General features: G+C 62.8%; 49 protein-coding genes and 1 other RNA gene (2 of these 50 only partly in view). 24 read left to right on the top strand and 26 right to left on the bottom strand.

The window, feature by feature from the left end; translation table 11 throughout:
* Positions 1-110, top strand: partial view of a lipoprotein-releasing ABC transporter ATP-binding protein LolD gene (gene lolD / locus KI797_RS11190; RefSeq protein ID WP_226169366.1) — the 3' end only. It extends 589 nt beyond the left edge of the window; the window shows 110 of its 699 coding nt (coding positions 590-699); its start codon lies off the left edge, out of view; its stop codon occupies positions 108-110.
* Positions 110-1,351, top strand: coding sequence for a lipoprotein-releasing ABC transporter permease subunit LolE (gene lolE / locus KI797_RS11185; protein WP_226169365.1), 1,242 nt, complete (start codon positions 110-112; stop codon positions 1,349-1,351). Before lolD ends, lolE begins: the two co-directional genes overlap by 1 nt.
* A gap of 100 nt (positions 1,352-1,451) precedes the next feature.
* On the opposite strand, the gene yfbR is transcribed toward lolE, so the two are convergent.
* Positions 1,452-2,042 carry a 5'-deoxynucleotidase gene (yfbR, locus tag KI797_RS11180; RefSeq protein WP_042650387.1) on the bottom strand — a complete coding sequence of 197 codons (591 nt, stop codon included), beginning with the start codon at positions 2,040-2,042 and terminating at the stop codon, positions 1,452-1,454.
* Between the two features lie 90 nt (positions 2,043-2,132).
* Positions 2,133-2,567 (bottom strand): YccF domain-containing protein, encoded by a 435-nt coding sequence (locus KI797_RS11175; RefSeq protein ID WP_041205872.1) that lies wholly within the window; start codon positions 2,565-2,567, stop codon positions 2,133-2,135.
* Positions 2,568-2,996: 429 nt separating this feature from the next.
* Between KI797_RS11175 and tig the strand changes: the two genes are divergently transcribed.
* From tig to ppiD, 6 genes are all read left to right on the top strand, one after another.
* Positions 2,997-4,307: a trigger factor gene (tig, locus tag KI797_RS11170; RefSeq protein WP_042650384.1), complete on the top strand. Its 1,311-nt coding sequence runs from the start codon at positions 2,997-2,999 to the stop codon at positions 4,305-4,307.
* Positions 4,308-4,393: 86 nt separating this feature from the next.
* Positions 4,394-5,017 (top strand): ATP-dependent Clp endopeptidase proteolytic subunit ClpP, encoded by a 624-nt coding sequence (gene clpP, locus KI797_RS11165; RefSeq protein WP_005324106.1) that lies wholly within the window; start codon positions 4,394-4,396, stop codon positions 5,015-5,017.
* A 70-nt stretch (positions 5,018-5,087) separates the two neighbouring features.
* Positions 5,088-6,362 carry an ATP-dependent protease ATP-binding subunit ClpX gene (clpX, locus tag KI797_RS11160; protein ID WP_005324108.1) on the top strand — a complete coding sequence of 425 codons (1,275 nt, stop codon included), beginning with the start codon at positions 5,088-5,090 and terminating at the stop codon, positions 6,360-6,362.
* Between the two features lie 140 nt (positions 6,363-6,502).
* Complete coding sequence (gene lon / locus KI797_RS11155) at positions 6,503-8,857, top strand: endopeptidase La (protein WP_005324110.1); 2,355 nt, start codon at positions 6,503-6,505, stop codon at positions 8,855-8,857.
* A gap of 240 nt (positions 8,858-9,097) precedes the next feature.
* Positions 9,098-9,370, top strand: coding sequence for a nucleoid-associated protein HU-beta (gene hupB, locus KI797_RS11150; protein ID WP_005315375.1), 273 nt, complete (start codon positions 9,098-9,100; stop codon positions 9,368-9,370).
* Between the two features lie 149 nt (positions 9,371-9,519).
* On the top strand, positions 9,520-11,433 hold the full coding sequence (ppiD, locus tag KI797_RS11145; RefSeq protein ID WP_161507243.1) for a peptidylprolyl isomerase: 1,914 nt from the start codon (positions 9,520-9,522) through the stop codon (positions 11,431-11,433).
* A gap of 301 nt (positions 11,434-11,734) precedes the next feature.
* Here ppiD and KI797_RS11140 read toward each other — a convergent pair whose 3' ends face one another.
* The 5 genes from KI797_RS11140 to KI797_RS11120 form a co-directional block, all read right to left on the bottom strand.
* A complete protein-coding gene (locus KI797_RS11140) occupies positions 11,735-13,327 on the bottom strand; it encodes an ABC-F family ATPase (RefSeq protein WP_005324115.1) in 1,593 nt (530 codons plus the stop codon).
* Positions 13,328-13,538: 211 nt separating this feature from the next.
* Positions 13,539-15,194, bottom strand: a complete 1,656-nt coding sequence (locus KI797_RS11135; protein WP_226169364.1) for a cation acetate symporter — start codon at positions 15,192-15,194, stop codon at positions 13,539-13,541.
* Positions 15,191-15,502, bottom strand: coding sequence for a DUF485 domain-containing protein (locus KI797_RS11130; protein WP_218408651.1), 312 nt, complete (start codon positions 15,500-15,502; stop codon positions 15,191-15,193). The genes KI797_RS11135 and KI797_RS11130 overlap by 4 nt, the downstream gene beginning before the upstream one ends.
* 107 nt (positions 15,503-15,609) lie before the next feature.
* Positions 15,610-16,236 carry a 3'-5' exonuclease gene (locus KI797_RS11125; protein WP_226169363.1) on the bottom strand — a complete coding sequence of 209 codons (627 nt, stop codon included), beginning with the start codon at positions 16,234-16,236 and terminating at the stop codon, positions 15,610-15,612.
* A 2-nt stretch (positions 16,237-16,238) separates the two neighbouring features.
* Positions 16,239-18,026, bottom strand: a complete 1,788-nt coding sequence (locus tag KI797_RS11120) for a putative nucleotidyltransferase substrate binding domain-containing protein (protein WP_226169362.1) — start codon at positions 18,024-18,026, stop codon at positions 16,239-16,241.
* A gap of 158 nt (positions 18,027-18,184) precedes the next feature.
* On the opposite strand from KI797_RS11120, the gene KI797_RS11115 reads away from it, so the two are divergent.
* Complete coding sequence (locus KI797_RS11115) at positions 18,185-18,991, top strand: crotonase/enoyl-CoA hydratase family protein (RefSeq protein WP_226169361.1); 807 nt, start codon at positions 18,185-18,187, stop codon at positions 18,989-18,991.
* 73 nt (positions 18,992-19,064) lie between these two features.
* On the opposite strand, the gene KI797_RS11110 is transcribed toward KI797_RS11115, so the two are convergent.
* Positions 19,065-20,564, bottom strand: a complete 1,500-nt coding sequence (locus KI797_RS11110; protein WP_041205868.1) for an alanine/glycine:cation symporter family protein — start codon at positions 20,562-20,564, stop codon at positions 19,065-19,067.
* A gap of 306 nt (positions 20,565-20,870) precedes the next feature.
* On the opposite strand from KI797_RS11110, the gene KI797_RS11105 reads away from it, so the two are divergent.
* The gene (locus KI797_RS11105) at positions 20,871-21,302 is read left to right on the top strand and encodes a GNAT family N-acetyltransferase (protein ID WP_218408647.1); all 432 of its coding nucleotides are present in this window, start codon (positions 20,871-20,873) and stop codon (positions 21,300-21,302) included.
* A gap of 19 nt (positions 21,303-21,321) precedes the next feature.
* A complete protein-coding gene (locus tag KI797_RS11100) occupies positions 21,322-22,131 on the top strand; it encodes a M90 family metallopeptidase (RefSeq protein ID WP_226169360.1) in 810 nt (269 codons plus the stop codon).
* A gap of 83 nt (positions 22,132-22,214) precedes the next feature.
* Here KI797_RS11100 and KI797_RS11095 read toward each other — a convergent pair whose 3' ends face one another.
* The 9 genes from KI797_RS11095 to KI797_RS11060 all read right to left on the bottom strand — a co-directional run bounded on the left by KI797_RS11095 (position 22,215) and on the right by KI797_RS11060 (position 34,007).
* The gene (locus KI797_RS11095; RefSeq protein ID WP_005315399.1) at positions 22,215-22,811 is read right to left on the bottom strand and encodes an acetate uptake transporter; all 597 of its coding nucleotides are present in this window, start codon (positions 22,809-22,811) and stop codon (positions 22,215-22,217) included.
* A 777-nt stretch (positions 22,812-23,588) separates the two neighbouring features.
* On the bottom strand, positions 23,589-26,492 hold the full coding sequence (locus KI797_RS11090; RefSeq protein ID WP_404801058.1) for a DUF748 domain-containing protein: 2,904 nt from the start codon (positions 26,490-26,492) through the stop codon (positions 23,589-23,591).
* A gap of 268 nt (positions 26,493-26,760) precedes the next feature.
* Positions 26,761-27,174, bottom strand: coding sequence for a MerR family transcriptional regulator (locus tag KI797_RS11085; RefSeq protein ID WP_171273919.1), 414 nt, complete (start codon positions 27,172-27,174; stop codon positions 26,761-26,763).
* A 72-nt stretch (positions 27,175-27,246) separates the two neighbouring features.
* Positions 27,247-28,218: a hydroxymethylglutaryl-CoA lyase gene (locus KI797_RS11080; RefSeq protein WP_226169358.1), complete on the bottom strand. Its 972-nt coding sequence runs from the start codon at positions 28,216-28,218 to the stop codon at positions 27,247-27,249.
* The gene (locus tag KI797_RS11075; protein ID WP_226169357.1) at positions 28,215-30,176 is read right to left on the bottom strand and encodes an ATP-binding protein; all 1,962 of its coding nucleotides are present in this window, start codon (positions 30,174-30,176) and stop codon (positions 28,215-28,217) included. Before KI797_RS11075 ends, KI797_RS11080 begins: the two co-directional genes overlap by 4 nt.
* Positions 30,173-30,307 (bottom strand): hypothetical protein, encoded by a 135-nt coding sequence (locus KI797_RS21050; protein WP_264160700.1) that lies wholly within the window; start codon positions 30,305-30,307, stop codon positions 30,173-30,175. The genes KI797_RS11075 and KI797_RS21050 overlap by 4 nt, the downstream gene beginning before the upstream one ends.
* On the bottom strand, positions 30,304-31,158 hold the full coding sequence (locus KI797_RS11070; protein WP_042650373.1) for an enoyl-CoA hydratase-related protein: 855 nt from the start codon (positions 31,156-31,158) through the stop codon (positions 30,304-30,306). The genes KI797_RS21050 and KI797_RS11070 overlap by 4 nt, the downstream gene beginning before the upstream one ends.
* Positions 31,159-31,168: 10 nt before the next feature.
* Positions 31,169-32,803, bottom strand: a complete 1,635-nt coding sequence (locus KI797_RS11065) for a carboxyl transferase domain-containing protein (RefSeq protein WP_226169356.1) — start codon at positions 32,801-32,803, stop codon at positions 31,169-31,171.
* 55 nt (positions 32,804-32,858) lie between these two features.
* Positions 32,859-34,007, bottom strand: coding sequence for an isovaleryl-CoA dehydrogenase (locus tag KI797_RS11060; RefSeq protein WP_226169354.1), 1,149 nt, complete (start codon positions 34,005-34,007; stop codon positions 32,859-32,861).
* A 276-nt stretch (positions 34,008-34,283) separates the two neighbouring features.
* Between KI797_RS11060 and KI797_RS11055 the strand changes: the two genes are divergently transcribed.
* The 9 genes from KI797_RS11055 (at position 34,284) to ffs (ending at position 43,771) form a co-directional block, all read left to right on the top strand.
* The gene (locus KI797_RS11055) at positions 34,284-35,795 is read left to right on the top strand and encodes a CoA-acylating methylmalonate-semialdehyde dehydrogenase (RefSeq protein WP_043130742.1); all 1,512 of its coding nucleotides are present in this window, start codon (positions 34,284-34,286) and stop codon (positions 35,793-35,795) included.
* Positions 35,796-35,875: 80 nt separating this feature from the next.
* Positions 35,876-37,033 carry an acyl-CoA dehydrogenase family protein gene (locus tag KI797_RS11050; protein WP_005324156.1) on the top strand — a complete coding sequence of 386 codons (1,158 nt, stop codon included), beginning with the start codon at positions 35,876-35,878 and terminating at the stop codon, positions 37,031-37,033.
* Between the two features lie 115 nt (positions 37,034-37,148).
* Positions 37,149-37,946 carry an enoyl-CoA hydratase gene (locus tag KI797_RS11045; protein ID WP_041205865.1) on the top strand — a complete coding sequence of 266 codons (798 nt, stop codon included), beginning with the start codon at positions 37,149-37,151 and terminating at the stop codon, positions 37,944-37,946.
* Positions 37,939-39,051 (top strand): enoyl-CoA hydratase/isomerase family protein, encoded by a 1,113-nt coding sequence (locus tag KI797_RS11040; protein WP_041205864.1) that lies wholly within the window; start codon positions 37,939-37,941, stop codon positions 39,049-39,051. The genes KI797_RS11045 and KI797_RS11040 overlap by 8 nt, the downstream gene beginning before the upstream one ends.
* Positions 39,052-39,123: 72 nt before the next feature.
* The gene (mmsB, locus tag KI797_RS11035; RefSeq protein ID WP_226169352.1) at positions 39,124-40,044 is read left to right on the top strand and encodes a 3-hydroxyisobutyrate dehydrogenase; all 921 of its coding nucleotides are present in this window, start codon (positions 39,124-39,126) and stop codon (positions 40,042-40,044) included.
* A 61-nt stretch (positions 40,045-40,105) separates the two neighbouring features.
* Positions 40,106-40,867 carry an SDR family oxidoreductase gene (locus tag KI797_RS11030; protein ID WP_005324164.1) on the top strand — a complete coding sequence of 254 codons (762 nt, stop codon included), beginning with the start codon at positions 40,106-40,108 and terminating at the stop codon, positions 40,865-40,867.
* A gap of 387 nt (positions 40,868-41,254) precedes the next feature.
* Positions 41,255-42,691 (top strand): arginine-ornithine antiporter, encoded by a 1,437-nt coding sequence (gene arcD / locus KI797_RS11025; RefSeq protein ID WP_226169350.1) that lies wholly within the window; start codon positions 41,255-41,257, stop codon positions 42,689-42,691.
* Between the two features lie 92 nt (positions 42,692-42,783).
* The gene (locus KI797_RS11020; protein ID WP_005324168.1) at positions 42,784-43,572 is read left to right on the top strand and encodes a sulfite exporter TauE/SafE family protein; all 789 of its coding nucleotides are present in this window, start codon (positions 42,784-42,786) and stop codon (positions 43,570-43,572) included.
* A 102-nt stretch (positions 43,573-43,674) separates the two neighbouring features.
* Positions 43,675-43,771: signal recognition particle sRNA small type (gene ffs / locus KI797_RS11015), an RNA gene on the top strand.
* A 353-nt stretch (positions 43,772-44,124) separates the two neighbouring features.
* Here ffs and yjfF read toward each other — a convergent pair.
* The 6 genes from yjfF to KI797_RS10990 form a co-directional block, all read right to left on the bottom strand.
* A complete protein-coding gene (gene yjfF, locus KI797_RS11010) occupies positions 44,125-45,135 on the bottom strand; it encodes a galactofuranose ABC transporter, permease protein YjfF (RefSeq protein ID WP_226169348.1) in 1,011 nt (336 codons plus the stop codon).
* A complete protein-coding gene (gene ytfT, locus KI797_RS11005) occupies positions 45,128-46,150 on the bottom strand; it encodes a galactofuranose ABC transporter, ATP-binding protein YtfT (RefSeq protein ID WP_043129728.1) in 1,023 nt (340 codons plus the stop codon). The genes yjfF and ytfT overlap by 8 nt, the downstream gene beginning before the upstream one ends.
* A 1-nt stretch (position 46,151) precedes the next feature.
* A complete protein-coding gene (locus tag KI797_RS11000; RefSeq protein ID WP_226169346.1) occupies positions 46,152-47,660 on the bottom strand; it encodes a sugar ABC transporter ATP-binding protein in 1,509 nt (502 codons plus the stop codon).
* 89 nt (positions 47,661-47,749) lie between these two features.
* Positions 47,750-48,418 carry a substrate-binding domain-containing protein gene (locus KI797_RS10995; RefSeq protein ID WP_319003214.1) on the bottom strand — a complete coding sequence of 223 codons (669 nt, stop codon included), beginning with the start codon at positions 48,416-48,418 and terminating at the stop codon, positions 47,750-47,752.
* A 9-nt stretch (positions 48,419-48,427) separates the two neighbouring features.
* Positions 48,428-48,709 (bottom strand): type 1 periplasmic-binding domain-containing protein, encoded by a 282-nt coding sequence (locus KI797_RS21095; protein WP_319003213.1) that lies wholly within the window; start codon positions 48,707-48,709, stop codon positions 48,428-48,430.
* A gap of 364 nt (positions 48,710-49,073) precedes the next feature.
* On the bottom strand, positions 49,074-49,988 hold the full coding sequence (locus KI797_RS10990; protein ID WP_171273887.1) for a LysR family transcriptional regulator: 915 nt from the start codon (positions 49,986-49,988) through the stop codon (positions 49,074-49,076).
* A 130-nt stretch (positions 49,989-50,118) separates the two neighbouring features.
* Between KI797_RS10990 and KI797_RS10985 the strand changes: the two genes are divergently transcribed.
* Positions 50,119-50,970, top strand: a complete 852-nt coding sequence (locus KI797_RS10985) for a type 1 glutamine amidotransferase domain-containing protein (RefSeq protein WP_226169344.1) — start codon at positions 50,119-50,121, stop codon at positions 50,968-50,970.
* A gap of 63 nt (positions 50,971-51,033) precedes the next feature.
* Here KI797_RS10985 and KI797_RS10980 read toward each other — a convergent pair whose 3' ends face one another.
* On the bottom strand, positions 51,034-51,912 hold the full coding sequence (locus tag KI797_RS10980; protein WP_226173085.1) for a LysR family transcriptional regulator: 879 nt from the start codon (positions 51,910-51,912) through the stop codon (positions 51,034-51,036).
* 160 nt (positions 51,913-52,072) lie between these two features.
* Between KI797_RS10980 and fdhD the strand changes: the two genes are divergently transcribed.
* The 3 genes from fdhD (at position 52,073) to KI797_RS10965 (ending at position 56,530) form a co-directional block, all read left to right on the top strand.
* Complete coding sequence (fdhD, locus tag KI797_RS10975; protein WP_226169333.1) at positions 52,073-52,858, top strand: formate dehydrogenase accessory sulfurtransferase FdhD; 786 nt, start codon at positions 52,073-52,075, stop codon at positions 52,856-52,858.
* The gene (locus KI797_RS10970) at positions 52,842-55,139 is read left to right on the top strand and encodes an FdhF/YdeP family oxidoreductase (RefSeq protein ID WP_226169331.1); all 2,298 of its coding nucleotides are present in this window, start codon (positions 52,842-52,844) and stop codon (positions 55,137-55,139) included. The genes fdhD and KI797_RS10970 overlap by 17 nt, the downstream gene beginning before the upstream one ends.
* 263 nt (positions 55,140-55,402) lie before the next feature.
* Complete coding sequence (locus tag KI797_RS10965; protein ID WP_226169330.1) at positions 55,403-56,530, top strand: BamA/TamA family outer membrane protein; 1,128 nt, start codon at positions 55,403-55,405, stop codon at positions 56,528-56,530.
* 12 nt (positions 56,531-56,542) lie between these two features.
* Here the strand turns inward: KI797_RS10965 and KI797_RS10960 are convergent, their stop codons facing one another.
* Both KI797_RS10960 and KI797_RS10955 read right to left on the bottom strand, forming a co-directional pair.
* Entirely contained in the window at positions 56,543-57,148 is a 606-nt protein-coding gene (locus KI797_RS10960) for a GGDEF domain-containing protein (RefSeq protein WP_226169329.1), read from the bottom strand.
* Positions 57,148-57,363, bottom strand: partial view of a cache domain-containing protein gene (locus KI797_RS10955; RefSeq protein ID WP_226169328.1) — the 3' end only. It continues 753 nt past the right edge of the window; 216 of the gene's 969 nt are visible here — the last part of the coding sequence; its start codon lies off the right edge, out of view; its stop codon occupies positions 57,148-57,150. Before KI797_RS10955 ends, KI797_RS10960 begins: the two co-directional genes overlap by 1 nt.

Here is a 57,363-nt window from a genome sequence, read left to right as displayed (position 1 = left end):
ACCGGGAGCTGGGCACTGCCTTCGTGGTGGTCACCCATGACTTGAGCCTCGCCGCCAAGCTGCACCGCCGGGTGACCCTGGTGAGCGGCATCATGGCGGAGGTCGCCTGATGTTCAAGCCGCTGCCCCTCTTTCTGGGCCTGCGTTACAGCCGCTCCCGCCGCCGCAACGGCTTCATCGCCTTTATTTCCGCCTCTTCCCTCATCGGCATCGCCCTCGGGGTGATGGCCCTCATTCTTGGCCTCTCCGCCATGAACGGCTTCGAGCGGGAGCTCAAGAACCGGGTGCTCTCTGTGGTGCCCCACGGGGAGCTCATCGGCATGGAGGTGCCCCTGCCTGACTGGCCGAGGCTTCGGGACTACCTGCTGGCCCAGCCCGGGATCGAGGCAGCGGCCCCGGTCATCCGCCTCGATGGCCTGCTGGAGCATGGCTCCGCCATCAAGGGGGTGCAGGTACGCGCCGTGCTGCCCGAGCTCGAGGCGAACCTGTCAGATGCAGGCAACTACATGACAGGGCTGGGTTTTCGTGAACTCCAGGCTGGCGAGCACGGGGTGATCCTCGGCAAGACCATAGCCGACAAGCTGGGGGTCAAGATAGGTGACCCCGTGACCCTGCTGCTGCCCCAAGGGGGAGACGAGACGGGGATCAAGAATCCCCGGCGGGAGACCCTGACCGTGGTAGGGCTGCTGGAGATCGGCGGCCAGCTCGACGGCGTGCTCGGCTTCATGCACCTGGCCGATGCCCAGTCCATCACCGGCATGGGCAGCGCGGTGGAAGGCTTCAGCCTCAAGGTGAACGACGTGCTCAAGGCGCAGTCCATCACGGTGGCGGCCGCCCGCAAATTCCCGCACTACGTCTACATCAGCAGCTGGATGAGCCGCCAGGGGTACCTCTATCAGGACATCCAGATGGTGCGCACCGTCATGTACGTGGTGATGCTGATGGTGGTGGCGGTGGCCTGCTTCAACATCGTCTCCACCCTGGTGATGGCGGTGAACGAGAAGCGCAGCGAGATCGCCATCCTGAAGACCATGGGGGCGAGCCCGGGCCAGATCCGGCTCACCTTCGTCATCCAGGGGATGGTGAACGGGGTGGCGGGGGCCTTGCTCGGTGCCCTGCTCGGCGGCCTGCTCTCCAGCAAGCTGACCCAGATCCTGAGCTTTATCGAACAGCTCATCGGCCATCGCTTCTTGAACCCGGACATCTACTTCATCGACTTCCTGCCGACCGAGCTGCACATGCAGGATCTGGTGATAGTGACCAGTGCCGCCATCCTGATGAGTCTGCTGGCCACCCTCTATCCCGCCTGGCGGGCGAGCGGTCTGGTGCCCTCCCGGGAGCTGGGTCACTGATCCGCGAGCCAGGTCTGCCAAGCCTGGCAATATACTGAAAAAGAAGGGCCCGCCGGTCTGCACCGGCGTGCCCTTCTCTCTTCTGGTCGTTCCGACTGGCTTAGTGGGCGTTGAGCTCATCGAGGGGCAACGAGAAGCTCGCCACGAACACATCGATAAAGTAGCGCATTGCCGGGTTCATCCTGGCCTCCAGCATCTGTTCGAGGCGCTTGCGCGCGGGCTCGAACTCCCGGTTACCTGCATTTATCTCCTCCAGGCACTTGGTATAGGCACAGAGGGTGTCGGCATCCTTCACCAGCCGGGCCAAAGTGTCGTCCTGGGCGCCGGAGTCGAGCAGGGGGCGAAAGTCTTCCACCAGCTCGGGGGGTAGCATGCCCAGCAGGCGCTGTTCGGCGGCGAGTTCAATCTTCTTGTACTCGCGGGCTATCTCGGGATTGAAATACTTGACCGGGGTGGGCAGATCGCCGGTCAGCACCTCGCTGCTGTCGTGATAGAGGGCCATCACGGCGGCGTGGTTGGCATCCACCTTGCCATCAAACAGCCGGTTGCTGATGACGCCAAGGGCGTGGGCCACCATGGCCACCTGCAGGCTGTGCTCGGCGATGTTTTCCGGCTGTATGTTGCGCATCAGCGGCCAGCGGTAGATGAGCCGCATGCGGGCGAGGTTGGCGAAGAAGTGGCTGGGCAGCATGGAAGACCTCGAACTGGGGCAATGAAAAAGGGCAGACCCTAGTCTGCCCTTTTTTGACATCCCAGGCATAGCCTGGCGATGCATTCTTGTTTAGCGAATATAGCGACCGGACTCGGCCTCGTGGTTGGTCACCACCATCTGGCCTATGGGGGCCAGGGCAATCAGGGCCAGCTTGAGGTGCTGGATGCCGAACGGAATGCCGATGATAGTGACGAAGCAGGCCAGGGCCGAGGCGATGTGGCCGATGGCCAGCCAGATCCCGATCACCAGGAACCAGAGGATGTTGCCAATCATCCCCAGGGCACCTGTGCCGATATCGCTCTGGCCGGTCATGCTCTTGCGGCTCACCGCCTGCTTGCCAAACGGGAAGAAGGTGAAGGTGCCGATGACGAAACAGGAACGTCCCCAGGGGATCCCTATCAGGGAGACGAAGCAGAGCAGCCCGGCCAGCCACCAGGCCAGCCCCATGAAGACGCCTCCCAGTACGAACCAGAGCAGATTGAACAAGAAGCGGAAAAAGGACATGTGGGTCACTCCAGACTCATAAATTGGCAGTCACCATAGCGAGCGGCGCAGAGGGACGCAATGGCTGATGCGAGAAGGTGGACAATTTGGGTCGCAGACCCGCTGATCGGATGCACCCTGACGACGCAGGAAGATGAAAAAAGCATGGTGTGGCGCACAAAAGGGTGAGCAAGTGCAAATTATTGCGGGCCGGATGCTTGAAGTAGGCGCCAGGCTTCCCCATATAGCAGGCAGTCATGCGCAAATTGTGCCGTCTGTGCCCCCGAGGGGGATGTGCGGCTCGACGCGACCAATGTGCGCCGCTATAATGTCGCGTCATATTTTCTCATCACAAAGACAGTCGTTGTCTTTATAAACAGGAAGACTCCGGGCTTTGCCCAGGGGCAATAAAGGGTCAGCACACAGTGCTGAGTTGAACGAGGTAAAAGAATGCAAGTTTCTGTAGAGACAACCCAAGGTCTGGAACGCCGTCTTACCATCACTGTACCGGCTGCTACCGTTGACGCTGCCGTGCGTAAAGAATTGAATGGCCTGGCCAAGACTCGTCGCATCGACGGTTTCCGTCCTGGCAAGGCTCCGGTTGCCATCATCAAGAAGATGTTCGGCGCCATGGCCCATGCCCGTGTTGCCGATGAAATGATGCAGAACAACTTCATCAAGGCCATCATCGAGAGCAAACTGAGCCCGGCCGGTGCCCCGACCATGGATCCGAAAGAGATCAAGGAAGGCCAGGATTTCGAATTCACCGCCACTTTCGAAGTGTACCCGGAGTTTGAAGTTGCCGGTCTCGAGAGCATCAAGGTTGAGAAACCGGTTGCCTCCGTCAAGGATGCCGACCTGGCCAACATGATCGACACCCTGCGCAAGCAGCACGCCACCTGGTCTGACGTCGATGCCGCTGCCGCCAATGGCATGCGTGTCACCCTGGACTTCGTCGGTTCCATCGACGGTGAAGAGTTCGACGGTGGCAAGGCCGAAGGTTTCACTCTGGAACTGGGCGCCGGTCGCATGATCCCTGGCTTCGAAGACGCCATCCTGGGCAAGAAAGCGGGCGACGAGTTCACCATCGAGGTGACTTTCCCGGCTGACTACCACGCCGAAGCCCTGAAAGGCAAAGCGGCCAAGTTTGCCTCCAAGCTGATCAAGGTTGAAGAGCAGGTACTGCCTGAGCTGACCGAAGAGTTCGTCAAGCGTTTTGGCATCGAGAGCGGCAGCGTTGAAGAGCTCAAGGCCGAAGTGCGCAAGAACATGGAGCGCGAACTGGCTCAAGCCCTGAAAAACAGCGTGAAAGAGCAAGTGCTGAACGGCTTGGTTGAAGCCAACCAGATCGATCTGCCGAAGGCTGCCGTTGCTCAGGAAATCGACGCCCTGCGTCAGCAAGCCCTGCAGCGTTTCGGTGGCTTCCAGGGCGGCAACGCTCCTGAACTGCCGGCCGAGCTGTTCCAGGCGCAAGCCGAGCGTCGCGTACGCGTTGGTCTGCTGCTGGGTGACGTCATCCGCACCAACGAGATCAAGGCTGACGACGCCCGTGTGACCAGCATCATCGAGTCCATGGCCACAGCCTACGAAGATCCGAAGGAAGTGATCGAGTACTACCAGAAGAACGAGCAGATGCTGAACGGCGTTCGTAACCTGGCAGTAGAAGATCAAGCCATCGACCTGATCCTGTCCAAGGCGCAAGTGACCGAGAAAGAAGTTGCCTTTGACGACGTGATCAACAAGTCCGGTGCCGCTGCCTAAGAACATTTGACTTAAGGTCAAAACTGTTAAGTATAATGGCTCGTGTGATCTCCACTCGGGCCATTTTATTTTAGGGACAATGCCTTATGTACAAGAACTATAACGATGTGACTGAATCCCCACGCAATGCGCTCATCCCTATGGTGGTCGAGCAGACGGCTAAGGGTGAGCGTTCCTACGACATCTATTCCCGTCTGCTCAAGGAGCGGGTGATCTTCCTGACCGGTCAGGTTGAAGATCACATGGCGAATCTGGTGGTGGCTCAGCTGCTGTTCCTGGAGTCCGAGAACCCGGATCAGGACATCAGCATCTACATCAACTCGCCGGGTGGTGCCGTCACTGCAGGGATGTCCATCTATGACACCATGCAGTTCATCAAGCCGGACGTCAGCACCGTCTGCATGGGGCAGGCCTGCTCCATGGGCGCCTTCCTGCTGGCCGGTGGTGCCAAGGGCAAGCGTTTCTGCCTGCCTAACGCTCGGGTGATGATCCACCAGCCGCTGGGCGGCTTCCAGGGCCAGGCATCTGACATCCAGATCCATGCCCAGGAGATCCTGAAAATCAAGAATACCCTGAACGATCGTCTGGCTTTCCATACCGGACAGGACATGGCCACCATAGAACGCGACACCGACCGTGACAACTTCATGTCGGCCGAGCAGGCTGTGGCCTATGGTCTGGTTGACGGCATCCTGAGCCAGCGCGGCTGAGCAGGGTATCCCGTCCTGTTGTAAACTCAACAGGACGATCCATCCTCTATTGATAAAACGAGGTCGCTGAATGACAGAGAAACGCAAGGGTGAGGGCGACAAGCTGCTTTATTGCTCTTTCTGCGGCAAAAGCCAGCATGAAGTGCGTAAGCTGATCGCTGGCCCTTCCGTCTACGTATGTGATGAGTGTGTCGAGCTGTGCAACGACATCATCCGCGAGGAGATCCGTGAGATCTCTCCCAAGCGCGATGGTAGCGAGCTGCCGACCCCTCATGAAATCCGTGCCCATCTGGACGACTACGTGATCGGGCAGGAGTACGCCAAGAAGGTGCTGGCAGTTGCCGTCTATAACCACTACAAGCGTCTGCGCAGCGGCAGCGAGTCCGGTGGTGTGGAGCTTGGCAAGTCCAACATCCTGCTGATTGGCCCGACCGGCAGCGGCAAGACCCTGCTGGCCGAGACACTCGCCCGTCTGCTGGATGTGCCCTTCACCATGGCCGATGCCACCACATTGACCGAAGCCGGTTATGTGGGTGAGGACGTGGAGAACATCATCCAGAAGTTGCTGCAAAAGTGTGACTACGACGTGGAGAAGGCCCAGCGCGGCATCGTCTACATCGACGAGATCGACAAGATCTCCCGAAAGTCGGACAACCCTTCCATCACCCGCGATGTGTCCGGGGAAGGGGTGCAGCAGGCACTGCTGAAGCTGATCGAAGGCACCATAGCCTCAGTACCGCCGCAAGGTGGCCGCAAGCATCCGCAGCAGGAGTTCCTGCAGGTCGATACCTCCAAGATCCTCTTCATCTGTGGTGGCGCCTTCGCCGGCCTGGACAAGGTGATCGAGCAGCGTTCCGTCAAGGGAACCGGCATCGGGTTTGGCGCTGACGTCAAATCCAAGAATGCCAAGGCGACCTTGAGCGAGAACTTTGCCAAGGTGGAGCCGGAAGATTTGATCAAGTACGGTCTTATCCCCGAGTTCATCGGTCGTCTGCCGGTGGTGGCGACCCTCACCGAGCTGGACGAAGCGGCCCTCATCCAGATACTGAAAGAGCCGAAGAACGCACTGACCAAGCAGTACGCCGCGTTGTTTGCCTTGGAAGAGGTGGAGCTGGAGTTTCGTGACGACGCCCTGAACGCCATCGCCCGCAAGGCAATGGAGCGCAAGACCGGTGCCCGTGGCCTGAGATCCATCGTCGAAGCCGTGTTGCTCGACACCATGTATGACCTGCCCTCCCTGGAAGGGGTCAGCAAGGTGGTGATCGACGAGACGGTGATCAAGGGGGACTCCGCGCCCCTGATGATCTACGACAATCCCGAGACACAGGCCGCAGCGTCAGAGTAACTGACTGATTTTTAATCACATAAAGGGGCATTTTGCCCCTTTCATGCTTTTTACGGACAAGACGATTGAATCTCATCTTTGCGCCCCCATATACTCAGCCAAGCGCTTTGCCAACGGTATAACAAGCCGAGAGGACATATATGAACCTAGAGCGTTCAGAACGCATCGAGATTCCCGTCCTGCCTCTTCGTGACGTGGTGGTTTACCCCCACATGGTCATTCCACTCTTTGTGGGGCGGGAAAAATCCATTCGCTGTCTGGAAGCGGCCATGGAGCAGGACAAAAAAGTCCTGCTGGTGGCCCAGAAGGATGCGTCGACTGACGAGCCTACGGTGGAGGAGATCTTCTCCGTCGGGACAGTGGCCAACATTTTGCAGATGCTCAAGCTGCCTGACGGCACCGTCAAGGTGCTGGTGGAAGGGGGCCAGCGTGCCCGTCTTGAGCGGATGATCGATGACAAGGACTTCTTCGTCGGTGAGGCGCAGTACATAGCGTCTGCCCCCATCGAAGAGAAGGATCAGGATGTGCTGGTGCGCTCCGCCATCGGCCAGTTTGAAGGCTACATCAAGCTCAACAAGAAGATCCCGCCCGAGGTGCTGACCTCGATTTCGGCGATCGACGATGCGGCGCGCCTGGCTGACACCATGGCTGCCCACATGCCGCTCAAGCTCGAAGACAAGCAGAAGGTGCTGGAAATCGCCTCTGTGTCCGAGCGCATCGAGTTTCTGATGGCCATGATGGAGTCGGAGATCGACCTCTTGCAGGTCGAGAAGCGCATCCGCTCCCGGGTCAAGAAACAGATGGAGAAGAGCCAGCGGGAGTACTATCTCAACGAGCAGATGAAGGCCATCCAGAAAGAGCTGGGTGAGCTGGAAGACAGCCCGGACGAATTCGAAGCCCTCAATCGCAAGATTGACGAGGCGGGGATGCCGGACGATGCCCGTGAGAAGGCCCTGGCCGAGCTTGCCAAGCTGAAGATGATGTCCCCCATGTCTGCCGAAGCCACAGTGGTGCGCAGTTATGTGGACTGGATGGTGCAGGTGCCGTGGAAGGCCCGCTCCAAGGTCAAGAAGGATCTCGCCAAGGCACAAGAGGTGCTGGATTCGGATCACTATGGCCTGGACAAGGTCAAGGATCGCATCCTCGAGTACCTGGCGGTGCAGGCGCGGGTGAACAAGCTCAAGGGCCCCATCCTCTGTCTGGTTGGACCTCCCGGTGTGGGCAAGACCTCGCTCGGTCAGTCCATTGCCAAGGCGACTGGTCGCAAGTACGTGCGCATGGCGCTCGGTGGGGTGCGTGACGAGGCGGAGATCCGCGGTCACCGCCGCACCTATATCGGCTCCATGCCCGGCAAGCTCATCCAGAAGATGGCAAAAGTCGGCGTGAAGAACCCGCTGTTCCTGCTTGACGAAATCGACAAGATGAGCTCGGACATGCGCGGTGATCCCGCATCCGCCCTGCTGGAAGTGCTGGATCCCGAACAGAACAGCAGCTTCAACGATCACTATCTGGAAGTGGATTATGACCTGTCGGACGTGATGTTCGTGGCCACTTCCAACTCCATGAATATCCCGGGTCCGCTGCTGGACCGGATGGAAGTGATCCGTCTGTCCGGTTACACCGAGGACGAGAAGCTCAACATTGCCAAGCAGCATCTGCTGGCCAAGCAGATACAGCGCAACGGTCTGAAAGAGTCCGAGATCACCATCGAAGACTCTGCCCTGATCGGCGTCATCCGCTATTACACCCGCGAGGCGGGGGTGCGTAGCCTGGAGCGTGAGATCTCCAAGATCTGTCGCAAGGCAGTCAAACGCATCCTGCTGGACAAGAGCATCAAGCATGTTCTGGTCAATCAGGAGAACCTCAAGGAGTTCCTCGGGGTACAGCGTTTCGACTACGGCAAGGCCACCGATCAGAATCAGGTAGGCCAGGTGTGCGGGCTGGCATGGACCGAAGTGGGGGGCGATCTGCTCACCATCGAGACCACCAACATGCCGGGCAAGGGCAAGCTCACCTATACCGGTTCACTCGGTGACGTGATGCAGGAGTCCATCCAGGCTGCCATGACGGTGGTACGGGCCCGTGCCGAGAAGCTGCGCATCAACGCGGACTTCTACGAGAAGCGCGACATCCACGTGCACGTGCCGGAAGGGGCGACCCCGAAAGACGGCCCGAGTGCCGGTATCGCCATGTGTACCGCCCTGGTTTCCAGCCTCACCGGCAACCCGGTGCGTGCCGACGTGGCCATGACCGGCGAGATCACCCTGCGCGGCGAGGTGCTGCCCATCGGGGGTCTCAAGGAAAAACTGCTGGCGGCTCACCGTGGCGGCATCAAGCGGGTGCTCATCCCGAAAGAGAACGAACGCGATCTCGAGGAGATCCCGGACAATGTCAAACAAGACCTTGAAATTTATCCGGTTCGCTGGATTGATGAGGTGCTTGCACTGGCGTTGCAGGACAATCCGCAGGGTTTCGAACGCGTTTCTGTCGTGTAAATGTTGATGCGCCGCAAATTTGGCGCATTCGGGGGGTGGTTAAGGCTTGCATGCACCGGATAACGGAAGTAGCCTTGACCACCGATCGGGTACTCATGATGAGTCGCAATGCGTGATGTGGCGCGGGTTTGCGCCAGATTGTCACTTGCAACTGATCAGGAGGCTTGTTATAAAACCTCCACTTGTTGTGGCCAGGGAAATCAGTGCCGCAGCGATGTTCGATAAAAGGGGAATATAAGAGTGAATAAATCTCAACTGATTGACAAGATTGCAGACGGTGCTGATATCTCCAAAGCTGCCGCTGGCCGTGCGCTGGATGCTTTCATTGACGCCGTGGGTGAAGCCCTGAAAGAGGGTGACCAGGTTGCTCTGGTTGGCTTCGGTACTTTCGCAGTTCGCGAGCGTGCCGCTCGTTCTGGCCGTAACCCGCAAACTGGTGCGACCATCGAAATCGCCGCCGGTAAAGTTCCTGCCTTCAAAGCCGGCAAGGCCCTGAAAGACGCGGTCAACTAAGCCGGGCGCTGATGTTCATCGGCTCCGACCTTGGTCGCTGACCAGACAAGTGAGAGGGCTCTCCCTCATACTGATTGACCAAGGCGCATCGCAATCGGTGCGCCTTTTCATTATTTACGCCCATCGAGTTCGGGAGCATAAGTACAAACATGATGTTGGATAAACTACGCGAAGGGGCGCAGGGCAAGGTAGCCAAGATTATCTTGGGCCTGATCATCCTCTCCTTTGCCTTGGCCGGTGTAGGCAGCTACCTCAATGGCCCGGCACGTACCGCCCCCGCTACCGTCAACGGCAATGACATCAGTGCCCCTGCACTGGAGAATGCCTATCGCAATGAGCGGGCCCGCATGGAATCCCAAATGGGTGAGGCCTTCAACCAGCTGGCCGCCAACCCCGACTACATGAAACAGTTCCGCCGCGGCGTGCTGGACCGGCTGATCGATCAGGCGCTGATCGATGACAAGGCCCGTTCCCTCGGCCTGCGCGTCAGCGACGAGCAGATCAAGCAGGCCATCGTGGAGATGCCGGAGTTTGCCGAGGACGGCAAGTTCAGCAACGATCGCTACCTGCAGCTGATCCGCCGCGCCGGCATGACGCCTGAGATGTTCCGCGACTCCCTGCGCCAGGACATGGTACGCCAGCAACTGATGGGCGCCCTGTTGGGCTCCGAGTTCGCCCTCAAGGGCGAGGCCGAGCAGCTCGACAAACTCTACAACCAGACCCGGGACCTGCGCCTGGTGCGCCTGGCTGCCTCCGCCTACATGGGTGAGGTCGAGGTGAGCGACGCCGAGGTGGATCAGTTCTACAAGGCCAACAGCGGCCGCTTCATGAACGACGAGAAGGTCAAGGTCGACTACCTGCTGCTCGATGCCGCCAACCTCGGCAAGAACATCAAGGTCACCGAGCAGGATGCCCAGGATTACTACGATCAGCACCAGGACCTGTTCCAGCGTGCCGAGCGTCGCCGCGTGGCACACATCCTGATCCCCTTTGGCAAGGATGAGAAGGCGGCCCAGCAGAAGGCTGACGAGCTGCTGGCCAAGGTCAAGGGCGGTGAAGACTTCGCCACCCTGGCCAAAGCCAACTCCAGCGATACCTTCTCCGCCAAGAAGGGCGGCGAACTGGACTGGTTCGAGAAAGGGGTGATGGATCCTGCCTTCGAGCAGGCGGCCTTTGCACTGGCCAAGACTGGGGATCTTTCCGCAGTGGTGAAGAGCCCGTTTGGTTTCCACATCATCAAGCTGCTGGCCGTCGAGCCCGCCAAAACCAAGATGTTCGCCGATGTGATGAGCGAAACCATCAGCCGTCTGCAAGCGGACAAGGCCAAGGAGCTGTTCTTCGCCGAGCAGCAGAAGATGGCCGACAGCAGCTTCGAGAACCCGGACTCGCTGGATTTGACTGCCGAAGCCATGGGTCTGAAGGTGATCTCGTCTGATTACTTCAGCCAGGCCGATGCCCAGGCACCCCTCAATGATCCCAAGGTGCTTGCGGCTGCCTTCTCCGAGCAACTGCGCGACGAGAACACCAACTCCGACGTGATCGAGCTCTCCGATGGCAAGGCGCTGGTGCTGCACATCATGGGTCACCAGCCGAAAGCGGCCAAGCCGCTGGCGGAGATCAAGGATCAGGTGATTGCGGCTATCAAGCATGAGAAGGCCAGTGAAGTAGCCCGTGGCAAGGCCCAGGGCCTGCTGGACAAGCTGCACGCCGGCGAGGACATCCAGGCCGATCTGACCGCCCTCGGGCTGAAGGTGGAGAGCCACAAGGGTGTCTCCCGCTTCGCCCAGGAGATGGATCAGAATCTGCTGGCCCAGGCGTTCCGCATGCCCCATCCGAAGGATGGCAAGCCGAGCGTCGAGCTGGTGGCCGAAGCCAATGGCGATCGCGTAGTGGTGGCGCTCGACAAGGTCAATGTGACCAAGGAGCCATCCCAGATGGTGAGCCTGCTGCAAGGCCAGCTCGGTCAGGGCAAGGCTCAGGCCGACTACAAGTCGCTGATCGACGAGCTGCGCAAGGCGGCCAAGATTGAGTACTTCACCGATGTGGAGGCAACCGTCGAGTAATCGATTCACGCCCTCATTGAAAACGGCTCCTTGATGGAGCCGTTTTTTTATGTCCCGACCATGCTCCGCTCGGCAAGCTCGGGCGGGCTGAGAGGGAAGGGGCCGGGCACCGGCTTGTGCTGTCTATCCTGGCAGTGGATAAGCCGGACAGCTGGATGACAAGCGTGCGGCTCCTGCACAGCACTCTTGCTCTTCTAACCCAGCTCTCGCAGTGGGAGACGCAGGGGAGAAGGGAACAAGGAGACATAAAAAAACCGGCACCATTGGCGCCGGTTTTACGATGAAAGACCCGGGGAAGGAGTTACACCACGCCCTGGCTGCGCAGGTAATCTTCGTAGGTGCCGCCGAAGTCGCGGATGCCGTTCTCGGTCAGTTCCATGATGCGGGTCGCCAGGGACGACACGAACTCACGGTCGTGAGAGACGAAGATCAGGGTGCCCTGATACATCTCCAGCGCCAGGTTCAAGGATTCGATGGATTCCATGTCCAGGTGGTTGGTCGGCTCATCCATGATCAGGATGTTGGGGCGCTGCATCATCAGCTTGCCGAACAGCATGCGACCCTGTTCGCCACCGGAGAGCACCTTGACCGGCTTCTTGATGTCGTCCTGGGTGAACAGCAGACGACCCAGTACCGAGCGCACCGCCTGCTCGTCTTCGTTGGCCTGTTTCCACTGGGCCATCCAGTCGAACACGTTGAGGTCGGTGTCGAAATCGTCGGCGTGATCCTGAGCGTAGTAGCCGATCTGGGCATTCTCGGACCACTTGATGGTACCGCTGTCCGGCGCCAGCTCACCCATGAGGGTCTTGATCAGGGTGGATTTACCGATACCGTTGGTACCCAGAATGGCGACCTTCTCGCCCACTTCCAGCATCATGCTCAGGCCCTTGAACAGCGGCGCCTCACCATAACCCTTGGACACCCCTTCCACTTCCAGGATGTTGCGGTAGAGCTTTTTGTCCTGCTCGAAGCGGATGAAGGGGTTCTGACGGCTGGAGACCTTCACTTCTTCGATCTTGATCTTGTCGATCTGCTTGAGGCGGGAGGTCGCCTGGCTCGACTTGGAGGCGTTGGCACTGAAACGGGAGACGAAGGATTGCAGGTCGGCAATCTGGGCCTTCTTCTTGGCGTTGTCGGAGATCAGACGCTCGCGGGCCTGGGTGGCCGCCGTCATGTACTCGTCGTAGTTGCCCGGGTAGACGCGCAGCTCGCCGTAATCCAGATCCGCCATGTGGGTGCAGACGGAGTTCAGGAAGTGACGGTCGTGAGAGATGATGATCATGGTACTTTCACGATCGTTGAGCACCTGCTCCAGCCAGCGGATGGTGTTGATGTCCAGGTTGTTGGTCGGTTCGTCCAGCAGCAGGATGTCGGGGTTGGAGAACAGCGCCTGTGCCAGCAGCACCCGCAGTTTCCAGCCAGGGGCCACTTCGCTCATGGGGCCGTTGTGCAGCTCGATGGGGATGCCGGCACCCAGCAGCAGCTCGCCCGCGCGGGATTCGGCGGTATAGCCGTCGTATTCTGCGACCAGACCTTCCAGCTCGGCGGCCTTCATGTAGTCGTCGTCGGTGGCGTCGAGGTTGGCATAGATGGCATCGCGTTCGGCGATGGCGGCCCACAGCTCGCTATGGCCCATCATGACCACGTCCAGCACGCGCATCTCTTCGTAGGCGAACTGATCCTGGCGCAACTTACCGATGCGCTCGTTGACGTCCAGGCTCACATTACCGCCAGTGGGCTCCAGATCGCCGCCGAGGATCTTCATGAAGGTGGACTTGCCACAGCCGTTTGCGCCGATGAGGCCGTAGCGGTTGCCGCCGCCAAACTTGACGCTGATGTTCTCAAACAGCGGCTTGGCGCCGAACTGCATGGTGATGTTGTTGCTGCTTAACAAAGGAGATGTCCCGGGTTGTCTGTCAAATGGCGCGCATTATGGCACAGATCCCCCGAAAGTTTTAGCAAGAACTGTGATCGAGACCCATTGCAAGGGGGGAATGTGACGGGAAAGGCGCCACTCGCTGGTGGGCCGGGAAAGAGGCGGCGAGGGGGAATGCCCTGAATGAAAAAAGCCGGCACTGGGCCGGCTTGGGGGCGGTCAGACAACCTTAGTGGGCGGAGGCGCCGGAGGCACCGAGCCCGGTCTGGGAGCGGACGAACTGCGGGAAGAACTTCTGGTGTTCCTCGGAGGCGTTCTGGGACTTGTCGGTGACCGAGAAGAACCAGATCCCGATGAAGGCCAGCGCCATGGAGAAGAGCGCCGGGTATTCGTAGGGGAAGATCGCCTGTGCATGGCCCAGTACCTTCACCCACACGGTCGGGCCCAGGATCATCAGGGTCACGGCACTGATGAGCCCCAGCCAGCCACCATAGACGGCGCCGCGGGTAGTGAGACGGGACCAGAACATGGAGAGGAAGAGCACCGGGAAGTTGCAGCTTGCCGCGATGGAGAAGGCCAGACCCACCATGAAGGCGATGTTCTGCTTCTCGAACAGGATGCCCAGGCCGATGGCCACCACTCCCAGCACTAGCGTGGTCATCTTGGAGACGCGCAGCTCGTCGGCTTCGTTGGCCTTGCCTTCCTTGATGACGCAGGCATAGAGGTCGTGGGAGACCGCAGAGGCACCCGCCAGGGTCAGCCCGGCGACTACGGCGAGGATGGTGGCGAAGGCCACGGCGGAGATGAAGCCGAGGAACAGGCTACCCCCCACAGCATCGGCCAGATGGATGGCAGCCATGTTGGTGCCCCCCAGCAGGGCGCCGGTGGCGTCCTTGAAGTCCGGGTTGGTACTGACCAGCAGGATGGCACCGAAGCCGATAATGAAGGTCAGGATGTAGAAGTAGCCGATGAAGCCGGTGGCATAGAACACCGACTTACGGGCTTCCTTGGCGTCGCTCACGGTGAAGAAACGCATCAGGATGTGGGGCAGGCCGGCGGTGCCGAACATCAGCGCCAGGCCGAGGGAGATGGCGGAGATGGGATCGGCCACCAGACCGCCCGGGCTCATGATGGCGGCGCCATTGGCATGAACCTTGATGGCCTCGCTGAACAGGGCGCCGATGTCGAAGTTGACGGACTTCATCACCATGATGGCCATGAAGGAGGCGCCGGAGAGCAGCATGACTGCCTTGATGATCTGGACCCAGGTGGTGGCCAGCATGCCGCCGAACAGCACGTAGAGCACCATCAGGATGCCGACCAGCACCACGGCCACATGGTATTGCAGGCCGAACAGCAGCTCGATGAGCTTGCCGGCACCCACCATCTGGGCGATGAGGTAGAGGGCCACCACCACCAGGGAGCCGCTGGCGGAGAGGCTGCGCACCGAGGTCTGCTTGAGGCGGTAGGAGGCCACGTCGGCGAAGGTGTACTTGCCGAGGTTGCGCAGCCTTTCCGCTATCAGGAACAGTATGATGGGCCAGCCCACCAGGAAGCCGATGGAGTAGATGAGGCCGTCATAGCCGGAGGTGTAGACCAGGGCGGAGATGCCGAGGAAGGAGGCGGCGGACATGTAGTCACCGGCGATGGCCAGCCCGTTCTGGAAGCCGGTGATGCGCCCGCCGGCGGCATAGTAGTCGGAGGCCGAGCGGTTGCGCTTGGAGGCCCAGTAGGTGATGAACAGGGTAGCGGTCACGAAGACCACGAACATCACGATGGCCGAGATGTTGAGGGGCTGGCGTTGCACCTCGCCGGTCAGCGCATCGGCCGCCAGCAGGGGAGTGGAGACCAGGCCGGTGAGCAGCAGCAGAGACTTGCCTTTCATGATTGCACTCCCTTGAGGATCTTCTGGTTCAGCTCGTCAAACTCGCCGTTGGCGCGGAATACATAGACGCCGGTCAACACGAAGGAGGAGACGATGAGGCCTACACCAACCGGGATGCCGCGGGTGATGCTGGAACCTTCGCTGAGCGGAGTACCGAGCCAGCCCGGGGCAAAGGCGATGAGCAGGATGAACGCCAGGTAGAGACCCAGCATCAGAATGGAGAGGGTCCAGGCGAAGCGCTGGCGTTTGCTGACCAGCTCCTGGAAGTTGGGATCTTGCTGGATCCTCAGATAACGTTGCTGTTCCATTGCAGTTCTCCGTGACGGTTGTGTCAGCTGTGATTGAAGGGTGTCCCTACCGAGCAGCAGACCTGCTCATGTAATCAAAATGTGAAGTAAATGTTATTTTCGGACAATTAGACTTTGGGATAAGCCAGAGGGCCACCCTGATGCAGGCGCAGAAAGATGAGGGCGGCGGCGGTGGCGTCACTCAGGGCGTCGTGCAGGGGCAGGGCCGGCAGTCCCAGATGCTGGCAGATGGCGGCCAGATGCAGATCGATGACGGCGTCAGGGTAGCGTCGGTAGAGGCGGTCATGATAGAGCCGGCTCACCTCCAGGCCGCGCTGGGGCAGGGTCAGCCCCCAGAGCCGCTGGCAGGCCAGGTTGAGAATGTGCAGGTCATAGGCGATGTGGTAACCCACCAGTTCACGGTGCCCGATGAAGGCAAGCAGCAGGCACAGCGCGGCTTCCAGCGTCATGCCCTGTTGCAGATCCTGATGGCGCAGGCCGTGGATCACCACCGACTGCGCGCTCAGACTGGCCGGTGGCTGCACCCTGATGCTGAGGGCCTCTCCGGTCAACACCCGGTTGCCCTGGATGCGCACCGCGCCGATGGAGACGATCTCCGCCTTGGCAGGATCCAGGCTGGTGGTCTCGAAATCCAGCGCCACCCACTCCTCTCCTGGGGGGGTTGCAAAGAGCGGGGCAAACTCCCCGTCCTGGAAGCCTCTACCCAGCCAATGACGTCGCCAGCGGCGCAACATGGCTATTGCCTAAGACGAAAGTGCAAGGTGAGCCACTGCTGGAACTTCTTCACCTGATGCAGGGCATGGCGCAGCAGATCCCGCTCCCCGTGCGCGAGTTCGGTGACCAGTACCCGGCTGTCGCCATCCTTGAGCTGGCTGCGCAGCCGCAGCCGCACAAACAGCCGGAAGGCTTCCGCCAGGTTGGCCCCATAGTCGGGGCTGAGGCGCCCCATGGCCACCAGGGCATCAATCCGTCCCAGGGTCGAGGTCTCCAGCACTTCTGCCTCCAGGGCCAGCACCCGCAGGCCGTGCACCAGAGGGAAGAGGCCGCCCCGCTTGAGATCCAGCCCCTCGGGGGCCTGTTCCAGCCGGCCAAAGAGGGTGAGGGGGGTGTGGAAGGCGACCGCCGCCCGGGCCATCTCCGCCAGCAGATCCGGTCTGTCGGCCAGGCACTGTCTCAGGTGGCGGGCGAGGGGAGTAAGCAGAGGACGATCCCCCATGATAGCCTGGGCATCGGCCAGGGTGGCGAGCCACAGCAGATCGGCCTCGCTGGCACGCACGCACGCCTGCTCTATCTCGTCCTGCCACTGTTGTGCGCCCTTCACCCAGTCCGGGTTGCTGACCATCACCCGCCCCGGGCAGGGGGGGTAGCCCAGGCGCTCGAGCAGGGCGCTGAAGGCGGCCAGATCGGCCTGTCGAGCGGGCCAATCCAGGTCATCTCGCAGGATCAGGGCATTGTCCTGATCGGTCTTCTGGATCTGCTCGCCGCGTCCCTCCGAGCCCAGCATCAGCAGGCACACCTGCTCCTGCACCTCGGGGGGGATCACCAGGGCGAAGGCCTTGGCGATCAACTGCTCGTTGATGGTGGCGATGAGCTTCATCAGAAACAGGGTATGGATCCCCTGGGCAAACAGGGAGCGGGTCAGCTGTTGCTGCTCCCGTGCCACCGCCTCCAGTGCTGGCAAGCTGTCGGCTCGAGCGATGCGCAGGGTCAGCACATGGGAGTGGGTGGAGAAGAGCCCCAGCACCTGGGTCAGGTGAAGGATCCCCACCACCTCCTGCCCCTGCCAGATGACCAGCCGCTTGATGCGGTGGCGGGTCATCAGCAGCAGGGCATCGAACAGATAGCTGCCTTGCGCCAGGCCGATCAGGGGGGCCGGGGTCAGCACCGCGAGCGGCGCCGTCAGGGGCAGTCCCTTGAGGGTCAGGGCATGGAGCAGGGTCTTGCGGGTGGCGAGGCTCAGACTGCCGTCAAAGGCGGGATAGAGCAGGCAGTCGGTGCCCCGGCTGGCCATGGCTTCGCTGGCGGCCAGCAGACTGGTCTGACTGTCCAGTTGCAGTGCTGGCTGCAGATGTCCGGGGTCGATGCGAGTCAGGATGAATTCCGCCAGGTTCTGTTGTCCGAGCTGGCCGCGCCGCTCCTGCTCTCGTTGGCGCTCGGCCAGGGTTGCGGTGAAATAGTGTGCGAAGGGGGGGTGCGCGTCGCACAGCGTCTGGAAGGTGTCGCGGGGGATCAGTTGGCAGAGGGTGTCTTCCAGGGCGCTGAAGCGATGGCGGCAGCGGCCGTCGAACTGGGCGCGCACGTCGAACATGTCCCCCACGCCATAGTCGCCGAAAGGCTGGTGGGGCGCCGACTCCTCCACCGCGCCCTTGATGACGAGGTAGAGGCCGGGGGGCTCGTCCCCGGGGTGCAGCACCGTCTGACCGGTGCGAAAGTAGCAGATGCTGAGGCGCTGGCCGAGCCGTTCACGGGCAGCCACGTCCAGGCAGTCAAACGGCGGGCGGGCAAAATCGAACAGGAGTGACATGGCAATTCTCGGCCGTGAGCATGGGGCCAGTCTGGCAAAGGGGCCGGCGCGGGGCCAGCCGACTTTAGTCGCAGAGCGGGGCTGGCCTCCCTGTACCTGTCGATCACACTCTGGTAACTTGTGGTATGACCAGTTTCGGCACAAGGAAGAGGAAGAAAATGGACAAGCCAAGGATCAGGTGCGAGATCCGGGACGGCATCGCCGAGGTGATGCTGACCCGGGGGGACAAGCTCAATGCGCTGGACAGGGCCATGTTCGGCGCCATCGACGAGACGCTGAACCAGTTGGCGCGGCAGAAGGGACTGCGGGCGGTGATCCTGCACGGCGAGGGGCGGGCGTTCTGCGCCGGACTGGATGTGAAATCCATGCTGAGGCAGCCGGTGGCGGCCCTGGAAATATTGAGGCGCGAGGCGGATGAGGCGACCAACCTGGCCCAGCGGGTCGCCTACGGCTGGCACCAGTTGCCGGTGCCGGTGATCGCGGTGACTCAGGGGGTTTGTTTTGGCGGTGGCCTGCAGATCGCGCTCGGGGCCGATTTTCGCTTCAGCACCCCGGATTGCCGCTTCTCGGTGATGGAGATCAAGTGGGGCATCATTCCCGACATGAGTGGCAGCGTCACCCTGCGCAATCTGATGGGGGTGGACGTGGCCATGGAGCTGGCCATGAGTGGCCGCGAGCTGGATGCCCAGGAGGCCAGGGCGCTCGGGCTGGTGAGCCGGGTCTGCGAGGAGCCCCTCGACGAGGCGCGGGAGTTCGCCAGGACCCTGATCACCAAGTCACCGGATGCGCTGGCGGGGATCAAGCAGCTCTACCATCAGGCCTGGGCCCGCAGTGACGAGGTGATGCTGAAAGAAGAGACCCGTTTGCAGCAGCAGATCCTGGGGCGTCCCAACCAGTGGCGGGCGACCCTCAACAGCCTGTTTCGCTGGCGACTGCCGTTCGGACCCCGCCGCAACGCGCTCTGAACCGGCGCCCCCCTCAAGAGAGCACCAAATGAAAATGGCAGCCGAGGCTGCCATTTTGCATTGTGCCCTCTGATCACTTGGCAACGATATCCGGGTCTGCCTCGAAGGGATGGCCGGTTTGCTCGCGCATCAGGTTGACCTCGGCACGGTTGTCAATCCAGTAGTCGGCGTTCTTGATGCCGAGTTTCTCCGGATGGAATACGGGATCAATTCCCTGCGCCAGCTGTGCCTCGTAATCCTTGAGGCAAGCGAAGGCCGGTTTTTGCAGCATCAGGATGGCACCGATGTTGAGCCAGGCCATCAGACCGACCCCGATGTCACCGAGGCCCCAGGCCAGATCGGCGGTCTTGACGGTGCCGTAGACGGTGGCAGCCATCAGCGCGATCTTCAACAGGAAGGTGAGCCAGGGACGGTTAATCTTGCGGTTGATAAAGGCGATGTTGGTTTCGGCGATGTAGTAGTAGGCCACTATGGTGGTGAACGCGAAGAAGAACAGGGCGATGGCGACGAAGTAGTTGCCAAAGCCGGGCATCATGCTCTCCATGGCGGTCTGCACATAACCGGGGCCTGCCGCGATGCCGGCGATGCCGGTATAGATGGCGGCACCGTCCGGACCCTGTACGTTGTACAGGCCGGTAATCAGCAGCATGAAACCGGTGGCGGAGCAGACGAACAGGGTGTCGATGTAGACGGAGAACGCTTGCACCAGGCCCTGTTTGGCGGGGTGGCTTACCGCGGCGGCGGAAGAGGCGTGTGGCCCCGTGCCCTGTGCCGCTTCGTTGGAGTAAACGCCACGTTTGACACCCCACATGATGGCCAGACCCAGAATGGCACCGAAACCGGCTTCCATCCCGAAGGCGCTCTTCCAGATCAGCAGGATCACACCGGGCAGTTGGCCGATGTTGAGGGCGATGATGACGCAGGCGACGATGATGTAGCCGAGCGCCATGAAGGGCACCACAGTACTGGCGAAGTTGGCGATGCGTTTCACGCCGCCGAAGATGATGAAGCCGAGCAGCAGCGCCAGACCGGCGGCGGTGACGTTGGGATCGATGTCAAAGGCGGTCTGCAGGCTGGAGCCGATGGAGTTCGCTTGCACCCCTGGCAGCAACACGCCGCAGGCGAAGATGGTGGCGATGGCGAAGGTCCAGGCGTACCACTTCATGCCGAGCCCTTTCTCGATGTAGAAGGCCGGGCCGCCGCGGTACTCGCCGTTGATCTTCTCCTTGTAGACCTGACCCAGGGTGGACTCCACGAAGGCGGAGCTGGCGCCGAGGAAGGCGACCATCCACATCCAGAACAGGGCGCCCGGGCCCCCGAAGGTGATGGCGGTGGCGACACCGGCGATGTTACCGGTACCGACCCGACCGGCCAGCGTCATGGAGAGCGCCTGGAAGGAGGAGACACCGGCATCGTTGCCCTTGCCCTGGAACATCAGGCGTATCATGCCCTTCAAGTGACGCAGTTGCAGGAAACGGCTGCGCAGGGAGAAGTAGAGGCCCACCCCCAGGCACAGATAGATGAGCGCTGGGCTCCAAATCACGCCATTGATGGCATTGACGATCTCATTCATGTACAACAACTCCTTTGTTGCGCTGTCTTGGCGAGGTCTATATGCCTCGCTCCCTTAATATTGAAATATGCGGTGACCAAGGGGGTCACTCAGTATTGTGCGGGACTTTCGACTGGTTAGTCCGCGGGATTTAACATATCGGTTTGTATCGACCCTTCCTAGTGAAAAGTGTTGTCACTTTGTTAATTTGTGAATTGACATTAACAAATGGTGAATGGAACTGGACAAGATTCGGAACTTGCAGGTGCATGTTTTTTGTATCCAGGGTTCAGAGGGGATAATGCAAATGGGAGGCCAGGAGTGACAATGAAAGAAAATGACTGCACCATTCGTCTCGCCGAGCAGGGCGATGGCGCCCTGCTGTCAGCGTTGTTCGCGCAACTGGGGTATCCGACCCCGGTCGATGCGGTGGACGGGCGGCTGGCCGAACCCGATCCGGCCCGGGAGGTGCTGGTGGCCCTCTATCATGGGGAGATGGTCGGGGTGCTGGTATGGCATCGGTTGCAACCCATGCACCTTGCACCAGCCTGGGGCCTGATCTCGGCGCTGGTTATCGATGAAGGTGCAAGGGGCGGCGGCATGGGTGCCCGGCTGCTGGCGGCGGCCGAGGCGCGAGCGCTGGCCTCGGGTTGCAGCCAACTGGAGCTTTCCAGCAGCCTCAAGCGAGAGGGGGCTCATCGCTTCTACCTGGCGCAAGGGTATGGCGAGCGACCGAAACGGTTCGTGAAATTATTCTGATGTGGCATGAGGAGTCTGTGTGTTCTGGTCCAGGTTGAAAGCGGTATTCGGTCTTGCATCTCCCGCAGAAAGTCATGCCTTGGGAGCGCTGGAGTGGCAGCAGGCCCTGGCGGCCGTGCCCATCTTGCAGGGCTTCTCCCGCGATGAAGAGCAGCAGCTGATCGAACTGGCCAGCCACTTCCTTTCCCGCAAGACGCTGACCCAGCTCGGGGTCGAGCTTACACCCCGTCAGCAGGGGGTGCTGGCCCTGCAGGCGGTGTTGCCCATACTGCATCTGGGGTTGGAGTGGTATCGCGGTTTTCACGAGGTGATCATCATCCCCGAACCCGTGACCCGCCGTCAGGAGGTGCAGGACGAGTTCGGGCTGGTGAGCGAGTTTGAAGAGGAGAACGCCGGCGAGTCCTGGCCTCAGGGCCCTCTGGTGCTGGCTTGGAGCGAGTTGCAGCAGGATGGGGACTGGGATGGCTTCAACCTGGTGATCCACGAGCTGGCACACAAGCTCGACATGCTGGGGGGGGAGGCAGACGGGGCACCGCCGCTCCCGAGCAGCATGGATCAGCGGCAATGGACCCAGGCGCTGCAGAGCGCGTTCGATGAGATGAATGCAGAGCTGGCCAGGGGAGAAGTGACCCAGATAGACCCCTATGCCGCCACGCACCCCGCCGAGTTTTTCGCGGTGTGCAGCGAGAGCTTCTTCACCGAGCCCCTGCGCCTGCGCGACACCTATCCGGCGGTATATGGGCAGCTCACCCGCTTCTACGGTCAGCAGCCCGCCGCCCGTTTTCCGGCCACCCGATTGCTGGCAGGGGATGGCGATCTGCACAGCTGACGGGCTCTATGACTCGGCGACAGAAAAACAAAAGGCACCCTCGGGTGCCTTTTGTTTGGGCGCGAGCGCCGGGGCGCGGCAGATTATGCGGCAGCCTTGAGCTGGACTGCGGCGGCTTTCTTGTGATCGCCGATGGGCAGTACGGTACGGCCGAACTGCTCGTTGATCACGGTGGCCATGGCCAGGTAGATGGCACTGGCGCCGCAGATGATACCTTCGAAACCGGCGATGGTGCCGATCAGGGTGCTGCCGGTGAAGTCACGGGCGGCCAGCAGGAAGAACAGCACGGTCAGGGAGGCGAACACGAACTGCTTCACGCGCGGGAAGTTGACGGTGCCCACCAGCATGAAGAGGGTGAACATGCCCCACATCAGCAGGTACCAGCCCATGTAGGCGTGGGGAGTGGCTTCGGCCAGACCCATGGTCGGCATCACCAGCAGGAACACCAGGCTCCACCAGAAGGTGCCGTAGGAGATGAAGGCGGTGACACCGAAGGTGTTGCCACGCTTGAACTCCATGATGCCGGCGATGATCTGGGCCAGACCGCCATAGCACAGGCCCATGGCCAGGATCATGGCGCTGATGGGGAAGAAACCTGCGTTATGGATGTTCAGCAGAATGGTGGTCATACCGAAACCCATCAGACCCAGAGGGGCAGGGTTGGCCAATTTTTCGCTCACGTGGCGTTCTCCAAAAATAGAGGTGGGGGTTGATAAAAGACGCGCGATTTTAGGCAGGCTCTCGGCCCCGAGCAAGGGGGTGAGGAGGTTAAATGGTAAAAAAATGACAGGAAATTTTAAGTGACCAACCATTCGTGTCATTCAGGTAGACGACGGGTGAATGGATAACGTTTTCAATGTTGCTTTTTTGTATGAAAGGCTCCCGAAATGAAAACGGGTAACAAAAGGAGCGTCTGCCGCGATGACCGGTTTGCGGGCCCACCGCGCGCTGGAACAAGCGACGCCTGGGTTGAAAAATCATCTCATATGCCATCAGACAATAGGTGTTCAGCACCACTTGATCCTCTGGAACCCTCTGCTGATTGACGGCACAGCCCCGACGCCAGGCAGAGGCGCCCTCAGGACCGGGCAGGGGCGTGGTGCTGGTCCCGACACAGGAGACCGGCCAGCGGAGCCTGGAATCTCCCTTCAGGAAACACGAGGAAAAGGACGGCGTGCATATCTGCTGCCAACCGGCTTGAGGGGAGCGCAGGTTTACAGAGGCGGTCTGCTCACCACCTGGAAGCTGGCCTGTGTGGGATCGCCGGATTTTCCACCCGCCCATGGGGTGGGTTGGTGCTTATGCGCAAAGGATGGTGCAGGGCCAAGGGCGTGTGGCCAGCAAGGAAGCAAGCAAAGAGGCGAGCAGAGAAGGGAGCAGAGAAGGGAGCAGAAAGAGGGGCAGAGAGCGCGAGCCAGAGGGGGGAATTCCCCCCTTCGCGGGGCCATCATCGCGGCTCAATTATCCAGGGTGAGGACTACCTTGGCCTCCTTGTCGCTCTCCTTGACCTGGCTGTCGAGCACGAACAGGCGATCCGGCGTGATGCCCTGGGTATCCACCAGGTACTCCTTGGTGTTCTGGGCCCGGCGCATGGCGAGGTTGCGCAGGGACTTGGCGGTGATCAGCTGCTGGTCCCGCAACAGGATCACCGCCTGGGTGCGCAGGCCTGGGCTCGTCTCATCTAGATTCAGTCGATCGGCCAGGGTGCCGAGATCTTCGTTGAACTTGGCCTCATAGGCCTCGGCCAGGGCGCTCTGCAGGGCAGGGTCCTGCTCCAGCATGGCGAGATCCACCGGGTTGCCGGTGATCTTGGCCAGCACCCGCTCCAGCTTCTGGCGCTGCAAGATGGGGCGCTCCTCGTTGAAGTTGACCTTGCCGCGGATGTTCATGCTGAGCCTGGGCCTGTGTTTGAGGGCCTGAGCCAGGGTGGTCAGCTTGCTCTGCTGGGTCGGGGTGAGGGCGGGATCGCCGGGCAGGAAAGGAAGCTCATCGAGATCCTTGGTGCCCCCTGTCAGGGAAGCCAGCAGGGAGAAGGGGGAGGTGATGGCCTTGCTCAAGGTGTTGCCGAGCACGTCCCAGAAGATGTTGCCCAGGCTGAAATCCGGCTGATCCAGGTTGCCCTTCACCTTGAGGTTCATCTTGATGACGCCGCTGGCGTCGCTCAGCAGGGCGATGGCGAGCCCCAGCGGCAGATCCCTGGCCTGCTCGCTTTTGACCTTCTCGCCGAGTTGCAGCTTCTTGATGGTGATGTCGTTGTCTCCCTCCAGCCGGTTGCCTTGCAACTTGTAGTTGAGCTTCATGGAGAGCTGCCCCTTGTCGATGGCGTAGCCGGCATAGGTGCTGGAGTAAGGGGTGAAGGTGGTGAGCTCCAGGTTGTTGAAGGCCACGGCGACGTCGAGCACGGGATCGTCGATCAGCAGGTTGGCGCCCCCCCGGATGGTGACGGGGGCGTATCTGTCCACCTTGCCATGAAAGGCGAGCTCGGAGCGTTGGCCCGGTGTGTTGCTGATGTGGCGGTTCTGGCCCTCAAGGGAGGCGATGTCCACCACGAATTCCGGGCTCAGGCTGCGGTCGGCGAAACGCAGGTTGCCCTGGGTGGTGCGGACCTGGTCGATGAGGATATGCGGTGCGGGCGCGCTCTGCTTGCTGGCCGGTTGCGGCAGCAGCAACTGCTGGACGTTGGTGACACCCGTTTCGCTTATCTCGATGCGGGCGAAGGGCTTGCTCAGCAGGATGTCGGCAATCTTCAGCTGCTGGCCGATGCCGTCATAGTGCAGCCCGCTCAGTTGCAGCTTGTCTATCTGCAGCAGGCGCTGGTTGTCGGCCCGATCCAGCACATCGAGCCCCTCGATGTCGAGCCCGCCACTGACGTCCAGCTTACTGAGGGCCCCCTTGTCGTTGGTGGCCAGGTCCAGCCGTGTGCGGCTGGCAAGCATGCCGTCCCGCACGCTGATGCGCAGCAGATCCTGCAGGTAGGGTTGCGCCAGGGTGAGCGGCAGGCCCTGCTGCTTGAGGGTGCCGTTCAGGGCGAAGGGACTAAGATCCAGGGTGCCATCAAAGGCCACCGTCGCCTGGGGAGGGAGTGTGCCGGTCAGGGTGAGGGGGCTGGGTTGGCCGGTCTGGCTGCCGAGGGGGCCCAGGGTGAGATCCAACCCGGAGAGATCCCGCAGCAGGGGCTTGCCGCTGCTGGACTCGGTCAGCTTGAGCGCCCCCTGGCTGATGCGGACCTGTTTGAGTTGCCAGCGCCAGGGCTTGGCGGGTTTGGCCGGTTTCCTGTCCGGTTTGGGGGCTGGCTGGGGGATCAGAAGATCCGCGAGGTCCAACTGCTGGTGGTGGTCGAGCACGGCGGTGACGGCGGGGGCCTTGAGAGTGGCGGTATCCAGCTCAAGGCTCTGCTTGCTGCCATCGACCCGGATCCCGGTCAGGGCCAGCTGGTTGAAGCGGGCAAATTCGCCGCCCTTTGCCCCCTTGAGCTGCCAGTTGGCCAGGGTCAGCCTGCCCTTGGCGATCTGCCATGCCAGACCCTGCTTGCCGGATGTGAGCCTATACGTCAGCTCGGCGCTGGCCTCTCCCCTGGTCAGTGTGGCCTTGAGATAGGGGGCCCAGAGCGGGGAGAAGGGGGCGATCGCCAGCTTGCCGAGGCTGAGCTGCCCCATGCCAGTCCCCGTGATGATGTTGAACTCGCCGTCGGCCTTGAGGGGACTCTTCTCATTGAGGGTCGCACTCAGCTGATAGCGGTTGAGGGTCGACGGTGCGCTGGAAAAATCGGGCAGATGCAGGGCGAGCTTGCCGAGGGTGAGAGGCGGCAGCCAACCCAGGCTGCGTTGCTTGCGGCTATCGCGGTAGTGGAATTGCCCCTGGGCCAGGGCCAGTCTGCCGATGCTCACCACCAGGGGCTCGCCGGTCGATGCCAGCTGATCCGGGCTCTGCAGGCGATCGAGCAAGGGGGCCAGGGCCTCGGTCAGATTGAAGCGAACCTCTCCCTTGTTGTCCGCCAGACGCACAAGATCCACCTTGGGGGTGGTCAGGGTCAGCTCCTCCAGCACCAGGGCGCGCTGTTGCCAGCTCGCTTTCAAGGCGGGAATGACCTTCAGCTCTTCAAATGACACCAGGGGCTGCTGCCGCTCATCGAGCAGGGCGCTGGGCCCCAGGGTGAGGGAGGGAGACCGCAGCCCGACCTCTATCTTCCCCAGGGTGAGCTGCAGACCATAATGGGTGGTGAGCCAGCCCGGCAGGTGGCGTTGGATGAGGTTGGGGGCTTGCCACAGCAAGATGGAGAGGGAAACGAGCAGGGCGGCGCAGAGATAGAGGGCGTAACGCAACAGGCGAGCGGGCAGAGGCTTGAGCATGATGGTCTCCATTGGATGCGCACATGGTAGCAATAAATCGGGCCCTGTTCATGGAAAGGACTCATGAGGTGCGCCGCACTCTGACCGCCTTGGGGAAATATTGTGCGATCCAGGCCAGGTTTCGCCCGTTGGCAAGCACCAAGGGTACCCAGGCATGCCGCGACTGACTGGCGTGGTGGGGTCATGGGGGTATTTTGCCAAGATCTGGGCCGGGGCTTGCCATATGGGATGCACCTTTGCGACATAGGGGACTCCGGGGGCGAGATGCCCCCAGATTCAGTCAATCCCCGTCGGTTTTCAAGCCGCTCAGTGACTGGATGCAGCGCTGCTCCGCAGCGTCGAGCTCTGCCATCACCATCTGGATGTCTTCGAGCTGCTGGCGCAGGGAGTGGCGCCGCGCCTCGATGAGCTGGATCATGGAGTGCAACTGCATCCGGCTCGAGCGGTCGGTGTCATACATGTCGAACAGCTCGCGGATCTCCGCCAGGCTGAAGCCGAGGCGCTTGCCACGGAGGGTCAATTTCAGGCGGATCCTGTCCTTGTGGCTGTAGATGCGGGTCTGCCCCTCCCGGGCCGGAGTGATCAGCCCCTCGTCCTCGTAGTAGCGGATGGTGCGCGGGGTGATGTCGAACTCCTGAGCCAGCTCGGAGATGCTGTAGGTTCTCTCCTTGCCGCAGAGGTTGCCGGCTCTCATGGCCTGATCCTGCATGGGTCAATCTCCTGACATGACGACATGCTGCCGCTCTTCTTTCTGGCGGGGGCGTTTTCAGGGGTCATGGCACTCTCCTTGTGCTATCTCATCGAGTCCTGGCTGCAGCTCTCTGGCCCTGGCATGGAGCGCCTGCCCGACTCGCGAGCCGTTGGGACGGCCGAGCAGTTCGCTCACCCACTGACCGGTGGCGGCCAGCTTGTCGAGGTTTACCCCCGTGCTCATGCCAAGGCCGTGCAGCAGATAGACCACCTCCTCCGAGGCGACGTTGCCGGAGGCCCCGGGTGCATAGGGGCAGCCACCCAGCCCCGCCACCGAGCAGTCTATGGTGCGGATGCCGCGCTCGAGTGCCGGCAGCAGGTTGGCGAGCCCCTGGCCATAGGTGTCGTGAAAGTGCACCGCGAGCCGGCCGGCCGGGACTTCGTGCAGCACCGCATCCAGCATGGGGGCGACGGTGCCTGGAGTGCCTGTCCCTATGGTGTCGCCGAGGGAGATCTCGTGGCAGCCGAGATCCAGCAGCCGCTCGGCCAGGGCGGCGACCCGTTTCGGGCGGGTCGGGCCGTCATAGGGACAGGCGATGACGGTGGAGAGGTAACCCCGCACCTTGATGCCGAGGCGGCGAGCCTCAGCTACCAGAGGGGCGAAGCGGATCAGTGACTCTTCGACGCCGATGCCGATGTTGGCGCGGGTGAAGCCGTCTGAGCAGGCGGTGAAGAGGCCAATCTCGTCGACCCTGGCCTGGATCGCGGCCTGCAGGCCCTGCAAATTGGGCACCAGGGCACCATAGCGGGTAGGTCCCTTGCGCGGCAGGGCCTTGAACAGTTCGGCGGAGTCCGCCATCTGCGGCACTCGCTTCGGGGAGACGAAGGCCCCCACCTCGATCCGCTGCAGGCCGCTCTCTGCGAGGCGGTTGATAAGCAGAAGCCGCTGCGCCAGCGACAACAGGCGGGATTCGTTCTGCAGGCCATCCCGCGGCCCCACCTCCACCAGGCTGACCCTGTCGACGGGCGTGCCATGCTCCTTGCTCATGCTGCACCTCCCTCAGCGTTCTCTGCGCCTGGGTCGGCAAAGTGCACCAGGACGGCGCCCTGGCTCACCTGATCCCCCTGGCGGCAGGAGAGGGCGGTGATCACCCCCTCCTTGTCTGCTTTCAAGACGTGTTCCATCTTCATCGCCTCCAGCACCAGCAGGGATTGCCCCTTGCTGACGGATTGCCCGACCTCGACCAGCAGTGCCACCACCATGCCGTGCATGGGGGCCACGGCGCCCTGGGCCGTGTCGTGATCATGATGTGGTCGATGGCGTTGATCATCGGCGGCGAAGGGAATGCGCCGGCCATCCAGCTGCAGCACGAAAGCCGCGTCTGCCGCCGGGGTGATGGGGCAGCGTACCCAGCGGCCCGCCCGCTGCAGGCGGATATGATCCACACCTAGCTCATAGGGGTAGGTTTCCCCTTGCCATGTGAGCCGACCGGCGCGCTCGGCAAGGGTCAGCACCCGGGCCTCCTCGCCGATCCGCACCGCCGCCGTCAGGCTTCTGAGGTCGCCCAACCGAAAACCGGGGGCCTGCTGCCAGGGGGAGGGGCCGGTGCGGCTGGCGAGCCAGAGGGTGGCGAGCGGCCAGGCGAGGGTCGGGGTGGCCAGCGATTCGGTCGGAATGGGCCACTGGGTGTGGTGTGCCATGGCCAGTACGTCCGGCTCCTCGCACAGGCGCAGCAGCAGCGGGCCGTTGTGCACCAGGGGGCCGAGACTCAGGGCCGCCAGGGCATCGGCCAGCCTGGCGAAGGCCTCGGCCCGGCTCTGGCCGTGGGCGACCAGCTTGGCGATCATGGGATCGTAATAGGGGCTGACTTCATCGCCAGCGGCGACGCCGGTGTCGATGCGTACCCCCTGTGGCCACTGCAGCCACTGGATGGGACCGCTGGCGGGCAAGAAGCCTGCCCCCACGTCCTCGGCGTAGAGGCGCGCCTCCACCGCATGGCCGCGCAGCACTACCTCTTCCTGAGTCAGCGGCAGCGGCTTGCCCTCGGCGACCGCCAACTGCCAGGCCACCAGATCCTGGCCGGTGATGGCCTCGGTGACCGGGTGCTCCACCTGCAACCGGGTGTTCATCTCCATGAAGAAGAACTCGTCCCCGCACAGCAGAAATTCGATGGTACCGGCCCCCACATAGTCGATGGCCCGGGCGGCGGCCACGGCGGCCTCGCCCATGGCGCGGCGAAGCGTGGGTGCTATATCCGGCGCGGGGGCTTCTTCTATTACTTTCTGATGGCGGCGCTGCAAGGAGCAGTCCCTGTCCCCCAGATAGATGGCGTTGCCGAGGGTATCGGCGAAGACCTGCACCTCCACGTGACGGGCGCGGGCCAGGTAGCGCTCGAGCAGCACCCTGTCATCCCCGAAGGCGGCCAGGGCTTCCCGTTTCACCGCCGCCAACGCCTCGTCAAACTCGCCTGGCTGTTCGACCCGGCGCATCCCCTTGCCGCCGCCACCGCTGGCGGCCTTGATAAGGAGCGGGAAGCCGACCTGGTGCGCCTGATCACGCAGCAGCGCCGTTCCCTGATCTGCGCCGTGATAGCCGGGCAGCACGGGGACGCCGGCCGCCTGCATCAGCGCCTTGGCGCCGGACTTGTCCCCCATGGCGAGGATGGCGGCGCCACTTGGGCCGATAAAGCGCAGCCCCTGGCTGGTGCAGGCGCTGGCAAAGTCGCTGTTCTCCGACAGAAAACCGTAGCCGGGGTGCACGGCGTCGGCCTCGGCCGCGTTGGCAATTTTCAGCACCTTGGCGGCGTCGAGGTAGCTCTCCCGCGCGGGGGCGGGCCCCAGGTGCCAGGCCTCGTCGGCTTCCCGCACATGCATGGCGCGAGCGTCGGCGTCCGAGTAGAGCGCGATGGTGTGAATGCCGAGGCGGCGGGCGGTCCGGATGATGCGCACGGCGATTTCGCCTCTATTGGCGATCAGCAGGCGTTTGATGGGAGCCTGATGTGTCATGTCTGCTCCTGGTGAATAAAGGCACACTCGTTCATGAAGAGATCGAGGGGGGCAAGGCATTGATCCGCCCCCCGGTTATCCTCGCCGCGGCTGGCGACAAGAAGGCGTTTGATGGGCTGGTATTGAGTCATGTTTCATCCTTGAAACGGGGGCGCCAGCTGGGGGGGCGCTTGTCGAAGAAGGCCTGCATCCCCTCCTGAGCTTCGAGTCCGACCCGTACCCGGGCTATGGTCTCGACGGTTATCTCTTCGTGTTGATGGCCGGGCTGGTGCTCTATGGCGGCCAGCAGCCGCTTGGTCTCCTTCATTGCCTCCGGGCCGTTGCGGCACAGCCGCATGCCCAAGGCCCGGCCCTCCGAGAGCAGCTGATCCGGCGTGCAGAGCCGGTGCGCCACGTTGAGGCGGCAGGCGGTGATGGCATCGAAGGGCTCGGCACTCAGCATGTAACGGCGGGCCTGACGCATTCCCATGGCGCGTACCACATAGGGGCTGATCACCGCAGGTACCAGCCCCAGGCTCACCTCGGAGAGGCAGAAGCGGGCGTCGTCGCTGGCCAGTACGATGTCACAGGCACAGAGCAGACCGAGGGCCCCGCCATAGGCCGCCCCCTGCACCAGCGCCACGGTGGGGAAGGGGAGCTCGTCCAGGGCTTGCATCAGCCTGGCCAGTACCCGGGCATCTTCCCGGTTCTTTTCAAACGAGGTGGGATCGAAGTCGCCCTGAAGCTGGTTGCGCATCCAGTTGAGGTCGGCGCCAGCACAAAAGTGCCGGCCCTCTGCCCGCAGCAGCAAGACATGGGGGCGTTCGGCCAGCGGCTGGCCGTGGCGATGGGCCAGATCATCGAGGCAATCGAGCAGTTCCTGCATCAGATCAGCATCGAGGGCGTTGTGGCGGGCGGGGCGTGCCAACACCAGCTCAACCAGCGGACCGTGGCGCTCCAGCCGACAGCCTGCCAGGGGGTCATTGTACAGTGGATCTGACATGTCGAACTCCTTACATCCGGAAGATGCCGTATTGCTCGGGCCCGGGATTGGCTCCCTGGCAAGCGGCCAGCGCCAGGGCCAGCACGGTGCGGCTCTGGGCAGGATCGATCACGCCATCGTCCCAGAGCCTGGCACTGGCGTAGTAGGGGTGACCCTGGCATTCATACTGTGCGATGACCGGGGCGCGGATGGCATCCGCCTCCTGCTCGTCCAGGGTCTTGCCGTCGGCCGCCAGCTTGTCTCGACGCACCTGCACCAGCACGTTGGCCGCCTGCTCGCCCCCCATGACGGAGATGCGGCTGTTGGGCCAGCTGAACAGAAAATCGGGCTCATAGGCGCGGCCGCACATGCCGTAGTTGCCGGCGCCGAAGCTGCCCCCGACGATCAGGGTTATTTTGGGCACCCGGCTGCAGGCCACGGCGGTGACCAGCTTGGCACCGTGCTTGGCGATCCCCTCCTTTTCCGCCTGACTGCCCACCATGAAGCCGGTGATGTTCTGCAGGAACAGCAGGGGAATGGCGCGCTTGTTGCACAGCTGGATAAAGTGGGCCCCTTTCTGGGCGCTATCGCTGTGGAGCACGCCGTTGTTGGCGAGGATCCCCACGGGCATGCCCTGGATGCGGGCAAACCCAGTGACCAGCGTGGTGCCGAACAGCGCCTTGAATTCATCGAACACGGATCCATCCACCAGGCGGGCGATGAGTTCCCGGGCGTCGTAGGGGCGCTTGAGGCTGGTGCCCACCAGGCCGTAGAGCTCCTCGATGGGATAGAGCGGTTCATCGAAGGTTGGTGCTGAGCTTGCGAAGCCCAACACCGGAACATCTCTCGATTGCGAGGGGGGATCCCCAAGATTGCCAACCAGGGTGCGGGCGATGGCCAGGGCATGGGCATCGTCCTCGGCCAGGTGATCGGCCACCCCGGAGTGGGCGCAGTGCACCAGGGCCCCCCCCAGGGCCTCGGCGCTGATCTCCTCGCCGGTGGCGGCCTTGACCAGCGGCGGGCCCGCCAGAAAGATGGTGGCCTGTTCCCTGACCATGATCGACTCGTCCGCCATGGCGGGCACGTAGGCGCCGCCTGCGGTGCACAGCCCCATCACCACGGCCAGCTGGGGGATGTTCTGGGCCGACATGCGGGCCTGGTTATAGAAGATGCGGCCAAAATGGTCCCGGTCGGGGAACACCTCATCCTGCATCGGCAAGAAGGCACCGCCGGAATCCACCAGATAGAGGCAGGGGAGGCGCAGCCGCTCGGCGATGGCCTGGGCACGCAGGTGCTTTTTCACCGTGAGCGGGTAATAGGTGCCTCCCTTGACGGTGGCGTCGTTCACCACCAGCAGGCAGAGCCGGCCCGCAATCTGGCCCAATCCGGTGATGATGCCGGCGGCGGGCACCGACTCGTCATAGACCTGCCAGGCGGCCAGCGCCGAGAGCTCGAGGAAGGGGGAGCCCGGGTCCAGCAGCTGGTTGATGCGCTCGCGGGGCAACAGCTTGCCGCGCCCCTGATGGCGGGCGTTGTTGGCCGCGCCACCGCCCAGGGCTATCTCGGCGAGGCGGGCGTTGAGATCCTCGACCAACCCCTGCATCGCTGTCCTGTTGGCGGCAAACTCGGCGCTGGTGGTATCCAGGCGGGAGTGGATCTGGCTCATGTGATCTCTCCCATCTGGTTGTTGTTGCCGATGGCAGGTGACAAAGGGAGCAGCATCATGCGTTATCCCCCATCAGCTCGCGGCCGATGAGCCAGCGGCGGATCTCGGAGGTGCCTGCCCCTATCTCGTAGAGCTTGGCGTCCCGCAGCAGACGACCGGTGGGGTATTCGTTGATATAGCCATTACCGCCGAGCAACTGGATGGCATCGAGCGCCATCTGGGTGGCGTTCTCGGCGGCAAACAGGATGGCGGCGGCGCAATCCTTGCGGCTGGTGTGGTCCTGGTCGCAGGCGCTTGCCACCGAATAGACCAGGGCGCGGCTGCTGGCGAGCCGGGTATACATGTCGGCGAGCTTGCCCTGCACCAGCTGGAATTCGCCGATGGCCTGGCCGAACTGCTTGCGCTCGCGCACATAGGGCAGCACCACGTCCATGCAGGCCTGCATGATGCCAAGGGGGCCGGCGGCCAGCACCACCCGCTCGTAGTCGAGACCGCTCATCAGCACCCGGGCCCCGCCGTGCAGGGCGCCGAGCAGGTTCTCTGCCGGCACGGCGCAGTGGTCGAACACCAGCTCGCAGGTGCTGGAGCCGCGCATGCCGAGCTTGTCGAGCTTCTGGGCCGTGGTGAATCCCGGGGTGCCCGCCTCGACGATGAAAGCGGAGATCCCCTTGGCCCCGGCGGCCGGATCGGTCTTGGCATAGATGACGAAGGTGTCGGCATCCGGACCGTTGGTGATCCACATCTTGTTGCCATTGAGCACGAAGTGATCGCCCTCGCGCACGGCGGTCAGGCGCATGCTGACCACGTCGGAGCCGGCCCCAGGCTCGCTCATGGCCAGCGCCCCCACGTGCTTGCCACTGACCAGATCAGGTAAATAGCGGGCCTTCTGATCAGGGGTGCCGTGGCGGTGGATCTGGTTGATGCAGAGGTTGGAGTGGGCGCCGTAGGAGAGGCCGACCGAGGCGCTGGCGCGGCTCACCTGCTCCATCACCAGCACATGGGCCAGATAGCCGAGGCCTACCCCGTCATACTCTTCCGCCACCGTGATGCCGTGCAACCCGAGCTCACCCATCTGTGGCCAGAGGTCGCGCGGGAAGGCGTTGCTCTGGTCAATCTCGGCGGCGCGCGGCGCTATGACTTGTTGGCAGAAGGCCTCGACCTGCTCGGTCAGGGCGCGGAGGGTTTCATCCATCAGGGCATGCATCCTTGCTCTCCTTGGTTTGTGGTGCTCACCGGTGCCACGCTCCTGAAAAAGGAGGGTTAACTGGTCAGTCCATCTGTGATTTAAGTTTACGTTAGCGTAAACGTAAATGAATTGTTAGTCTAAGGTAAATTCGTTGAGTGCCGACTGCAAGGGGCATTCCCCGTGCGGGCAAACACAAGGAGTGAGCAAGATGAGCAGCGAGTGCATCCGGCCTGCCGGTCTGCCTGAGGGGGCCTGGCGTAGTGCCAGCCAGTGTGCAGCCAAGGAGAGTGCGGCATGAGCCAATACCACACCCAGTACGGCGATCTGCCGCTCTATATTGGCGGCGAGGCGTACCCCTCCGCGAGCGAGGCCTGGATCGAGGTGACCAACCCGGCGGATCAGAGCCTGCTGGCGCGGGTGCCGAGGGCCACCGCCGAGGAAGTGGAGCTGGCGGTGCGCCGCGCCCAGCAGGCCTACCTGCTGTGGCGAGAGGTACCGGCCCCCGAGCGGGCCCGGGTCATGTTCAACTATCAGCATCTGCTGAAAGTCCATCATGACGAGTTGGCGACCCTGCTGGCCCGGGAGACCGGCAAGAACCTGGCGGATGCCAAGGGGGACGTCTGGCGCGGCATCGAGGTGGTGGAGCAGGCCTGCGGCATTGCCAGCCAGACCATGGGGGAGACCATGGGCAACGTGGCGCGCCGGGTGGATGGCCACTCCTGGGTGCAGCCGCTGGGGGTCTGTGTCGGCATCACGCCGTTCAACTTCCCGGCCATGATACCGCTGTGGATGTTCCCGTTGGCGGTGGCTTGCGGCAACGGCTTTGTACTCAAGCCTTCCGAGCAGGATCCCCTGACCCCCATGCGCCTGGCCGAGCTGTTCACCGAGGCGGGGGCGCCAGCGGGCATCCTCTCGGTGGTGCACGGCGGCGCCGAGCAGGTGGATGCGCTGCTGAGTCATCCGGATGTGAAGGCGGTCAGCTTCGTCGGCTCGGCCCGGGTCGGGGCGCACGTCTATCGCACCGCCACCGAACACCTCAAGCGCGCCCAGTGCTTCGTCGGTGCCAAGAACCACATGGTGATCATGCCGGATGCCAACAAGGCGCAGGTGCTGAGCAATCTGGTGGGGGCAGGGGTGGGCGCCGCCGGTCAGCGCTGCATGGCCATCAGCGTGGCGGTCTTCGTGGGCAGTGCCCGCGACTGGATCCCGGAGCTTGCCACCGAGTTTGCCAAGGTGAAACCCGGGGTCTGGCACGATCCGCAGGCGGCCTACGGCCCTCTTATCAGCCCGGAAGCCAAGGTACGAGTCGAAGGGCTGATCGAAGCCGGCATCGAGGAAGGGGCCGAGTGTCTGCTGGACGGCCGCTTCTGTGACGTGCCCGGCTACCCGGTGGGCAACTGGGTGGGACCCACCCTGTTTCGCGGCGTGACCCCCAAGATGCGCATCTACCAGGAGGAGATCTTCGGCCCCGTGCTTGCCTGCCTGGAGGTGGAGAGCCTGGACGAGGCGCTGACCCTCATCAACACCAACCCCTACGGCAATGGCACCTCGATCTTCACCGGCTGCGGCGCCGCGGCCCGCAAGTTCCGTCACGAGGTGGCGGTGGGTCAGGTGGGGATCAACGTGCCCATCCCGGTGCCGCTGCCGTTCTTCTCCTTCACCGGCTGGCGTGGCTCCTTCTACGGGGATCTGCACGCCTACGGCAAGCAGGCGGTGCGCTTCTACACCGAGACCAAGACGGTGACCGAGCGCTGGTTCGACGAGGACATTCCCAGCGGCCCCAACATGACTATCCACCTGCGTTGACGGCGGGATGTAGCAAATGATGTCCGGGCCATGGCACCGGGCACTCGGATTGAACGAACAAGCACAAGGAAGCGAACAAGATGGACTTTACCCTGACCGAGGATCAGCAGGCCTACATGGAGGCCGCCACCGCCTTTGCCAACGAGGCGCTCAAACCTCACGCCGCCCGCTGGGACAAAGAGCACGAGTTCCCCGTTGCCACCATCAAGCAGGCGGCTGCGCTCGGCTTCTGCGGCCTTTACACCCCGGAGCAGTACGGCGGGCTAGCCCTGCCGCGGCTCGACGCCAGTCTGGTCTTCGAGCGTCTGGCCATGGGCTGCACCTCCACCACGGCGTATCTGACCATCCACAACATGGTGAGCTGGATGCTGGGCACCTGGCTGCCGGCCGAGGTGGCGGCAGAGTGGGTGCCGAAGCTTGCCAGCGGCGAGCTGCTGGGATCTTACTGCCTCACCGAGCCGGGGGCGGGATCGGATGCCGCCGCCCTCAAGACCCGCGCCGTGCGCGATGGCGATGATTACCTGATCGAGGGCAGCAAGGTCTTCATCTCGGGGGCCGGCAGTACCGACGTGCTGGTGGTGATGGCTCGCACCGGTGGCGAGGGGTCGAAAGGGATCTCTGCCTTTATGGTGCCCGCCGACAGCCAGGGGGTTGTCTATGGCAAGGCGGAGGAGAAGATGGGCTGGAACAGCCAGCCCACCCGGGAGGTCGCCTTCAACGGGGTTCGCATTCCCGCCCGCTACCGCCTGGGGCAGGAGGGGGAGGGCTTCAGGTTTGCCATGCAGGCGCTGGATGGCGGGCGCATCAACATCGCCACCTGCTCGGTGGGAACGGCCCAGCAGGCCCTCGACGACGCCCTGGCCCATGTGCAGCAGCGCCAGCAATTCGGACACCCGATCAGCGAATTCCAGAGCGTGCAGTTCCGCCTCGCCGACATGGCCACCGAGCTCGCCGCAGCCCGCCTGCTGGTGCGCCAGGCCGCCGCCAAGCTCGACAGCGGCAGTCCGGACAAGAGCGCCTGGTGCGCCATGGCCAAGCGCTTTGCCACCGACGTGGGCTATCGCGTCTGCGATGAGGCTCTGCAACTCTTTGGTGGCTATGGTTATATCCGCGAATACCCCCTCGAGCGTTACCTGCGCGACACCCGGGTACACCGCATTCTGGAAGGCACAAACGAAGTGATGCGGCTGATCATCGCCCGCCGCCTGCTGGGAGACCCGGGTCTGTCGCTGGAGTAGGGGGGCATTCTCTCTGACGGGTACAGTGCCGTCGTCAGGCTTTGTGAACCAGCCGAATTTAGGCGCCATTCAACCCTGTCATCATGGCGGCAGGTTTATTGACAAGGACAATGCAATGACAAGGATCAGGCTCGAATATCACGGTCACGTGGCCTACATCACCCTCGACCACCCGCCTGCCAACACCTGGACTCTGGCCAGCCTGCAGGCCTTCCTGCAGATGATGGTGGAGCTGGATGGTCGCCCCGACGTGGTGGCGCTGGTGATCCGCGGGGCGGGGGACAAGTTCTTCTGCGCTGGCGCCGATCTCAAGATGTTTGCCGACGGCGACCTGGAGCACGCTCGCGAGGTGGCAGAAGCCTTTGGTCGCGCCTTCGAGGCGCTGGCCCGCTTCCACGGTGTCAGCATCGCCGCCATCAATGGTTTTGCCATGGGAGGGGGGCTGGAAGTGGCGCTGGCCTGCGACATTCGCATCGCCGAGCAGCAGGCGCTGCTGGGACTGCCAGAAGCGTCGGTGGGCTTGCTGCCTTGCGCTGGCGGTACCCAGCGTCTCACCGAGCTGGTGGGCCCGGGTTGGGCCAAGCGGATGATCCTGTGCGGCGAGAAGGTGAGTGCCACCCTGGCCTACGAGATGGGGCTGGTGGAGGAGGTGGTGACCGAAGGGCACGCCTGGACGGCGGCGCAGCAGATGGCGCAGCGGGTGGAGTGCCAGAGCCCGAGCGCCCTGCGTGCCTGCAAGCGCCTCATCAACCAGGGGCGCAGCGGCCATAGAGATGCGGCGTTGCCGCTGGAGCGCAGCCTGTTCCTCGCGTTGTTTGACGATGCCAACCAGCGCGAAGGGGTGGTCGCCTTCCTGGAGAAGCGGGCCCCGCGCTGGCACTATGACAAACCCAGTGGAGAGTCCCATGACTGACCCCGTGCGCGTCGCAACCCATCCCACGGCGGACGGGTACCTCATCGGTGTCTTGACGCTCGACAGCCCCGCCTCTCTCAATGCCCTGAGCCTGCCGATGATCCAGCGCCTGCAAGAGGCACTCACGGCGTGGGAGCAAGATCCTGCCATCGTCTGCGTGCTGTTGCAGGGGGCCGGGGAGAAGGCGTTTTGCGCCGGGGGCGACATTCGCTCCTTCTATTACCGCCGGCAGGAGGAGAGCGAACAGGCGCTCTTTACCTATGCCCGCGACTTTTTTGAGCAGGAATACCGGCTCGATCACCACATCCACCGTTACACCAAGCCCCTTGTCTGCGTGGCGGATGGCATCTGCATGGGGGGCGGTATCGGCCTGTTCGCCGGTGCCGATTTTCGGGTGGTGACTGAGCGAAGCCTGTTTGCCATGCCGGAGGTGACCATAGGTCTCTACCCGGACGTTGGCGCCAGCTGGTTCTTGAGCCGGATGCCTGGGCGACTCGGACTCTGGCTCGGGCTCACCGGCGCCCGCTTCAACGGGGCGGATGCCATCGGCCTGGGGCTGGCGGATCACGCCATGGCCAGCCGTGAGCGGGCCGAGCTGCTGCCACGGCTCGCCACCCTCGACTGGGCTGCCAAAGAGGATCCACGTGAGCAGATAGATCAACTGCTGGGCGGGTTGCGGCGCGCCCTGGGGGAGGCGTTGCCGGCCCCCGTGATCCTGCCTCATCAGGGCAAGATTGATGACCTGCTGGCCGGGCGTTCCCTGCAAGGGGTGCTGGACAGGTTGAACCATGCCGTCTTCGATCCCGCCCTTGGCGAAGGGAGCCTGACGCAGGCCCGCGACACCTGCCGTGCCGGCAGCCCCATCAGCCGCGCCATCCTGTGGCGCCAGTACTGGCAGGCACGTCGCCAGTCGCTGGCCGAGGTGTTTGCCGACGAACTGGCGCTCTCGGTCAACTGCGTGCTCAAGGGGGATTTCGTGGAAGGGGTGCGGGCACTGCTCATCGACAAGGACAAATCCCCCCGCTGGCAGCCGCCCCGGCCCGGTGCTGACTGGCTCGACGATTTCTATCGCTGGCCCGAGGGGAAAAATCCCCTGGCCTGCTGAGGGGCCAGCGCTGCCAGGCAAGGGATGCGCTGGCCGAGAGGCCGGATTACGAACGGAGCAAGGAGCAAACTGATGACAAGGATTGGATTTATCGGGCTCGGCAACATGGGGGGGCCCATGGCCGCGAACCTGGCCAGGGCGGGCCACGCCGTGCGCGTGTTTGACTTGATGCCGGAGAGTGTCGCCAAGGCGATCGCCGCTGGCTGTATCGCTGCCGGGGATGCCCGCGAGGCGGTCACCGGCTGCGATCTGGCCATCAGCATGCTGCCGGCTGGCGAGCATGTGCGCGGACTCTGGCTGGCAGAGGGAGGCGGCCAGGATCTGCTGGGAGCGCTGCCGGCGGGGGCGCAGGTGATCGACTGCTCCACCATAGATGTGGCCTCGGCCCGCGCGGTGGGAGACGCGGCAAAGGCGCGCGGCATCCGCTTCCTCGATGCCCCCGTCTCGGGCGGGGTGACCGGCGCCGCGGCGGGCACCCTTACCTTTATCGTCGGTGGCGAGTCCGCAGATTTTGAAGCGGCCAGGCCCATCCTGGCCTGCATGGGTCAGAACCTGTTCCATGCAGGGGCGCTCGGGGCGGGCCAGATCGCCAAGATGTGCAACAACATGCTGCTCGCCATCCACATGGCGGGCACCGCCGAGGCGCTGGCGCTCGGGGTCAAGGAGGGGCTGGATCCGGGCGTCCTCTCCACCATCATGGGCAAGAGCTCGGGCAACAACTGGAGCCTGGAACGCTACAACCCCTGGCCCGGGGTGATGGAGAACGCCCCCGCGTCGCGCGGGTATGAGGGGGGCTTCATGACCCGGCTGATGGTCAAGGATCTGGGGCTTGCCATGGCGCTGGCCGAGCACGCCCACAGCGCCGTGCCCATGGGGGCACTGGCCCGCAACCTGTTCAACCTGCACGCAAGCCAAAGCCGGGAGAGCAAGGATTTCTCCAGCATTCTCGAGCTCTATCTGGATAAATCCCAGGACAAGTCCGGCGCGATGTGACGCGGGATCCTGCCTTTCATTCGTCATCCCGTCATCCGGGTCCAGGCAATAAGGAGCATTTATGGATATCACAGAAAAAGTCATCGCCATCACGGGGGCCGGGCGGGGGCTCGGTCGCGCCATCGCCCTGCGTCTGGCCAGTCAGGGTGCCGTGCTGGCGCTGATTGACGTCAACCGTGCCGATCTGGAGGTGACCGAGGCCGAGGTGCGCAGCCGGGATGGTCGCTGCGCCCTGTTCGTCTGCAACGTGGCGGATGAACCCGAGGTGGAGGCGACCTTTGCCGCCATGGAGGAGCAATTGGGCGCCCTGCATGGCCTCGTCAATTGCGCCGGCATATTGCGGGATGGCATGCTCATCAAGATGAAAGAGGGGGAACTGGTGGAGAAGATGAGCCTGTCCCAGTGGCAGGCTGTCATCGACGTCAATCTCACCGGTACCTTCCTCTGTGGACGCGAGGGAGCGGCCTTGATGGCGAAAGGGGGGCAGGGAGGCGTCATCATCAACATCTCCTCCATCGCCCGCGCCGGCAATATAGGTCAGAGCAACTATGCCGCCAGCAAGGCGGGGGTCGCCTCCCTGGTGGTGACCTGGGGGCGCGAACTGGCCCGCCACGGCATCCGGGTGATGGGCATAGCCCCCGGGGTCTTTGCCACCGACATGACGGCGGCCATGAAGCCCGAAGCCATGGCCCGGATGCAGCAGGCCATTCCGGTTGGCGCCCTGGGGCAGGGGGAGCAACTGGCCCAGACCGTGCAATTCATCCTCGCCAACGACTACCTGTCCGGCCGGATCATCGATCTCGACGGTGGCCTGCGACTCTAACCCCGGCGGTGATCCGCGACTGCCCCTTGCCACTGGCACAGGGGCATTTTTATTGCAGTTTGACCCAAAAGACCTGCCTGACGCCCAAGGTGGCACACTGCATGGGCATGCAGGGCTTCTTTGAAAAACAGGGCTGACATCATGGAAAAACATGAAAGATCAACGGGTCTTTCTGAATTTGAACCAGCTCACAGGCCGGGTGAGTGAGTGCTGTAGAATTGCGCGCGGTCAAGGCGGTGTGTGATTGGCACTGCGAAGGATTGCGGTCGGAATAGTCATGCAATATAGTTGCCGCCTTTTTCACGGGGTACGGATTTATCACCTCTCCCATATCGCGCGCTGTATGAATACGGATGCTCAGTCGCCGCTTAATAAAACAGGTTTGAGATGGACAAGAAACTAGGGCTCGGCGCCCTCATTTCGCTGGTGATCGGCTCCATGGTCGGTGCCGGGGTCTTCAGTCTGCCACAAAACATCGCAGCGCACGCCAGCGCCGGGGCCGTCGCCCTGGGGTGGGCCATCACCGGGATCGGCATGATCTGCCTCGCCCTGGTCTACCAGAACCTCTCCATGCGTCGCCCGGATCTCGACGGGGGCATCTTCAGTTACGCCAAAGCCGGTTTCGGTGATTTCGTCGGCTTCAACGCCGCCTGGGGCTACTGGCTCTGCCAGCTGCTGGCCAACGTCTCCTACGCCATCGTGGTATTCAGCGCCCTGAGTTACTTCTTCGACACCCCGGACAACGTCATCTTCGGCGACGGCAACACCCCGGTCGCCATCACGCTCGCCTCCCTCCTCATCTGGTCGGTGCACGCCCTGGTGCTGCGCGGCATCCAGGTGGCGGCCCTGGTGAACATAGTCACCACCATCGCCAAGATGGTGCCCCTCATCGTCTTCTGCGTCGCCGTGTTGCTCGCATTCAACATGGAGACCTTCACCCTGGACATCTGGGGGCAGGGCAACACCGAACTTGGCTCCGTGATGGATCAGGTCAAGTCCACCATGAAGGTGACGCTCTGGGTCTTCATCGGCATCGAGGGGGCCGTGGTGGTCTCCGCCCGTGCCCGTCATCGCAAGGATGTAGGCCGTGCCACCGTACTGGCGTTGCTCGGCGCCCTGGCGCTCTACGTCATGGTGACCCTGTTCTCCCTCGGCGTGATGAACCAGCCGCAGCTGGCGGCCCTGAAGAATCCCTCCACCGCCATGATCCTGGAAGCCGTGGTCGGTCCCTGGGGCGCCTGGCTCATCAACATCGGTCTGGTGATTTCCGTGATGGGGGCCCTGCTGAGCTGGACAGTACTGGCGGCGGAAGTACCCTATATCGCAGGCAAGACAGGGGTCTTCCCGGCCTGGTTCGCCAGGGAGAACAAGAACGGCTCGCCCCAGGTGTCGCTGTGGTGCTCCACCTGTCTGGTGCAGGCCTTCCTCATCATCATCTACTTCCAGAGCAGCACCTACCTGGCGCTGGTCAACATCGCCACCTCGGCGGCTCTGGTGCCTTACGTCTTCTCCGGCGCCTATGGCCTCAAGCTGGCGCTGCAGGGCACCACCTACGAGAACCAGCCCCATCAACGCAAGCGTGACCTGCTGCTGGCCCTGGTGGCCACCGTCTACGGCTGCTGGCTGGTCTATGCCGCCGGGGTGGAGTACCTGCTGCTGGTGGCGCTGCTCTACAGCCCCGGCATCTTCATCTATTGGAAGGCGCGCCAGCACCACGGCCTGCGCAGCCTCAACCGGCTGGAGCGGGGAATGACGGCGGCCCTGCTCGGTTGCGCCGTGCTGGCCTTCTACAAGGTGATGGACGGTACCATTCCCCTGCATTAATCGGCACAATAAAGAGATGGCGCAACGCCATCTCTTTTTTTATGGGCAATGGCGGTCAAGTTGACCGCCATTTAGCTATATAAGGAATTTTTATGCTGTTTGTGGGTTATCTGGTGTTGGGGGCCTTCGCGGGCATGCTGGCGGGATTGTTCGGCATTGGTGGCGGGCTCATCATAGTGCCGGTGCTGGTCTTGAGCTTCCATGCCCAGGGGGTGGCTCCGGAGATCATTACCCACCTCGCGCTCGGTACCTCACTGCCCACCATGATCTTCACCGGTTTCAGTTCCCTGCGGGCACATCAGGAGGCGGGGGCGGTCGACTGGGTGATGATACGGCGCCTGGGGGCGGGCATGCTCATCGGCGCCTGGCTCGGTGGCATGACTGCGAATCTGCTGAGCGCCAGCACCCTCAACATCATCATCGGCTGCTTCGCCTGGACCATGGCGCTGCAGATGGGGCTCAACCTCAGGCCCAAGGCGGAGCGCCACCTACCAGGGCCGGTCGGTACCGGCATCGCGGGTGCCGTCATCGGCTGGCTCTCGGCACTGTTTGGCATCGGTGGCGGCTCCATGACGGTGCCTTATCTCAGCTGGAACAGCGTCCCCATGCGTAACGCGGTAGCGGCCTCCGCCGCATGCAGCATGCCCATCGCCCTGGCAGGCAGTCTGAGTTACCTCTACGCCGGCTGGGGTCATGCCGATCTGCCCGAGTGGAGTGTCGGCTACATCTACCTGCCGGCCCTGCTCGGTATCGTGCTGACCAGTACCCAGTTTGCCCGCGTCGGCGCCAGGCTGGCCCATAAACTTTCCCCCAAACGGCTCAAGCAGGCGTTCGCTCTGCTGATGCTGCTGGTGGGGGCAAAATTCATGCTGTTTAGCTGATCCATTCGGCAGATTGTTGAAAAATAAGGCGATCGGTTCGTCTCCTGGCAGAAAGCCATTGCATTGACAGGCCAGTTTGCCTATTCTCCTCGCCGGTGGTCCTATTGGTCCTCTCGCATTGATAACTCGTCAACCTGGTCAGGACCGGAAGGTAGCAGCCAAGGCGGGGGACTCGAGTGCCGGGATGTGGCTGGTAGGGCCACCACCTGTTTCTGCAATTCAATAAGTTAGCCTCCAATACCCCCTTCAGACCTCTTGGTAATCCACTTTGTGTGGACAAGAAGATGCTCGCCATCTGCCCCGCATTCCTTCTCTGTGTGCTTTTCGTTTCCTCTTCGCCTTGTTGTGATCCTGTTTTCTTCTCTTGGCAGTTGGCATTCGTCTGCGATGCCACCATGGCGTCTGGCCATTGTCTGTATGCCCGTTGTTTGAGGTGTTGTCGGATAACCCCGGCTCCTTGGTCTGTGGTTCTGAACCTGGCGGCGTGAGGTCGGCGCAATGCGTCCTGCTGGCATGCCACCGGGCCCGCGTATGGCGGGCCCGGTGGGGGTGTCACTCAAGGGGGATGGCGGCAACCTGGCGCTTGAAGGGAGTGGGCTTGTTGGCCTTGCGGTGTTCCGAGACCAGGATCAGCAGGCGCTGCAGGCCGATGAAGCAAAACAGCAGCAGGCCTATGATGATCTTGGTCCACCAGGAGCTGAGGGTGCCGTCGAAGTTGATGTAGGTCTGGATCAACCCCTGGATCAGCACCCCGAACAGGGAGCCGAAGACGGTGCCCACCCCGCCGCTCAACAGGGTGCCGCCGATGACCACGGCGGCGATGGCATCGAGTTCCACCCCGACGGCGGCGAGCGGGTAGCCCGCCGAGGTGTAGAGCGCGAATACGATGCCGGCCAGGGTCGCCAACGTGGTGGAGAGCAGGTAGATGCGGATGGTGGTGTGGCGTACCGAGATCCCCATCAGGGCTGCCGAGGTGGCGTTGCCGCCGATGGCATAGACGTTGTTGCCAAAGCGGGTGCGGTTGGCGAGCAGGATGCCAAACACCACCACCGCCAGCATGATGAGGGCCAGCAGGCTGAGGCGCCCGCCCCCCGGCAGCTTCCACGACAGGCTCGACAGGTAGGTGAAGGTGGGGTGATCGATGGGCAGGGACTGCTCCGAGATGAGGAAGCTGGCCCCCCGCAGGAAGAACATGCCCGCCAGGGTGATGATGAAGGCGGGGATCTTCAGGGTGTCGATGAGCCAGCCCATGAGGGCGCCGAAGCCTGCTCCCAGCACCAGCACCAGAGGGATGGCCAGCATGGGGCTGACCCCCAGGTCCCCGATGAGCTTGGCCAGCAGCACGCCGGTGAAGGCGATGACGGCCCCCACCGACAGATCGATGCCCCCCGAGAGGATGACGAAGGTCATGCCCACCGCCACTATGCCGAGAAACGCATTGTCCGTCAGTATGTTGCAGATGATGCGGGTGGACATGAAGGCGGGGAAGGAGGCCAGGCAGAGCAGATAGCCCAGCACGAAGACCATGATGGTCACCATCAGGGGCAGGTTGCGTTTAAACATGGCGAGTCCCTCGCTGGAACAGGTGATTGAGGGCCGGCGACTGAATGACCAGCACCGCTAGCACCACCATGGCCTTGACGATCTGGTTCCACTGGGGCTGGTAGCCGGAGAGCAGGATCCCGGTGTTCACTCCCTGGATGATCAGTATGCCGACCAGGGAGAGGGCGAGGTTGAAGCGTCCGCCCATCAGGGAGGTGCCTCCTATCACCACCGCCAGGATGGCGTCCATCTCCAGCCAGAGCCCGGCGTTGTTGGCATCGGCCCCGCGGATGTCGGCGGCGACTATCATGCCGGCGACGGCGGCCATCATGCCGCTCAGCAGGTAGGTGGCGATCACCACCATGGGGGTGTTGAGCCCGGCGTTCTTGGCGGCCCTGATGTTGATCCCCACCGCCTCGATGAAGAGGCCGAGGGCGGTGCGCTTGGTCAGCAGCCACAGCAGCAGTGCCATCCCCAGAGTGATGATGATTGGGGTTGGCAGATAGAAGAGGGAGCCGCTGCCGATCCAGGCGAGGGCCTCGTTGTTGAAGGTGATGATCTGCCCCTCGGTGATGAGCTGGGCGATGCCCCGGCCCGCCACCATGAGGATCAGGGTCGCGACGATGGGCTGGATCTTGAACACCGCTACCAGCAAGCCGTTCCAGAGGCCGCACAGCAAGCCCACTCCGATGACGGAGGCGAGAATGACCGGCAGGCTGTGACCGCCGGTGGCCAGGCTGGCCATGGTGGCCCCGCTGATGGCCATCACGGCGCCGACCGACAAGTCGATGCCGCCGGTGGCGATCACCAGCGTCATGCCGAGGGCGAGCAGGGCCACAGGGGCGCAGCGGTTGAGGATGTCGATCAGGCTGCCAAACAGCCGGCCATCCTGAATGTGGATGGCGAAGAAGTTGTCGGCGACCAGGGCATTGATGAGCAGCACGCAGAGCAGGGCCCCGCATTGGGCCGTGCCCGTGGGCAGCGCTCTGCGGGGGCGCGCCGGCCCGCCAGGGAGGGGGAGAGTGGATGACGTCATATCAGGCCTCACATGCAATGGCGTTCATGATGGCAGGGACGCTGAGGGCGTCCGTCGCAAGCTCTGCCACCTGTTTTCTGTCGCGCAGGACGATCACCCGGTCGGCATAACCCACCAGCTCCTCGAGCTCCGAGGAGATGACCAGCAGGGCCAGCCCGTTGGCGCAAAGGGATTCGATGAGCCGGATGATCTCGGCGTGGGCTCCCACGTCGATGCCCCGGGTGGGCTCGTCCAGGATCAGGAACTGCGGCTTGGTGAGCAGCCAGCGCGCCAGCAGCACCTTCTGCTGGTTCCCCCCGGAGAGAAACTGGATAGGTTGCTCCGGGCCCGGGGTCTTGATCGCCAACTGCTCGATGAGGCGAGCGGTGATCTCGTCCTGCTCCTTGCGGGGCAGGGGGCGCAGCCAGCCCCGCTGGGCTTGCAGGGCAAGCACCATGTTCTCGCGCACCGAGGCCGAGGCGATGATGCCGGCATTCTTGCGATCCTCCGGGCAAAAGCCAAAGCCATTGGCGGCCGCCTGGCGTGCAGAGCGGATAGTCACCGCTTTGCCCCGCACCCGACACTCGCCGCCATCCCTTGGCACTATGCCGAACATCAGCTCGGCGGTTTCGGTGCGACCCGACCCGAGCAGGCCGGCGAGACCCACTATCTCCCCTGGCATGACGTCGAGACTGAACGGGGCTATGACCCCGCGCTTGCCATAGTCCCTGAACGACACCATGGGCTGATTGCTGCGCAGCGTCTTGCCGGCCCGCTTGAGGGCGTTGTCGTCCAGCTCGCGCCCCAGCATCATCTTGACCAGATCCAGTTGCGGCAGCGCGGCGGTATCGCGGGTACCGACCAGCTCGCCGTTGCGCAGCACAGTGATGCGATCGCTGATGGCGTAGACCTGATCGAGAAAATGGGTGATGAAGATGAGGCTCACCCCCTGGTCTCTCAGGTTCCCCATCAGGGAGAAGAGCATCTGCACCTCGCTGGCATCCAGACTCGCGGTGGGTTCATCGAGGATCAGGATCCTGGCGGACAGGGAGATGGCCCGGGCAATGGCCACTATCTGCTGCATGGCGACCGAATGGTGGCCCAGGGGCAGGGTGACATCCATCTCGAAGCCGTATCCTGCCATGATGGCCTGGGCCTGCCGGGTCATGGCGGCTCGATCGATGAGGCCGAAGCGGCGGGGTTCGTGGCCGATGAAGAGGTTGTCGGCCACCGACATGTTCGGCAGCAGATTGACCTCCTGATAGACGGTGCCTATCCCCAGGCGCTGGGCATGGGCAGTATCTGTCGGGGAGATGGGGACGCCATCGAGTTCGATACGGCCCCCGTCGGGCTGATAGACGCCGGTGAGTGTCTTGACCAGGGTGGATTTGCCGGCACCGTTCTCGCCGAGCAGCGCCATGATCTCTCCCCGACGCAGGGAAAAGTCCACCTGATGCAAGGCACGCACCCCGGGAAAGGTCTTGCAGATCCCGCGGGCGTTCAACAGGACATCCTGATTGTTCTGTGACATGAAAATAGGCTCTCCGATATAACGCGCCATATCGCAACGTTGCCGATATGGCGTGTTATTTAACAGGCTGGCTCAGAGGGCGAGCGGCATTAGTAACCCATGTCTTTTTTCAGCTCGAGCTGGGCCTGGGCACTTTCTGGCTCGAACAGAATAGATTCCGTCTTGATAAGTTTGGGGGGCTGGGTGCCGTCCTTTTTATAAGCCAGCAGGGCATCGAAGGCGGGGCCTGCCATATTCGGCGTCAATTCCACCGAGGCATTGGCTTCACCTGCCATCATCGCCTTGAAAATATCCGGCACGCCATCGATGGAGATGATCTTGATATCCGTACCCGGTTTCAGACCAGCTTCTTTAATAGCTTGGATGGCACCGATGGCCATGTCGTCGTTGTGGGCGTAGACGGCGCAAATATTCTTGCCGTTATTCTCCGCCTTGATGAAGCTCTCCATCACCTCCTTGCCCTTGCTGCGGGTAAAGTCGCCTGACTGGGTGCGGATGATCTTGATGGTGGGCACGGCCGCGACCGTATCGAGGAAGCCTTTCTTGCGATCCAGCGCCACGCTGGCCCCCACTGTGCCTTGCAATTCCACCACATTGCAGGCCTTGCCATCCTGCTGCTTGATGAGCCACTGGGCCGCCACGGCCCCTTCGTGGACGCTGTCTGCGGCGACCCCCGTCATGAAGAGGGCGTCATCTTTCACCGTGATATTGCGATCCAGCAGGAACACCGGGATCTCTGCCTCTTTTGCCTCCTGCAATACCGGATCTCAGCCGGTCTGTACCACGGGGGCAATAAAGATGGCATCGACGCCCTGGGCAATGAAGGAGCGAATGGCCTTGATCTGGTTCTCCTGTTTCTGCTGGGCATCGGCAATTTTCAGGGTAATGCCGCGTTTTTGTGCTTCGCTCTTGGCGACCGAGGTTTCCGCCGCCCGCCAGCCGGATTCAGAACCTATCTGGGAGAAGCCCACCGTCATCTCGGCAGAATATGCAGAGGCAGAGAGAATAAGGGTGCTGATAATGCCCGCCAGTTTCACTTTTTTATACATGTGACACTCCTTTGTGATGCATGGTGAAATAAACCAAAGCGACTCTGGTTTAATGGTACGGGTCAAGCGTATAGGCTATTGGGTTTAACGACGGGAGATGGCTCACAGAAAATTTTCAGCAGCATGATGCTTCATACAAACAGCAGACAAGTTCATATATCAGGCAAGGGCTGCGTTGATTTATCTGCATATTTATTTATTTCAGCAACCATTGTGTCCAGAGTCGGCGTTCACGGGTATGCACAATAGGGAAAGGACCCGACGGTGCGCCGGGTTGGCGCGCGAAGCCCATGTACCGCGCAACGGGTGCATGGGGAAGAGGAGCAAGGGGCCTGGCCCCCGGCGGTGAGGCGATGCCCTTGTCTCAGGGGCGCACCGCCGCCAGCAGGTAATCCACGAAGGCACGCACCCGGGCAGAGAGGTGGCGGTGCTGGGGATAGAGGGCGTAGAAGGGGCGGGATCGCCCCGCAAAAGGCGCCATGACTTCCACCAGCTTGCCTTGGCGGAGCGCCTCTGCCGCCACGAAATGGTAGATCTGGAACAGACCCCCGCCAGCCACCGCCCAGCCAAGGCCCGCCAGTACATCCTCCAGTACCCGCTGCCGACTGTGGACACTGACCTCGACGGGCAGCCCCTTCTCATCGATGAAGCTCCAGGGGAAGGGGCGCCCCGTGCTGGGGGTGATGAACTGGATCAGATCATGCTGGTGCAGTGCGTCCAGGGAGGTCGGTGGCGGGCGGCGAGCGGCATAGTCGGGGGAGCAGAAGACCCCGACGCTGGCCTCCTCCAGCTTGCGGGCGATCACCCGGGAGTCGCGTGGTTCACCCAGACGAATGGCAAGATCGTAGCCGTCCTCCACGAAGTCGATGTTTCTGTTCGAGACATTGAGTTCCAGCTCGATCTCGGGATAGGCAGCCATGAAGCCCGGCAGCAGGGGCACCAGGCGATGGTGGGCATAGACGGTGCCCACGCTGACTCGCAGCAGCCCCTTGGGGTGACGCTGGCGGCCGGTGAGGGCCCGCTCGGCCTCGGCAATCTGATCGAGGGCCTGCTGACACTGCGCCCGATACAGCTCACCGTCCTGGGTGAGGCGTACGCTGCGGGTGGTGCGATTGAAGAGTTTGACGCCGAGCCTGGCTTCGATGCGCTGGATGGAGCGGCTCACCGAGGCCGGCGTCACCCCCAGCACCTGCGCCGTGGCGGTGAAGCTGCCAAGCTCGGCCGCCTTGCAAAAGAGCTCTATGCTGCCGAGCTGAACGGGGTCGAAGGCGCGGGACATATGTTCATCCATGTAAGTAAACAAGTTCAATGGCGTCAGTTTATTCGCCACAAGGTTATCAGTAAATTCTTCATCCAGCGTGGCATCCTTGCCGTTTGAGTGATCACCGTCCATTCCAAGGAGTATCAATATGAAGAACACCCTCAAGGTCCTGCTGGCGTCACTGCTGCTGGCAACCTCGGCCGCGGCCAGCGCGGCGCCCAGGGGAGAGGTCCTGGTCCTGCTCTCGAGCGAAACCACATTGCCGCTCAAAGCGGGCAAGACAATGACGTCCGGTTATTACCTCAATGAGCTGGGGGTGCCCGCCGCCGCCCTGCTGGACGCGGGCTATGACCTGACTCTGGTGACCCCGAAAGGAAACAGGCCCCAGGCCGACAAGAGTTCCATCGACCCCCAATACTTCGGCGGTAGCCAGCAGGAGATGGGGCGCATCTCATCTGTGGTGGATGGCCTGCTCGCCCCCGGTAAGGTGCTGTCCTTGAAGGAGGTGCTGCAGTCAGGGCCCGAGCGCTATGCCGGCCTGTTCATCCCCGGCGGCCACGCCCCCCTCATCGATCTCGCCACGGATCCCGAGGTGGGCACCCTGCTGCGCCATTTCCACGACAACCGCAAACCCACGGCGGCCATCTGCCACGGCCCCATCGCGCTGCTGGCGGCGCAGGGGGATCCGGTCGGGTTCGAGCAGTCGGTCATCGCAGGCAAGGCGGACGGCGCCAGGGAGTGGATCTACGACGGTTACAAGATGACCATCTTCTCCGACGAGGAAGAGGCGGTGTTCGAAGGCTCGCTCAAGGGCGACAAGCTGCGCTACTACCCGGCGCAGGCCATGGCCCGGGCCGGTGGCAAGATGCAGTTCGTCGCCCCCTGGCAGCCCGGTGTGGTGATCGATCGCGAACTCATCACAGGTCAGAATCCCTTCTCCGATCACACCCTGGCGAGCGCCTTTATTGCGGCGTTGGACAAGCAGCAAGGGGCGCGCTGACGGCAGGGGAGGCGTCAGGTTCTCGATCTCTATATGCAGGCAGCCCCGGGTGGGCTGCCTTTTTCATGCTCCGGCCTCGGCGAGAAACGCCTTCATGGCGGGGGTGATACTGTGCTTGCGGGTGATGAAGGCGATGGTGCCGGCGCTCGCATCGCTCAAGGGGTGGCAAGGCAGCCTGAAGAGCTGACGGGCGGTGGCGGCGATACCGGCACTGACCACGGCGCAGCCCAGCCCGTGACTCACCCCGTTGGCCAGGTGGAACAAAGAGTCTGTCTCCAGCACCACCCGCAGGCTGAGCTGCTGGCGGGCGGCGGCCTCGTCGAAATAGCGGCGAAACTGCATGGTGGCGCTTGGCAGGATCAGGGGCAGATCCTGCAAGTCCGCCAGCCTCAGGGGCTGGCTCGGGGAGAGGTGCGGGGGCAGGGGCCCCAGCAGCGCCATGGGGTTGGGGTGGCGCAACTGCACGTCGAGGGCGCGGCGCTGATGCTCGGTGAGCAGCTCGTCAAAGCCGAGGCCGATGTCGGTCTGGTGCAGATCCAGCTGCTCGAGCAGGGTGCCGTGGGTCATCACCGACAGGCGCAGGCGGACGTTGGGAAAGGCGTCGTTGAAGCGCTTGAGCAGCGGCATGATGTCGATGCTCGACTGGGGCACCATGCCGATGCGCAGGGTGCCAGAGAGTGCGCCACCAAACAGGCTCAGCTCCTGGCGCATGGCGTCCTGCTCCAACAACATGCGCTCGGCGTGGCGCAGCACCACTTCCCCCGCCTGGGTCAGCGCCACGAACTGGCTGTTGCGCACCACCAGCTCGGTGCCGAGGGATTTCTCCAGCGCCGTGATGCTGGCGGACAGGGTCGGCTGGGTGATGAAGCAGGCCTTGGCCGCCTTGGCGAAGTGACGGTGCTGGGCCAACTCGTAGAAATAGTGCAACTGCTTGATGTTCATCGAAGAGGGGGGCTTGGCATGGAGGATGGTCGACAAAGTTAATCAATCGACATCGCCATGGCAATAGAGGTTATCTATCGGTGAATAGATTTGTTTCATTGGTTTTGGGGGAACGACTTATCTAAACTTGAGGCCCGAATACAGCTTATAAGCGTCTCGCATGAACCCTTTCAATTCACGGTTGCCCAGGCTGGATGAGCTGGTGGAAGAGGTGGCCGTGTCCGTCAACATCAATGGCATCAACCACGCCGTCATGATGGCCACCCCGGACGATCTCGACGACTTCGCCATCGGCTTCCTGTTTGGCGAGGGGATCATAGGGGGCAACCACGATGTGCACGACATCCAGAGCACCCCGTCGGAGCTGGGGGTGGTGCTCGACATCACCATCGCCAACCGCTGTCTGGCGGCGCTGGGGAGACGCAAGCGCCGCCTGGCCGGGGCGAGCGGCTGCGGCATCTGCGGGGTGGAGGCCATCGAGCATGCGCTGCCTGAGCTCATCCCCCTGACCCCGGGCGCCCCCCTGGATCCCGCGCGTTTGCGGGACTTGCGCGAGCGCATCGCCCCCTGGCAGAACAAGGCCCGCCAGAGCGGCGCGCTCCATGCAGCCCTGGCGCTGGATGATCGCGGCGAGATCCTGGCCTGCCGGGAAGACATAGGCCGTCACAATGCCCTGGACAAGCTTATCGGCATGCAACTGCGCCAGCCCGTGCAGGCCGCCACCCTGGTCATCACCAGCCGCTGCGGCAGCGAACTCATTCACAAGGCGGTGCAATTTGGCGCCGCCCACCTCATCAGCCTTGCGTCTCCCAGCCAGCTCGCGGTGCGACTGGCCCTGAAATACAACCTGACCCTCATTCATGTGCCCAGATCCGATGCCCCGGTCTGCTATACCAGCCCCCGCGCCCTGGATCACGTTGGAGAACCCCATGTCCCATCATATTGAAAAACCGGCAAAGGCCGGCGGTTTTTCCTCCCTGCAGTCCACCTTCAAGCAGGTGCTGCAGAGCCAGAAGACCCGGCAGAACATCAAGAACCTGCTGCGGGTCAACCAGACCGACGGCTTCGACTGCCCGGGCTGCGCCTGGGGTGACAACAAGCAGGGGGCCTTCCAGTTCTGCGAGAACGGCGCCAAGGCGGTGGCCTGGGAGTCCACCGGCAAGACGGTGGGGGCCGCCTTCTTCGCCGAGCATTCGGTGCGCCGCCTCGCCACCCAGAGCGACTACTGGCTTGAATACCAGGGGCGCCTGACCGAGCCCCTGCGCTACAACCCGGTGACCGATCACTACGAGCCGGTAAGCTGGGACCAGGCCTTTGCCCTCATCGCGGACAAGCTCAAGCGTCTGGCCAGCCCAGACGAGGTGGAGTTCTACACCTCGGGCCGCGCCAGCAACGAGGCCTCCTATCTGTATCAGCTGTTCGGCCGTCTCTATGGCACCAACAACTTCCCGGACTGCTCCAACATGTGCCACGAGGCGAGCGGGGTGGGGCTGATCCAGTCCGTCGGGATCGGCAAGGGCACCGTGGTGCTCGATGACTTCGACGCCGCCAAAGCCATCTTCGTCTTCGGCCAGAACCCGGGCACCAACCACCCGCGCATGATGAATGCCCTGCGCAAGGCGGCTCGCCAGGGGTGCCAGATAGTCACCTTTAACAACCTCAAAGAGGTGGCCCTCGAGCGCTTCGCGAGCCCCCAGAGCCCAGCGGAGCTGTTGACCCCGGCGGCCACCCGCATCAGTCACCAGTACCTCACGCCAAAGCTCGGTGGTGACATGGCGGCCATTCGCGGCATGGCGAAATACATCCTGGAGGAGCAGGGGGACCGCATCGATCTCGCCTTCATCGAGCAGCACACGGCGCACTTTGACGACTACCTGGCGCAGGTGAAGGCCACGGAGTGGGCGCAGATCGAGGCGCAATCCGGGCTCGGTCGCGAGGAGATCACCCGGGCGGCGCAGATCTTCGCACAGAGCGAGAGTGTGATCAGCTGCTGGGCCATGGGGATCACCCAGCACAAGCACTCGGTCGACACCATTCGCGAAATCGTCAACCTGCACCTGATGTGCGGCCAGATTGGCAAGCCGGGTGCCGGCCTCTGCCCGGTGCGCGGCCACAGCAACGTGCAGGGCAACCGCACCATGGGGATCAACGAAAAACCCAGCGCCGCCTTCATCGACCGGCTGGAGCGCCGCTTCCCGGTGGGCCTCAAGCGCACGCCGGGGCACAACGTCTACGAGGCTCTCAAGGCCCTCCATGGCGGCAAGAGCAAAGTGCTCATCTGCCTTGGGGGCAACCTGGCGGCCGCGGCGCCGGACACCGACTTCACCTATGAGGCGATGCGAAGGAGCGAGCTCAACGTGCAGATCAGCACCAAGCTCAACCGCAGCCACCTCATGGTCTCCAAGGATGCCCTGATCCTGCCCTGCCTCGGCCGCACCGAGCTCGACACCCAGCGCACCGGGGTGCAGAAGATCACCGTGGAAGACACCTTCAGCATGGTGCACGCCTCCACCGGCATGAACGAGCCGGTCTCGCCGCTCTGTCTCTCCGAGATCGACATAGTCGCGCGCATGGCCGAGGCGACCCTCGGCAGCGATCGGGTGGACTGGCTGGCGCTGCGGGACGATTACGCCCTGCTGCGCAACCTCATCGCCGAGACCATCGCCGGCTTTGACGACTTCAACCGCCGCATCGAGGAGCCTTGCGGCTTCCACCTGGAGAACAGTGCCGCCCTGCTGCGCTGGAATACCGCGAGCGGGCGCGCCGAGTTTCGGGCGAGCCGGTTGCCGGATTCCATCCTGCCCGAGTGCACCAGCCACGCGGAGCAGATGCAGGATCAGCCCGTGCTGCTGCTGCAGAGCCTGCGCTCCCACGATCAGTACAACACCACCATCTACGGCATGGACGACCGCTACCGCGGCATCAAGGGGCGGCGCAACGTGGTCTTCATGAACGAGGAGGATGCCCGTCGCCTGGGGCTGGCCGAGGAACAGCAGGTGGACATGACCGCCATCTGCAACGACGGGCGCGAGCGGGTGGTGCGGGGCTTTAGCGTCATCTTCTACGAGATCCCCAGGGGCAACATCGCCGCCTACTACCCGGAGACCAACCCCCTGGTGGCCATAGAGAGCATAGGGGAGGGCTCCTTCACCCCCACCTCCAAGTCGGTGCCGGTGCTGGTGACCCCAAGCCAGCCACAGGTCGCCAGCCTCGCCGTCAATCTGTAAGCGACCACGCCCGACCCCCTGCCCAGGCAGGGGGTTTTTCATGTCTGGTATTCGCCCGGCGCCATCCTTTGGCGAAGCTGTACGGCGATTGTATGGCGCACCATCTTGCGGTGGCTGGGGGCGGGGGATGCCGCTATGCTGCGGCCCTCTCCCGGCCCCGCGATGCAAGGTGGCGGCCGGCAACCTGAACCTCGACGCGCCTGCCGGGCAGGGTGGCCTCGCGCCGCCGGTTTGCCGTGCGCGATCCTGTGCGGATATCACACATGCGCAATGCAATTTCCCCCCTGATGGCCGGCCTGGTCCTCACCCTGGCGGCCAGCCCCGCGATGGCGGCGGATCCCGCCGGTGTAGAGACACAAACGCGTCAGGACGACAGCGAGGCGAAGGGAGCGGCCAAGCAGGGCGAGCGTTCTCCCTGGCTGTTCGTGCCCTTGTTGAGCTCCAGCCCCAAGCTGGACACGGCGGCAGGCATGATGGTGGGTTACCTGCACCAGTTCGATGAAGGCTCGCGCCCGTCGCTGTTTACCCTGTCAGGCAAGTACACCACCTCGGAATCCCTCATCACCAGCGCCTTTGCCAAGACGTCGTTCGGAGCGGATCACCACCGCATCGTCGGTGGCGTCATTCTTGGTGACATCAACAACAGCTACGAGGATTACCTCGGCACCGGCCGTGCTCTCGAGACCAACGACAACTTCCGCTCCGCCTTCCTGCGTTACCTCTATCGGGTGGAGGGGGACTGGTTCGTCGGCGGCATGGCGGCCTACTCCAACTACGAGATACAGGGACAGGATCTGCAATCGGATCAGATCCTCGATGAGCTGGGGCTGGAGGGCTTCACCTCGGGGGGGCTGGGACTGGTAGTGCAGCACGACTCCCGGGACAGCGACTTCAGTGCGACCCGGGGCTGGTACCTCAACGTCAACAACCTGGCCTACCGGGAAGGACTGGGGGGAGAAGCGGATTTTGACATCTACCGGGTCGACTACCGGGGCTACTGGAGTCACGGGGATGGTCATGTGCTCGCCTGGCGCAATCGCAACCAGTTCTCCCACAACGCACCGAGCGGCTCCTATTCCCCCATCTACCTGCGTGGCTACACCCCAGGGGAGTATCTGGGCCAGCACATGTCGGCGGTTGAGGTGGAGGAGCGCTACAAGCTTGCCGAACGCTGGACCCTCACCGCCTTCGCCGGGGTAGCCTGCCTGTACGGCGATGCCGTAAACGGGGAGTCCCTCGACTGTGGCGACCGCGACAACGTCTACCCCGCCTGGGGGGCTGGGATCCAGTACCTGCTCAAGCCGGAGGCGGGCATAGTCGCCAACCTCGAGTATGCCATGGGCAAGGACGACAACGCCGGCATCTATCTGAAGATGGGCTATAGCTTCTGACGCGGGGCTGTGTCAGGCGCCGGCCACCACCACGCAGTTGCGGCCTCTGTGCTTGGCCTGATAGAGCGCCTTGTCCGCCTGCTTGAGCACGGCACCGAGATCGCTGGCATCTCCCGGCCAGTGGGCGACCCCGAGGGAGATGGTGATGCGCCCGGCTTGCCCCATCTCGTGGCTCTCTACCCTCAGTCGCAGCCGTTCGGCGATCCGCTCTGCCTGTACCCCGGAGACCCCGGGCAGCAGCAACAGGAACTCCTCGCCACCGCTGCGGCACAGGGCGGCATCGGCGCGAAGGTCCTGCTGCATCAGGGTCGCCAGGGAGACGATGACGGCGTCCCCGACGTCGTGGCCGAAGTGGTCATTGATGGTCTTGAAGTGATCGATATCGAGGGCGATGACTGCCAATGGCAGGGACTGCGCCTGATAGTCGTCCAGCATCTGCTGCATCGCCCGCCGGTTGAAGAGGCCCGTCATAGGGTCGGTGTGACTGTCGTTGTGCAGCTTGTCGATCTTGGTGTTGAGCAGCCCTAGTCCCTTGAGGATGGCCTGCTTGAGCTGGGCCGCCTCGAAGTACCAGGCGCGGATGCTGGAAATGTTGGAGGCTGCCTCCTGCTGATCCATCAACCTGGCCCGGTTGGCCAGTTGCCCAGGGGCCGGGAGATGACGGTGGCCGAGAGCCAGATGATGAAGAGGATGAAGAGGGTGACCGGGATCATCCCCTTCAGGATGTCGAGCATCTGCTGATCCAGCCCGGCCAGGGTGGCGTTGCGGGGGCGCTGGGCCACCACCCCCCAGCCAGCCCCGGTCACGGGGGCGAAGCCCGCCAGCATCTCTGT

The sequence above is a fragment of the Aeromonas media genome, from assembly GCF_020423125.1.
In the GTDB taxonomy this organism is placed as follows: Bacteria; Pseudomonadota; Gammaproteobacteria; order Enterobacterales; family Aeromonadaceae; genus Aeromonas; species Aeromonas media.
The sequence above is the reverse complement of the archived record's forward strand: the minus strand, read 5'-3'. Positions and strand labels throughout refer to the sequence as shown.

Excerpts from the sequence above, each read along its gene's own strand:
- KI797_RS11105 (WP_218408647.1), top strand. The coding sequence starts at position 20,871 with ATGAAAGAAAATGACTGCACCATTCGTCTCGCCGAGCAGGGCGATGGC.
- KI797_RS10960 (WP_226169329.1), bottom strand. The coding sequence starts at position 57,148 with ATGGATCAGCAGGAGGCAGCCTCCAACATTTCCAGCATCCGCGCCTGG.
- tig (WP_042650384.1), top strand. The coding sequence starts at position 2,997 with ATGCAAGTTTCTGTAGAGACAACCCAAGGTCTGGAACGCCGTCTTACC.
- KI797_RS21050 (WP_264160700.1), bottom strand. The coding sequence starts at position 30,307 with ATGACTCAATACCAGCCCATCAAACGCCTTCTTGTCGCCAGCCGCGGC.
- mmsB (WP_226169352.1), top strand. The coding sequence starts at position 39,124 with ATGACAAGGATTGGATTTATCGGGCTCGGCAACATGGGGGGGCCCATG.
- KI797_RS11135 (WP_226169364.1), bottom strand. The coding sequence starts at position 15,194 with ATGAAAGGCAAGTCTCTGCTGCTGCTCACCGGCCTGGTCTCCACTCCC.
- KI797_RS11045 (WP_041205865.1), top strand. The coding sequence starts at position 37,149 with ATGACAAGGATCAGGCTCGAATATCACGGTCACGTGGCCTACATCACC.
- KI797_RS10970 (WP_226169331.1), top strand. The coding sequence starts at position 52,842 with ATGTCCCATCATATTGAAAAACCGGCAAAGGCCGGCGGTTTTTCCTCC.
- lon (WP_005324110.1), top strand. The coding sequence starts at position 6,503 with ATGAACCTAGAGCGTTCAGAACGCATCGAGATTCCCGTCCTGCCTCTT.
- KI797_RS10990 (WP_171273887.1), bottom strand. The coding sequence starts at position 49,988 with ATGTCCCGCGCCTTCGACCCCGTTCAGCTCGGCAGCATAGAGCTCTTT.
- KI797_RS11055 (WP_043130742.1), top strand. The coding sequence starts at position 34,284 with ATGAGCCAATACCACACCCAGTACGGCGATCTGCCGCTCTATATTGGC.
- KI797_RS11080 (WP_226169358.1), bottom strand. The coding sequence starts at position 28,218 with ATGAGCAAGGAGCATGGCACGCCCGTCGACAGGGTCAGCCTGGTGGAG.
- KI797_RS10985 (WP_226169344.1), top strand. The coding sequence starts at position 50,119 with ATGAAGAACACCCTCAAGGTCCTGCTGGCGTCACTGCTGCTGGCAACC.
- KI797_RS11130 (WP_218408651.1), bottom strand. The coding sequence starts at position 15,502 with ATGGAACAGCAACGTTATCTGAGGATCCAGCAAGATCCCAACTTCCAG.
- KI797_RS11070 (WP_042650373.1), bottom strand. The coding sequence starts at position 31,158 with ATGTCAGATCCACTGTACAATGACCCCCTGGCAGGCTGTCGGCTGGAG.
- KI797_RS11050 (WP_005324156.1), top strand. The coding sequence starts at position 35,876 with ATGGACTTTACCCTGACCGAGGATCAGCAGGCCTACATGGAGGCCGCC.
- KI797_RS11115 (WP_226169361.1), top strand. The coding sequence starts at position 18,185 with ATGGACAAGCCAAGGATCAGGTGCGAGATCCGGGACGGCATCGCCGAG.
- KI797_RS11075 (WP_226169357.1), bottom strand. The coding sequence starts at position 30,176 with ATGACACATCAGGCTCCCATCAAACGCCTGCTGATCGCCAATAGAGGC.
- clpX (WP_005324108.1), top strand. The coding sequence starts at position 5,088 with ATGACAGAGAAACGCAAGGGTGAGGGCGACAAGCTGCTTTATTGCTCT.
- KI797_RS11125 (WP_226169363.1), bottom strand. The coding sequence starts at position 16,236 with ATGTTGCGCCGCTGGCGACGTCATTGGCTGGGTAGAGGCTTCCAGGAC.
- KI797_RS11040 (WP_041205864.1), top strand. The coding sequence starts at position 37,939 with ATGACTGACCCCGTGCGCGTCGCAACCCATCCCACGGCGGACGGGTAC.
- ppiD (WP_161507243.1), top strand. The coding sequence starts at position 9,520 with ATGATGTTGGATAAACTACGCGAAGGGGCGCAGGGCAAGGTAGCCAAG.
- KI797_RS21095 (WP_319003213.1), bottom strand. The coding sequence starts at position 48,709 with ATGTATAAAAAAGTGAAACTGGCGGGCATTATCAGCACCCTTATTCTC.
- yfbR (WP_042650387.1), bottom strand. The coding sequence starts at position 2,042 with ATGCTGCCCAGCCACTTCTTCGCCAACCTCGCCCGCATGCGGCTCATC.
- yjfF (WP_226169348.1), bottom strand. The coding sequence starts at position 45,135 with ATGTTTAAACGCAACCTGCCCCTGATGGTGACCATCATGGTCTTCGTG.
- KI797_RS11175 (WP_041205872.1), bottom strand. The coding sequence starts at position 2,567 with ATGTCCTTTTTCCGCTTCTTGTTCAATCTGCTCTGGTTCGTACTGGGA.
- KI797_RS11020 (WP_005324168.1), top strand. The coding sequence starts at position 42,784 with ATGCTGTTTGTGGGTTATCTGGTGTTGGGGGCCTTCGCGGGCATGCTG.
- clpP (WP_005324106.1), top strand. The coding sequence starts at position 4,394 with ATGTACAAGAACTATAACGATGTGACTGAATCCCCACGCAATGCGCTC.
- arcD (WP_226169350.1), top strand. The coding sequence starts at position 41,255 with ATGGACAAGAAACTAGGGCTCGGCGCCCTCATTTCGCTGGTGATCGGC.
- KI797_RS11085 (WP_171273919.1), bottom strand. The coding sequence starts at position 27,174 with ATGAGAGCCGGCAACCTCTGCGGCAAGGAGAGAACCTACAGCATCTCC.
- KI797_RS11120 (WP_226169362.1), bottom strand. The coding sequence starts at position 18,026 with ATGTCACTCCTGTTCGATTTTGCCCGCCCGCCGTTTGACTGCCTGGAC.
- KI797_RS11065 (WP_226169356.1), bottom strand. The coding sequence starts at position 32,803 with ATGAGCCAGATCCACTCCCGCCTGGATACCACCAGCGCCGAGTTTGCC.
- KI797_RS10980 (WP_226173085.1), bottom strand. The coding sequence starts at position 51,912 with ATGAACATCAAGCAGTTGCACTATTTCTACGAGTTGGCCCAGCACCGT.
- lolE (WP_226169365.1), top strand. The coding sequence starts at position 110 with ATGTTCAAGCCGCTGCCCCTCTTTCTGGGCCTGCGTTACAGCCGCTCC.
- KI797_RS11110 (WP_041205868.1), bottom strand. The coding sequence starts at position 20,564 with ATGAATGAGATCGTCAATGCCATCAATGGCGTGATTTGGAGCCCAGCG.
- ytfT (WP_043129728.1), bottom strand. The coding sequence starts at position 46,150 with ATGACGTCATCCACTCTCCCCCTCCCTGGCGGGCCGGCGCGCCCCCGC.
- KI797_RS11030 (WP_005324164.1), top strand. The coding sequence starts at position 40,106 with ATGGATATCACAGAAAAAGTCATCGCCATCACGGGGGCCGGGCGGGGG.
- KI797_RS11090 (WP_404801058.1), bottom strand. The coding sequence starts at position 26,492 with ATGGAGACCATCATGCTCAAGCCTCTGCCCGCTCGCCTGTTGCGTTAC.
- KI797_RS10965 (WP_226169330.1), top strand. The coding sequence starts at position 55,403 with ATGCGCAATGCAATTTCCCCCCTGATGGCCGGCCTGGTCCTCACCCTG.
- fdhD (WP_226169333.1), top strand. The coding sequence starts at position 52,073 with ATGAACCCTTTCAATTCACGGTTGCCCAGGCTGGATGAGCTGGTGGAA.
- KI797_RS11000 (WP_226169346.1), bottom strand. The coding sequence starts at position 47,660 with ATGTCACAGAACAATCAGGATGTCCTGTTGAACGCCCGCGGGATCTGC.
- KI797_RS11060 (WP_226169354.1), bottom strand. The coding sequence starts at position 34,007 with ATGCATGCCCTGATGGATGAAACCCTCCGCGCCCTGACCGAGCAGGTC.